Origin of the sequence: Thalassospira profundimaris, assembly GCF_003326795.1 — a bacterium.
Taxonomy (GTDB): domain Bacteria; phylum Pseudomonadota; class Alphaproteobacteria; order Rhodospirillales; family Thalassospiraceae; genus Thalassospira; species Thalassospira profundimaris_C.
On record NZ_JPWI01000018.1, the window covers coordinates 1 to 57671 of the forward strand.

A 57671-nucleotide genomic window follows, 5' to 3' on the forward strand; every position below is an offset into this window, starting at 1 on the left:
AACCCTTGCGCGCGGCAAATCTTCTGGCCGGACGACCAGTTTACAAGGTCCTGAACTATTCAGCTACAGGCGGGAATGTATTTTCATCATCGGGGACGATGGTGCCAACCACCCCGCTGTCACAGGCCCCGACCAGCCTGCATAGTCTGTTTGTCTGTGCGGGCGGCCATCCATCCCAGTGGCAGGCACCGGGCATGTTGCCGGGATTGCGCAGGCTTGCACGATGGGGCGTTCGGATGGGCGGTATTTCAAGCGGGGCCTATATCCTCGCCGCGGCCGGATTGCTGGGACAACGGCAATTCACCATCCACTGGGAACACGCCCCGGCTTTGATCGAAGCATTCCCCGACCTTGAACCGATGCGCGCACGCTTTGTCATTGATGGTGACCGGATCACGTGTGGCGGCGGGGTGGCACCGCTTGATATGATGCATGCGATGATTGCTGAACATCTGGGCTCGGATTTCGCCACCCGCGTGTCGGACTGGTATCTGCATACCCAGGTCGGTGTTTCCAGCGGGTCACAGCGCGCATCTCTTGCCGAACGCTATAACGTTCATCATGCCGGGTTGCTTCGGGTTCTCGAAAAAATGGAAACCACCATCGAAGATCCGAAATCCCGCGAAGAAATGGCACGCTTTGCCCGGCTTTCCACCCGCCAGCTTGACCGCCTGTTCGACCAGCATCTGGGAAAATCGTTCCTTGAAACCTATCGGCAGGTACGTCTTGACCATGCCAATCGGCTCCTGACCCAAAGTGCACTGACCATTTCCGAGATTGCCTTTGCCACCGGATTTTCCAATAGCAGCCACTTCTCGCGCAGCTACAAGGCAACCTACGGTGTCACACCAAGCGTCGCACGCGGCGACTAGGCAAAGCTTCCTCCACCTCCCCCGACAGGACAAAGCATCCAACCAAGGGGTGCATTCCACAAACAGGGATTTCGACAGAATCGGCACGATTCAACGAGTCTGCATATTTGATATGCATCGATTCTTATCGACTATTTTTTCATCAACACACTTATATCTAGACGTATAATACCATTAATTTATTGATTTTATTATGTTTTTTGCATCGCACAATAAAAAACACATTTGAACTTGTTCACTATGGGGAATTGATTTTTAATAAAAGGAATGTCCATCGGGGGGCATTTTGTGATGGAGAGACTAAAATGGAACAATCCGTACCGGAGTTGATGGCAAGGCTTGATAGCCTTGAGGCATCACTCAGCATGGCAACGACCATCAATTCCGAAGTTTTCTATTGGTGGTGTACAGCACTGATGCTGGCCATCCATGCAGGCTTCCTTGCTTATGAAATGGGTGCGTCGCGCGCAAAGAACGCGCTGGCATCGGGCATGAAAAACCTGATCGCATTCGCATTCCTTATTCCGGCCTTCTATTATATCGGCTGGTGGATTTATCTTGCGTTCCCAACCGGCTTTACCATCTCTGACGGATCAGAGGCAGGTCTGCCCTGGAGCGCGAATATGGGCCCGAACCTGACCGATAACGCATCGGGCATCTTCTATGCGGCCTTCACCCTGTTCGCAGCAACCACCGCCTCGATCATGTCGGGTTCGGTGATCGAACGTATCCGTATTTCCGGCTTTACCATTCTTGCCCTTTTCCTTGGCTCCGTTGTCTGGGTATTTGGTGCATCCTGGGGTTGGCATCCGGATGGCTGGCTCACCACCGAGTGGGGCCTGCACGATGTCGGCGCAGCTGGTGCCGTTCACACCATTGCCGGTTTCTTCACCCTTGGTGTTCTGATCAACCTTGGCCCGCGTATCGGTCGCTTCAATGCTGATGGCTCGGTCAACAATATCGACGGCCATAACATGCCGATGTCGCTGATCGGCCTGATGCTTATCGTTATGGGCTTCTTCGGCTTCCTTGGCGGCTGCATCATCTATACCGGCGACACGTGGATGACCATTTACAACACCCCGGCAACCTTGTCGGCATTCGCATTCAACACCCTGATGGGCGTTGCAGGCGGTATGATCGGTGCGTATCTCGTAACCCGCGATCCGTTCTGGATGATGTCTGGTGCCCTGATCGGCGTTATCTCGTCAGCTCCGGCACTTGATCTTTACTATCCGGGTCTTGCCTTCCTGATCAGCTTCGGCGGCGGTTGCATCATGCCGAAACTCAACGACATCCTCGTCGGCAAATTCAAGATCGATGATGCCGTTGGCGCAGTCGCTGTTCATGGCTTTGGCGGTGTATGGGGTCTGATCATGGCAGGCGTGTTCGCATCGGGTTATCAGAACGTTGCCGGTCCGGAGATCTCCTTTGTCGGCCAGCTTTCAAGTGCTGTCGTCTTCATGATCCTCGGTTTCGCACCGGGCTATGTCCTGTCCCTGATCCTCAAGGTTGTCGGCCTGCTTCGCGTTACCGACAAAGCTGAACTTGCAGGTCTCGACAAGGCAGAAGTCCCGGTCAGCGCATATCCGGAAAGCACTGTTCCGGCTGCATTCACCAACGACCCTGCTTCGCCGACCCCGGCTGAGTAATCTCGTTACCGGTTTTTCAAGACAAGGAAACTGAAAATGAACACAGCTCCAATTACCAGCTGGGAAGGTGCAGAGGCCTATTTCACCTTTGCCGACAAACCGGCCCTTCTTGTGCTGTTTACGCTGATTGGTATTGGCGTATGCGTCTGGACCATCGCGTCGATGGCCAGCCATGAGAACAAAGCTTACAAAGACATGTAATCTTTGGGACTGACGGGATGTATTGCCAGCCTGCCCTGAACCCAAACGGCAATCCATCCCTTCAAGAACACGGCGAAAGGCCAGCGTCAAAACTGGCCTTTCGGTCTTTCTTCTGATGATCCCACCGGACAGATCATCACCGCGCACAGACACTCGCATCTCCCGCCCGGTTGACCTGACAACCAACCGCACACAGCGACCAGATTGGCCTGTGCCCGCATAGATCATTCACCGCAGAGGCCACAATGATCGACCTTTCCCAGTCCCTTCCTGATCCTCATGCCGTGCGCGCCGCCCGCCCCAGCCGTATTATCAATGCTGGCCGAACCGCCATGGCACGCAACACCGAACGCCATGAAATTCCCGGTCGGGGCGCGGCCCTTATTGCGCTGCGCGAAGGCGATCAGCTGACCCTGACCAATAGCGAAGGCATGCAGACGGTCGAACTGATTGGTCTTGATCCGTCGGGTGGGTCGCTGCCATCGATCTTTGAACATCTGCCGCATGGCAAGCCCCGCGGCCTGATTGACCTTTTATCCGATCCCTATGACACAAGCCTTGTGCGCTTTGCCCAGACACTTAAACGTCGCGATGTCGCCCTTGAAAACTGTCTTGCGCTGCGCGTCTTTGGCAATGCCAGCCCGGCGGGCGACCGGATCGACCTGACGGTGCAATTTGATGGCTTTGTGATTATCGCCACCCCCGCACCGGTCATGCAGATTGACGCCCATAATACCGCAAGTCCGGTAAGCGTTGCGATCACACGCGCCCATCATCACGACACCTACAGCTTTGCCCTGCCCGATCCGCTGGCTGATCCGGTCCTTGATCTGCGCATCAATGCGGCAACCGCGCGCGCCTATGAAATCAAGGCTGGCGACTATATCCAGATTCTCGATATCGACGGGCGGCAATGCACCGATTTTCAGTGCTTTGATGCCCGCAAGCTGGATCGTGGCATTCAAAACCCGCTTGACGTCACCACCACCCGCACCCTGATGGGCCACGCCTATCCCATGCCCGGCCTTCATGCCAAATATTATGATCAGGATATGGACCCGCTGGTCGAGGTCATTCAGGACACCTGCGGGCGACATGACGCCTTTGCCATGGCCTGTGCCGCCAAATATTACGACGATATCGGCTATCCGGGGCATGTGAACTGCACGGATAACTTCAACGGGGCGCTTGCCGCACACGGGGTTGATCCGCGTGCTGGCTGGATGGCGATCAATTTCTTTTTCAATACCGGGATTGATGATCACGGCGTGATGTATGCCGATCAGCCATGGTCGCGTCCGGGCGATTATGTACTTTTGCGCGCCATGACCGATCTTGTTTGCGTGTCTTCGGCCTGCCCGGATGACACCACGGCGGCCAATGGCTGGAAACCGACCGATATTCACATCCGCGCCTATGACAGCGCGGAAAAGTTCACCCATGCCGTTGCCTGGCGACCGACTGCAGAGGCCGAAGCAAAAATGACCAAGGAAACTGCCTTTCACCCGCGTTTTGCCGAACTGACCCGCAACTTCGTCGAATATAAGGGCTTCTGGCTGGCGCATGAATATACAGGCTTTGGCATGATCGAAGAATATTATGCCTGCCGGGAAAAGGCCGTCGTGATCGACCTTTCGGCTTTGCGTAAATTCGAAATCACCGGCCCCGATAGCGAAACCCTGATGCAGCATTGTCTGACCCGCAATATCAAAAAGCTCGGCATCGGTCAGGTTGTCTATTCCGCCATGTGCTATCCCCATGGCGGGATGATGGATGACGGCACATTGCTGCGTCTGGGGCAGGACAATTTCCGCTGGATCTGCGGGGATGATTATAGTGGTGTCTGGCTGCGCGAACAGGCAACCAAACTGGGGCTTCAGGTCCTGATCCGGTCCTCGACCGATCAGATGCACAATATCGCCGTTCAGGGCCCCAAAAGCCGCGATATCCTGCGCGAGGTGATCTGGACACCACCCCACCAGCCCAAACTTGATGAAGTCGGCTGGTTCAAATTCACTATTGGCCGGATCGGTGATGCCAAGGGCGCACCGGTTGTCGTGTCGCGCACCGGCTATACCGGCGAACTGGGCTACGAAGTCTGGTGCCATCCCAAAGATGCCATCACGGTCTTTGATGCGATCTGGGAAGCAGGCGAACCCCATGGCCTGACCCCGATGGGGCTTGCGGCCCTTGATATGGTGCGCATCGAAGCAGGCCTGATCTTTGCCAATTACGAATTTTCCGATCAGACCGACCCGTTCGAAGCCGGGATCGGCTTTACGGTGCCGCTGAAATCCAAGGAAGACGACTTTATCGGCCGCGATGCCCTGATCCGGCGCAAGGAACATCCGTCCCACAAACTGGTCGGGATCGAGATTGATGGCAATGTCGCCGCCAGCCACGGCGATTGCATCCATATCGGGCGCGCCCAGATCGGGGTGATCACCAGCGCCATGCGATCCCCCATATTGGGCAAAAACATCGCCCTTGCCCGGATCGACATCGCCCATGCCGATATCGGCACCGAGGTCGAAATTGGCAAACTTGACGGTCACATGATGCGTCTTCCGGCCAAAATCACCGCCTTCCCGCATTACGACCCGGAAAAAACCAAGCCGCGCTCATAATGTGAGCAACCCTCACTTTTAGCGCAAACCATCCAAAGCACGCCCGACCTTCCCGTCAGGCGTGCTTTTTACTTCATGCTCCCCATCCATTTCCACGCAGCAAAAGGCATCTGGCCCGGTTGTGCTCCGGCCTTGCTCCGCCGCTGCTTCGGGCCTGCCCGGTCCAGCTCTGACCGTGTCCGATCCAGCTCCGACCCAAATCTGCCCCTACTCTGACACTGCTCCGCCCCTGCCCGATACTGCCCACTGCTCCGCCTCCACCCGATCCCACGCCGGGATGCCTCTGGCATCGTGCCCCCACAAAGGCAATCCTCATACAAAAAGAACCCCGCGACATGCGCGGGGGTGACTGCGAGTTTGCTCTGCCAAGAGAAGGCCGTGCGATTATGAGTTTCTATTTAATAATAAGCGTTATTCTGCAGCGCTGCTTTTTAATCCGGTCTGCAAATAGGCTTCCAGACTGTCATCAAGTTCATCGAGCCAGGGCGTATGATGGGCCGGTGACATATTGCCGGTCATAAGCGATCTGTATGACTTGTTGCGATAGCCCATAATGTCATGCGCCTTGTCATGCTCCCATTCTTCAAAGGTCTTGTTGACCCCTTCGATATCGAACATCGGATAGTCTGTCATTTCAATGAGATGGGCGGTGTAATCGCCCTGGAACCAGATCATGTCATGATCGTCTTTCAGACCCTCTTCACGGTCCCGCCAGGCCTGGCTATCGGCCTTCATTTCGTCCCTTGATGGCAGATCAAGACGGCCCATGATGACATCACGGGCATACCATGCCTGTGCATCAAACATGTTGAAGGTATAGAACTGATCCTGCATGCCCAGATACATCAACCTGGGGTTTTCTTCCCACACCACCCCGTTATAAAGACCCAATGGCCACAAACGGTTAGCGGTCTTCAGACGCAAATCATCGGTCAGGAACGGGAAGTGATGCTGATAGCCGGTACACAGGATGATCGCATCGACATCCCGCGATGATCCATCCTTGAACCAGGCTGTGTTGCCCTCGACCTTGGTCAGAAGCGGTACTTCCGCCCAGTTGTCGGGCCAGTCAAAGCCGATCGGATTGGTGCGGTGACTGACAGTGACCGATTTGCAGCCATATTTATAGCATTGCGATCCGATATCCTCGGCCGAATAGGATGTACCGATGATCAGGATATCCTTGTCTTTGAATTCAAGGGCATCGCGGAAATCATGGGCATGAAGCACGCGCCCGCCAAAGGTCTCAAAGCCCGGGAATTCCGGCACATTTGGTGTCGAGAAATGCCCGTTTGCCACGATCACATAGTCAAATTCCTCGGTCGAAACCACATCATTTTTCAGATCGTGCGCGGTCACCAAAAACGTTTGGCTTTCTTCATCAAACTCAACACTGCGAACCGGGGTTCTAAACCGCACCCACGGGCGCACATTGGCCTTTTCCACCCGGCCCTTGATATAGTCCCAGATCACTGCACGCGGCGGATAGGATGCAATCGGTTTGCCGAAATGTTCCTCGAAGGTGTAATCGGCGAATTCAAGGCATTCCTTGGGCCCGTTTGACCACAGATAGCGATACATCGATCCGTGGATCGGTTCGCCATATTCATCAAGACCGGTACGCCATGTGTAGTTCCACAAACCACCCCAGTCTTCCTGACGTTCAAAACAGACGATTTCGGGGATTTCGGCCCCTTTGGCTGCTGCTGACTGGAATGCACGCATTTGCGCCATGCCCGACGGGCCGGCTCCGATGATCGCAACACGAAGTGTCATTGCCTTTGATCCCCTGATAAACCATTTTCCTTGTCCTCCCTTCGGCTGTTTTTTGTGCCGTTTTTCGTGCCTTTAGGCTTAGTCGGGGAAAATCCCCGGCGATGTCAGCGCACCGTCGTCAAATTGCGAAAGCCACTCGACAAGCATCGGGTGATAGCGCGACAACCCCTTGTATTCGACCAGTTCCGGACGCAGATCACGCATCACACGATGCAGGCGACGGCCCCATTTCGGCTGGGTGACGACTTCGTTCATCGCCATCAGATAGGTACGGATCGGAAACAGGATCGCGTTCGAACGCGGCAACCGCCAGAAGGTCTGAAGTTCGACCCGAAGATGGACCTTTTCCCCGATATTTTCAGGCGTCACCGTGGTGCGATCCGGGCCCCATTTCGGGTAGTTTTCCGGGCTGGTATCGAGCCTGGGATTGACCGTCAGCGTCCAGTTCAGGCGCCGGGATGGTTGGCCTTGCGGCAGGGAAAGCAGGAATTTCAGGGCACGCTGAAACACGCCAAGTTCATGGGCCAGCGGCACAGGTGCATGCCATTCAAAAAAGTTCATGCCGATATCAAAATCAAGCGACCAGTCGGCCTGTGCGGTAATGATCCCGGCATCAAGCCACAGATTGCCATCGCGCTGATCCAGAATGGCGTGATCGCCCTGCACCTGACGACCGATATATTCCATCGGATGGCATGGCAGGGTAGAACTGTCACCAAAGATAAAGCTGTCATCAATCTGAAGCGGCTTGTTGATCCAGTGCCAGCGATCCCCGTCAATGGTCAGCTCGAACAGATCGGGATAGTCGCGCGCCTTGGACACCATCACCAGTTCGACAAAATCCCAACCGGCTGTTTCCATATGCGGCAAGGCCTGACAACGTCCGGGATCCTCGGCCAGAACCAATGCCCGATCCTTCATTTCCGCGACATAATGTTCGTCCACGTCAAAGGCATTTTCAAACGGACTTCCGGCCCGTGTGGCGTGATGCGGTTCCACATTGGTGGAATACATATAGACGTCTTCCGGGAACGGGAACGGAAAGCGCGGAATATTGCCCGGACTGTTGGCATAGGTGAAATCGTTGCGGAATGTCTCGTTTCTGAACTGGATGGTCATGTTGCCAATCCCCCTTACAGATCAAGCTCAAGGCGTTCACCGCGAAAACGCGAAACGCAGGGCATGATGAATTGCTTTGAGGCACGCTGTTCGTCGTCAAGCCAATGGTCGTTATGGGCAATATCGCCTTCACAACTGACGACCTTTGTTTCGCACTGACCGCACGCCCCGCCACGACACAGGCAATTGACCGGGGTCCCGGATGCCTCGATGGCTTCAAGCAGGCTTTGTTCCGGCCCGACCGTGATATCAATTCCGGCCTTTGCCAGATGGACCGAGAATGCCTGTCCGACAGGCGGGGAAAGGAAATGTTCGAAATGGATGTGGGCAGCAGGCCAGCCAAGACCGGTTGCGGTTTGCACCACGGCTTCAATCATGCCCCTGGGTCCGCAAACATAGACATGGGTGCCAAGCGGCTGATCAGATAAAAGGCCCACCAAATCGGGGCCACCGCCCGCATCATCGCAATAGCACGATACCTGATCGCCAAAGCGATCCTGCAGGCTGTCCATATAGGCCGCCTGCGAGGCGCTGCGTGCGGCGTAATGCAGTTCGAACGGCACCCCAAGCTCGGTCGCCTGCGTCATCTGGGCAATGAACGGCGTGATGCCGATACCACCGGCAATCATCAGATGTTTTTTGGCCCGCAGATCAAGCGCAAACAGGTTTACCGGGGGCGAGATTTTCATCTTCATCCCTGCTTCGACCTTTTCATGCATGAATTTTGAACCACCGCGCCCGTCATCATCCCGCCGGACCGAGATGGCATATTGCCCGCGTTCAAAGGGCGAGCTCATCAGCGAATAGGCATTTTTGCGTTTGGTCGGACCATCAAGCATTTCAACAACGATATGCGCCCCGCCCGAAAAGGCCGGAAGTTCGTCGCCGTCGACATGCTTGAATTCAAAGCGTTTGATGATCGAATTGACTTCGACAACCTTGCTGACCACGACCGGAATCAGATGATCGGATGCACTCATTTGAACACCTCCCTGATTTCGATGTCTTCGGTCGGGTCTTCGGCATTGATGCAAACGCCCTGAAAGGCAGCAAGGCGACGTGAATAATGATCGCGCACCAAAAGCAGCAGGTCACAGGACGGGCATTTGACCGGCTGGGTGGTGACTTTTTCGATCATGGTTTTGCAGTGAACGCATTGAACCCGCCGGGCCAGACTGCCGCGATGCTCACACTGGACCGCACTATGATCCAGACCGCATTCCTCGGCCGCAGCCACAGCCTTGCCAATCAGGGTTTCCGTCCCGGCAAGGTAAAGCTGACTGCCCATTCTGGCATCGGACAACCAGTCACCAAGCCTGGCAACGGCGTCATCAATGGTCGGAAAATGTTCGAACCGTTTTGCACCCAATGCATAAAGGGCGGTGATCAGGGCATTTTCACCGGGCGTTGGCACATAAAGAATATGTACCTTTTCCATGAAGTCCCTGGGGGCGGCTTCGGCCACACGAATAACGCATTCTGCGCCCGAAGCATCGGCGACGAAATAATGCGCAAGGCCCGGCGCGATGGCCAAAGTGCCATAGGTCGGACGTGAAAGAATGCTTTCTTCTATCAAACTCTCAGACATGGTAGCGGGGTCCCGTTCTGTCAGAAACCAAAGGATCTGCTTGGCGATCCGGGGGCCTCTGACGGCCCCCGGCGCGGCGCATCAACCCTTGGCAGTTCTTTTGGACTTGGTCGGATCATCGAACGGCATGGTATGGGCCATGCCACCCAACATGCCATCGGCACCAGCGATTTCCAGACGCACACCCTGTTCGGCACACTCAACGGCCAGTCGGGCAATTGCCATGGTCTGATCCTTAAGCGGGCTATACATCGCGCAGGTCACAACGCCGACTTTTTCGCCGTCCCTGAAGACAGCAGCCCCCTCGGCCGGGACTTCCTTGCCATCAAACAGGATGCCGAAAATCTTGAAGCGTTCCTTGCCCTTCAGACGGTAATGTTCCTCGGCCCCGCGGAAACCGGTCTTGCCGGGACTGACCGTGAAATCAAGGCCAAGCTCCCAAAGGGTGTCGCCCGGACCTTCGTTTTCGAACGGATACATCTGCGAGTTATCATAAGGGTAAAACAGCAGGTAGCTTTCAACACGCAGCATATCAAGCGTGGTAAAGCGGGTCGGAATGATGCCCATATCAGCACCCTCGGCAACGATACGGTCCCAGATCATTCCGGCATCCTGTCCACGACAGAAAATCTCGTAACCGCGTTCACCGGTATAGCCGGTGCGCGAAATCATTACCGGTGCACCAAACAGCTGGGTTTGCATGTGATGAAAATAGGGAAGATCGCGAATACCCGGCACATATTCAGCCAGATAATCCACCGCAAGCGGCCCCTGCAATGACAGGTCATGCAGATTGTCATCAAAGCGCACCGATACATCGCGTCCCATGGCCGCACGGGTCAGTTCTTCGTGGCCGGTGCCCGACCCATGAACCACCATCCATGAATTCGGCCCCATGCGGTAAATCACGCAATCATCGGTAAATTTGCCCTGATCATTGAGCATGCAGGCATAGACCGACTTGCCGGGATAGATTTTTTCGACATTGCGCGTGGTGGCGTAGTCAATGACATGCGATGCATGGGGACCGGTGATGTGAACCTTTTTCAGGCCCGAAACATCCATGATTCCGGCCTTGGTACGGATGGCGATATATTCCTCGTCCCAATCCTTGTCATAGGTCCATGCCGTTCCCATTCCGCTCCAGTCTTCAAGATTGGAACCGAGCGCCCGGTGACGGTCGGCAAGTGCGGAAAATCTCCAGCTTGCAGTCATTGTGATGGCCTCCTGATTTTGATCGCCCTTTCGCGCAATCAGCGCGCAATTATTGGCTTTTTATGTTCTCCATTCTGGCGGCAAGTTGTTCGCGAACGCAATAATTATTTTTCATCTAGTTAAATATTTATTCCTCAAGTGCTATTTTCTGCGGCATCGCAATAATTTATTTGCCCTGCGGGAAACCCGCGAAGTCGGAAAATGATTTTCCCTGTAGTTGATAAATCTTTCCTGGCAGTTTAAATGAATCAGCAAGGCATGATTGTCGTTCGACAGCACAATTCGTTGCGACGCAATGGCCAAAAGTAAAAGACAGCCGCAAAAGCGGTCCGACAGGAAACGATCAGGAAATGCGCCGGCCCGCCTGACTGCGGCCCCGGTGGCGAAGGAAGCCGCCACGATGGCAGATACGAATTCGAAGACGCCGAAACACAGCAATTCAAATAGCGAGCAAGGACACAGCATGGACTCCATGAACAAACCGGCCGCCCTCACCCAGGACCCGCATGCTCTTCGTGAGCCGAAGGAGAACAATCTGGAAATCGCGATCGGGCATGAAGTTCGCGCCTTGCGCAAGAAACTTGGCATCACCATCGCCGATCTGGCATCGGCAACCGGCATCTCGATGGGGATGCTGTCAAAGATTGAAAATGGTGTGACATCGCCGTCGCTGACATCGCTTCAGGCGCTGGCAAGTGCGCTGGGCGTGCCGCTGACCGATTTCTTCCGCCGCTATGAGGAACCGCGTAATGCGGTGTTTGTCAAATCGGGCGAAGGCATTGCCATTGAACGGCGCGGCACGCGCGCGGGCCATGAATATAACCTGCTTGGGCATATTGATAACAATACCAGCGGTGTTGTGGTCGAACCCTATTTGCTGACACTGACCGAGGAGTCGAGCAGCTTCCCCGCCTTCCAGCATGAAGGCATGGAATTCATCTATATGCTTGAGGGTGAAGTGCGTTATCGCCACGGGGATCAGCTTTATTACATGCAAGCCGGTGACAGCCTGTTTTTTGACGCAGATGCACGCCACGGACCGGAAGAACTTCTTTCATTTCCAATCCGTTACCTGTCGATCATCTGCTATCCTGCACGGGCGTAAACTTTCTTCACGGTGAAGAATATAATTCACCCTGATGAAATTTTTATTCTTAAGAGTTGATTCCGTAATCGCGAGCAGTTAGTCTCCATTCCAGCAACAGAATGGAGACTGTCCTGCCATGTGCGGCATTGTTGGTTTATTCCTTAAAGATAAAAGTCTGGAACCGCAGCTCGGCACTTTGCTGTCGGAAATGCTGGTGACCATGACCGATCGCGGCCCTGATAGTGCGGGGATCGCCATTTATGGTGCAGATCAGAACAATCTGGCCAAACTCACAATTCAGTCCCCGGACCCTGAAACCGACTTCGCCGGTCTGACCGATGAATTGCGCGCAGCCGGGATTTCAAATGCATCCATCCTGCCCAAAAGCACGCATGCGGTCATCACGGTTGCCGCCGACCAGATCGATGCCACCCGCAAGGCGCTTGGCGAATTGCGCCCGAATGTCCGGGTGATGGGCACGGGCAGTGTCATGGAAATCTATAAGGAAGTCGGCCTTCCCAAGGATGTGCTCGAACGGTTCAAGATTTCCGACATGTCGGGCACGCACGGCATTGGCCATACCCGTATGGCAACCGAAAGTGCGGTGACCACCCTTGGCGCGCATCCGTTTTCGACCGGACTGGACCAATGCCTTGTCCATAACGGGTCGCTTTCCAACCACAACAACCTGCGCCGTGAACTGTCCCATCAGGGCATTCACATGGAAACCGAAAACGATTCCGAGGTTGCTGCAGCCTATCTGACCGGTGAAATGGACAAGGGCAAGAACCTTGGCGAAGCACTGACCAGCGCGCTTGATGACCTTGACGGGTTTTTCACCTTTGTCGTTGGCACCAAGTCGGGCTTTGGCGTCGTGCGCGATCCGATTGCCTGCAAGCCCGCCGTGATGGCCGAAACCGATGCCTATGTCGCGTTCGGGTCGGAATATCGCGCGCTTGTGAACCTGCCTGGCATCGAGGATGCCCGGGTTTGGGAACCGGAACCGGCCACGGTTTATTTCTGGGAACACTGATTATCAAGAACCCTGTCGGGTGCAGCGACAGCGCGCCCCGACCCGACCGCCCGATTGGTGCGGTCGCTTAAGGAAGGAACACACATGCCAGTGTTTGATCTTGCAACCACCGAACTGCGCGCGCTGAATGCGTCACTTCATGCGCTTGATAAAAATGGTGAGAACGCGGAATTCGAAGTCATCAATCCGCGTGGCGCCCATGCGGTTGCTGTCGGGATTGATGCCCCGGTCGATGTCCATATCAAGGGCAGTGTCGGCTATTACTGTGCGGGCATGAATGAAACCGCCAATATCACGGTCCACGGCCATGCCGGTCCGGGTGTGGCGGAAAACATGATGTCCGGCAAGGTCGTGATCAAGGGCGATGCCAGCCAGTATGCCGGGGCAACCGCCCATGGGGGCTTGCTGGTGATCGAAGGCAATGCCTCGTCACGGTGCGGCATCTCGATGAAAGGCATCGACATCGTGGTCAAAGGCAATATCGGCCATATGTCGGCCTTCATGGCGCAATCGGGCAATCTTGTTGTTCTTGGCGATGCCGGGGACGCGCTGGGCGATTCACTTTATGAGGCGCGGCTTTTCGTGCGCGGCAAGGTCAAGTCGCTGGGTGCTGACTGTATCAAAAAGGACATGCGCCCCGAACATATCGAGCTTCTGGGCAAGCTTCTGTCCGATGCGGGCATTACCGATGTGAAACCCGAAGAGTTCACGCGATATGGCTCTGCCCGCCAGCTTTACAACTTCAATATCGACAATGCCGACGCTTATTGACGCGCAGCGCTGAAACATCGTTTCAGCCCAGAAACAGGATCAGACCATGAGCCACAAACATCCCGTTACCACGCCGCGCAAATCGGCAACCTTTGATGATTACACCCTTTCGGAAATCCGTCGTGCGGCTGCCACGGGCATCTATGACATTCGCGGAAGCGGCACCAAACGCAAGGTCCCGCATTTTGACGATCTTTTGTTCCTTGGTGCATCGATGTCACGTTATCCGCTCGAAGGATATCGCGAGAAATGCGAAACCTCGGTGACGCTCGGTACGCGCTTTGCCAAGAAACCGATTGAGCTGAAAATTCCGATTACCATCGCGGGGATGAGTTTTGGCTCTCTTTCCGGTCCGGCCAAAGAAGCACTTGGACGCGGGGCCACCCTTGCGGGCACGTCGACCACAACGGGTGATGGCGGCATGACCGAAGAAGAACGTGGTCATTCCGAAACCCTTGTATATCAGTATCTGCCGTCACGTTACGGCATGAACCCGCGCGATTTGAAACGCGCCGATGCGATTGAAATCGTCATTGGTCAGGGTGCAAAACCGGGCGGCGGCGGCATGTTGCTGGGTCAGAAAATCTCGGATCGTGTCGCCCATATGCGCAACCTGCCCAAGGGCATTGACCAGCGTTCCGCCTGCCGTCATCCGGACTGGACCGGCCCGGATGATCTTGAGATTAAAATTCAGGAACTGCGCGAGATTACCGACTGGGAAAAGCCGATCTTTATCAAGGTTGGCGGGGCACGCCCCTATTACGATGTTGCGCTTGCGGTCAAGGCCGGTGCCGATGTCATCGTACTTGACGGGATGCAGGGCGGCACGGCCGCGACCCAGGAAGTGTTTATTGAACATGTCGGTCAGCCGACCCTTGCCTGCATCCGCCCGGCGGTAAAAGCGTTGCAAGACATGGGAATGCATCGCAAAGTACAATTGATCGTATCTGGCGGCATTCGCAATGGCGCAGACGTGGCAAAGGCATTGGCCCTTGGCGCGGACGCTGTTTCCATCGGCACCGCCGCACTGGTCGCCATCGGGGACAATGACCCCAAATGGGAAGAAGACTATAACGCGCTTGGTACCACTGCCGGTGCTTATGACGATTGGCATGAAGGCCGTGATCCCGCAGGCATCACGACCCAGGATGCCGACCTGATGAAACGGGTTGACCCGATTGCCGCCGGTCGGCGTCTGGCCAACTACCTGAAGGTCATGACACTTGAAGCGCAAACAATTGCGCGCGCCTGCGGCAAAAATCATGTGCACAACCTCGAACCCGAGGATCTGTGCGCACTGAATATCGAAGCGGCGGCCATGGCCGGTGTACCGCTTGCCGGGACCAGTTGGATTCCCGGTCAGGGAGGATTCTAGAACATTAACGCACCACCGGAACCGGTGTGCCTTTTGGCACGCCGGGATAACCGTTGGCACTGCATAAAATTCGTCAGGGGACTTCAATGACCAAGGATCTATCAGCCTTTGCCCGGGAACGCGGCATAAAGTATTTCATGATCAGCTATACCGACCTGTTTGGTGGACAGCGCGCCAAACTTGTTCCCACCCAGGCGATTGCTGACATGCAGGAAGACGGCGCAGGATTCGCAGGATTTGCCACATGGCTTGACCTCAGCCCGGCCCATCCGGACATGTTTGCTGTGCCCGACCCTGATTCTGTCATTCAATTGCCGTGGAAACCCGATGTTGCCTGGGTAGCCGCCGATTGCGTGATGGAAGGCCAGCCTCTTGAACAGGCCCCGCGCAATGTCCTTAAGGCCCAGATTGCCAAGGCTGCGAAGCTTGGCCTGAATGTCAAAACCGGCGTCGAGGCGGAATTCTTCCTGATCACCGAGGACGGCGCATCGATCTCCGATGCTGCAGATACCGCGGAAAAGCCCTGTTATGACCAGCAGGCGGTCATGCGCCGCTATGACGTGATTGCAGAAATCTGTGATTACATGCTGGAACTGGGCTGGGGTGCGTATCAGAACGACCATGAAGACGCCAATGGCCAGTTTGAAATGAACTGGGAATTTGATGATGCGCTTAAAACCGCAGACAAACATTCCTTCTTCAAGTTCATGGTCAAATCGATTGCCGAAAAGCATGGCCTGCGTGCGACCTTCATGCCCAAGCCCTTTGCCGGGCAGACCGGCAATGGTTGCCACTGCCATGTGTCGGTCTGGAACGATGCCAGGGAAAATGCCTTTTCCGACAAAAATGCGCCGTTCGGCCTGTCGGCCAAGGGCAAGCACTTCCTTGGCGGCATCATGAACCATGCATCCGCCATGGCGGCGATCACCAACCCGACGGTCAATTCATACAAGCGTATCAATGCACCACGGACCATCTCGGGGGCAACATGGGCCCCGAATTCCGTGACCTGGACTGGCAATAACCGTACCCATATGGTGCGCGTACCGGGACCGGGACGTTTTGAATTGCGCCTGCCAGACGGGGCTGTAAACCCCTATTTGTTGCAGGCCGTGATCATCGCAGCCGGACTGGATGGCATGGCCAATACCGCCGATCCGGGACCGCATTACGACATCGACATGTATGAAGAAGGTCATCTGGTCAAGGACGCGCCGCGTTTGCCGCTTAACCTTCTTGATGCCGTGCGTGAATTTGGTCGTAACGAGGCGCTTCAGGCCGAATTGGGCATGGCGTTTTCCAAGGCGTTTCTCAAGCTCAAGCAAAAAGAATGGAATTCATACGTATCGCATTTCTCGCAATGGGAACGCGAAAATACGCTTGATATCTGATGCTTCTGCCCGGCCCCAAGACATTCCCCGATGGACGGGGCCGGGTTATTTTCAATCACTGCCAATTTGAAAGCCAGACGAGATGAAAAGCTACGTTCTGACAGTCACCTGTGACTCCCAGCGCGGGGTTGTTGCCGCCATTTCAACCTATCTGGCGGAACAGGGTTGCAACATTACCGACAGTTCCCAGTTCGACGATATGGAGACCGGCCTGTTCTTTATGCGGGTTGCGTTTGTCAGCGAAGAAGGCGTGGATCAGGAAACCCTGTCACGTGGCTTTGATGGTCCGGCAACCCAGTTTGGCATGAATTACCAGTTCCACGACAGTGCCGAGAAGATGAAGGTTCTTCTGATGGTGTCGCGGTTTGGCCATTGCCTGAATGACCTTTTATATCGCTGGAAGATCGGGGCCTTGCCGATTGATATCGTCGGTGTGGTTTCAAACCACTTTGATTACCAGAAAGTGGTGGTCAATCACGACATCCCGTTCCACCACATTCCGGTGACCAAGGACAACAAGCCCGAAGCCGAGAAAAAGCTTCTTGATGTGGTTGCCAGCAGCGAGGTCGAACTGATTGTTCTGGCCCGCTATATGCAGGTTCTTTCCGATAATCTTTGCAAGAAAATGAGCGGCAAGATCATCAATATCCACCATTCCTTCCTGCCAAGCTTCAAGGGGGCCAATCCCTATCGTCAGGCCTATGAGCGCGGCGTGAAACTGATCGGGGCGACGGCGCATTATGTGACCGCCGATCTTGATGAAGGCCCGATCATTGAACAGGACATTGCGCGTATCACCCACGCCCAGAATTCGGCCGATTATGTTTCAATCGGGCGTGATGTTGAAAGTCAGGTTCTTGCGCGTGCGGTCCACGCCCACATTCACCACCGATCCTTTATCAACGGCAATCGCACGATTGTCTTCCCGCCGAGCCCGGGAAGCTATGCGTCCGAACGCATGGGGTAAGCTGCATCCCCTGTGCCCAAAGTCCCGATATCATCGCAAAACGCCCCGGACTTTATGGAAGCCAGGGCGTTTTTGTTTGGATCATTGAGGCTTGCTTCTGATCAGGCTTCTGCTTCGCGCAACTGATAGGGCAGCAAAATCACCACCAGAAGCCCGCCCTCGTCGCGGTTGAGGATTTTGATATCGCCGCCGTGGGCGCGAATGGCGCGCTGGGCGATCGAAAGGCCAAGGCCGAACCCACCGCCCGAAGCGTTTGATTGCCCACGCACAAAGGGTTCAAACAGATCATCCAGTTTGTCGCCTTCGAGACCTGGGCCTTCATCGCTGATTTCGACACGAAATTGATGTTGACCGGTATCATCCACGGCAGTGATTTTAACAACCTGCCCTTCGTTTGAATGCCGCAGGGCATTGCGCACAACGTTTTCAAAGGCGCGGCGTAACAGTTCGGGGCTTCCCATCAGAACCGGAACATCCCCGTGAAGGGTCGTTTGCCGCGCCCCGAAATCGGTATCGACGATGATACCGGTTGCCTCGGCCTCGAACCGGGCGTCGGCGACAACACGTCCAAGCAAGTGATCCAGATCGATCCATGACTGATGCTGGGTGGCACCACTTTCGACCCGCGACAGGGTTAAAAGCTCGCCCACCAGTTCATCAAGGCGCACGGCTTCCTTTTCAATCCGGTCAAGCGAGGTTGCACTTTTGGCCGATGACTGGCGCGCCAGTCCAACGGCAAGCTGCATGCGCGCCAGCGGCGATCGCAATTCATGGGATACGTCATTTAACAACCTATCACGTGCGGCGACCAGGCGCTGCAACCGTTCGGCCATCACATCAAAATCGCGCGCCAGATCGGCAATTTCATCGCGCCGCCGCCCGATGGTTTTGCCCAGACGACAATTAAGGTTTCCACGTGACAGTTCTTCAAAACCGGTGCTGATTTTCAGGATGGGGCGCGTCAAATACCAAGCAAGAACCGCACTAAAGACAAGGGCCCCGATCGCGCCCAAAACAATCAACGGATTTGGAATTTTCCAGCGCGACCGTTCAGGCATTTCGGTAATAACATCGCTGACATCAAAAATCAGACGAACACTTTCCCCTGCCGGACCGGTCACCATTTGCTCGAACGCCTGATGTTCTTTTAATGCGTCCAGCCATTCTGGCGAATTGTCTACGGGCAGAATGCGCATCACCGGTTTTCTTTTGATGGCAGTGTCACCCGTTTCAATGATCAGGCGGTCCCGTTCGGATTTCGGCCAATGGGAGATCGTTTTTTCCAGTGCCTCGACACCACCGTCTTTTACCACCGCGGCTGCGGTTTCAAGATATCCCGGCGCAGTCCGTTTAAGATAGCCGATGTGATAAGGCTCGGGCGGGCCACCATAGAGTTGCAAGAGCGACCAGACCCCTATCGAGATCGCAACAAAGGTCACGACAAACCCGATCAGGATTTTCCAGAACAGGCGACTTTTCATATGTCCTGCCTTAAACGATAGCCAAAGCCTCGCACGGTTTCGATCAACCCTACATCGCCGCTGACCGATTGCAGCTTCTGGCGCAGGTTGCTCATATGCACATCAATGGAACGATCATAAACTTCGCGCGGACGACCAAGCACCTTGCGCGAAAGTTCATCTTTGGAAAGTGCGCGTTCGCCTGCGCGCATCAGAACTTCTAGCAAGTTGAATTCCGACACTGTCAGATCAAGAACAGTGCCGTTATGGGTTGCCACCCGGCTTGTGGTTTTGAGTTTCAACTTGCCAAGATCAAGTTCATCGGACGGACTGTCATCCGCCCGTTTTGAGCCATTGGCAATCACCGGTTCTGCACGACGTAACACCGCCCGGATACGCGCAACCAATTCGCGTGGATAATAGGGCTTGGGGATATAATCATCCGCCCCCAACTCAAGGCCGATCACCCGATCTACGTCATCGCCCTTGGCGGTCAACATGATCACGGGCATACGACTTTTGACACGCAATTCGCGCAACACATCAATCCCGCTCATGCCCGGCATCATGATATCAAGCAAAATCGCGGCATACTCACCCTGAAGTGCGCGCGCCAGTCCTTCCCTGCCGTTATAGGCCTGGGAAACTTCAAAGCCCTCGCCTTCAAGATATTCGGCAAGCATGGCGCCAAGTTCCGCGTCATCATCAACAAGCAATATTCGGGTCAATCGTTTGCGTCTTTCTTACGCGCCGGAAAATCAGGGCGCCTTTGATCAAGGTTTTCGAATTTGATGATGCATTCTACTGATGAATGCGCCCGATAAAAGGGGCCCAAGCCCAACTTTACACATTCCTTACACATCATTTGCGTCCCCCTCACCCTCAAGCACGGATCAGCTTGTTATCTGTCTTTCATCAGGAATGCGCATGTCGCGCCACTGATCAATTTCAGGAACGAGTGCCCGATGAGAAGAACCGGAAAACGCATCCGCTATACCATAATCACGATTGCAGCCCTTGCATGTACCGCTTGGGGACTACAAGCCTATCTATTCCCCAGCAATGCAGAAACCAACCTCATTACCGCCAAGCCCCGGATTGGCACGATTGAGGACACGGTTCTTGCCGCAGGCACGGTTAGCGCATCGAAACTTGTAAGTGTCGGCGCACAGGTTTCCGGGCAGATCAGGGTCCTTCATGTGGAACTTGGTGATCAGATCACTGAAGGCGACCTGATTGCTGAAATCGATCCATCGACGCAGGAAAACGACCTGCGCGAGGCCGAGGCATCTCTTGCCAATATCAAAGCCCAGCTTGCCGCACAGCAGGCCACATTAAAGCAGGCCGAACTGGATTTTGCCCGGCAAAAGAAAATGCGCGCCCTTGATGCGTCCCCGCAGGAGGATTTTGATGCAGCCGAGGCGACCCTTGCCATTGCCAAGGCCGATATCGATGCCCTGAATGCCCAGATAACACAGGCAGAAATTGCGGTTGATACAGCGCGTATTGACCTTGGCTATACCAAGATTACCGCCCCCATGGACGGAACCGTCGTCGCCCTGCCCGTCAAGGAAGGCCAGACCGTCAACGCATCCCAGTCCGCGCCGACCATTATTAAACTGGCCAAGCTTGATACGGTCACCATCAAGGCCGAAGTTTCCGAAGCTGACATCATTCACATCAACAAGGGACTTCCGGTCACCTTTACGGTTCTGGGAGATTCCAACACCGTCTATCAAAGCACCCTTCGCGCCATCGAACCTGCCCCGACCGCGATTGAGGATGATGACGAAAACACCGATGACGAGGCGGTCTATTACAACGCCCTGTTTGACGTTGCCAACCCTGACCATCTGTTGCGGTTATGGATGACCGCCGAGGTTAGCATCATTCTGAATAAATCGGAAAACGCCCTGATCGTGCCATCTGCTGCCCTGTCGGGTCCTGCCGCAGATGGCAGCTATTTTCTTGATGTTATTAATAAGGACGGGCACCCCGAACCCCGAACGGTCTCGGTTGGTCTTAACACCAACGTCAATGCCGAAATCATTGATGGAGTCACCGTCGAAGATGAAATCGTCATTGGCAAGGCAAGCGGTGCGGATGTGACCAGCGCGTCACCGGTACGCCGTAATCCCCAGAGCGGGATGTTCTGATCATGCGTGATGACAACATTACCAATGGCAATCAATCCATGACAACTGCACCACTGATCGAAATCCGCAATCTGTGGCGGCATTATCCGGCCGGCGATGCACAGATCGCCGTACTTAAAGGTATTGATCTGACAATTGAGCGCGGCGAGATGGTTGCGATCATTGGTGCGTCGGGATCAGGAAAATCGACCTTGATGAATATCCTTGGATGTCTGGATCGTCCAACGGAGGGCCAATACCGCGTCAATGGTCGCCTAACTGGCGAACTGGAACCCGATGAACTAGCGGCCCTGCGCCGAGAATATTTCGGATTTATCTTTCAGCGCTATCACCTGCTTTCGGATTTGACAGCCCTTGGCAATGTGGAAGTTCCCGCGATCTATGCCGGGGTAGATGCCGAAGAACGCGCGCAACGCGCAACCGATATCCTGACCCGTGTGGGCTTGGGCGAACGCATTCACCACCGCCCAAGTCAGCTTTCAGGCGGACAACAGCAACGAGTAAGTATTGCGCGTGCGCTCATGAATGGCGGCGAAGTCATTCTGGCCGATGAACCGACCGGTGCACTTGACAGCACAAGCGGAAAGCAGACCCTTGATCTGTTGCGCGATCTTCATCGCGACGGCCATACCATCATTCTGGTCACCCACGATCATGATGTGGCAGCCCATGCAGAGCGCATCATTGAAATCCGTGATGGTGAAATCATCCGCGATGAACGCATTACCACCAAGGCAGAAACCAAACCCGGCAGCCCGGTCATTGAAGCTGTTGGTGCAAAGAAATATTTGTTCCGCGCACAGCTAAGCCGGTTTGGCGAAGCTTTCAGGATGTCGTTGATCTCGATGAATGCCCATCGCTTGCGTACATTTCTGACCATGCTTGGCATCATTATCGGCATCGCGTCGGTTGTGTCGGTGGTTGCCCTTGGCACCGGATCACAGGAACGCATTCTGTCGGACATCAGCAGTATCGGTACCAGCACGATTGACATCAATCGCGGCAAGGATTTCGGTGATCGCGACGCCGATCAGATCAGAACCCTGTCCGCGGGAGACGCCGAAGTTCTATCCAGTCAGTATTATGTCGACAGCGTCACGCCACAGGTTTCAAGCACGGTTGCCCTACGGTATCGCAATATCGAGGTCAATGCCAACGTCACTGGGGTTGGAACCGACTACTACCGGGTGCGCGGATATGAAATTGCCGATGGCATTTGGTTTGATGAGACCGCGATCAATAAGCGCGCCCAAGTAGCCATCATAGATGACAATACGGTCCAGAAACTTTTTCCCAAGGGTGAAGACGTGATGGGTGAAGTCATTCTTCTGGGGTCGGTGCCGGTTCAGATCATTGGTGTTACAGCACCCAAAACCAGCACATTTGGCAATCAGGACACCTTGAATATTTGGGTGCCGCACAGCACGGCTTTGACACGTATTCTTGGTCAAACATATCTGAGCAGCATAACGGTGCGTGTTGCAGACAATGTCGAACCGGCCATTGCCGAAAAGCAGATCATTGATCTTTTGACCGAGCGCCATGGCACCAAGGACTTCTTTACCACTAACAGCGACAGCATCCGCCAGACGGTGGAAAAAACCACAAGCACCATGACGCTTCTGATTTCATCGATTGCAGTGATCTCGCTAATCGTCGGTGGCATTGGCGTGATGAATATCATGCTGGTTTCCGTTACCGAACGTACAGGTGAAATCGGGGTCCGCATGGCAGTGGGCGCACGCCAAAGTGACATCCTGCGCCAGTTCCTGATCGAAGCGGTGCTGGTCTGCATTCTTGGTGGGGGGCTCGGTGTTCTGACCGCACTTGGCATTGGTGAACTGTTTGATCTGATCGGAAGCAGTTTTTCGATGGTCTATTCGCCCACTTCCATTATCGGTGCCTTTGCATGCGCAACATTGATTGGCGTCACATTCGGCTTCTTGCCTGCTCGCAATGCGGCCCGACTTGATCCTGTCGATGCGTTATCGCGCGACTAAGAAAGAACAATCATCATGAAAAACATTCTGAAAACCGGAACGATCCTTTCCATACTGGTTCTGGCCGGTTGTTCGAGCCTGACCGAGGTTACTTATAATCGGCCCGATATGCTGATGCCTGATCAGTGGAATGTCGCGGACGTCGCAGCCACAAACACCAATGAGGGTATACATCCCGATGCAGCTACACGGACCGATATCCTGGCACAGACCGGTTGGTGGAAGAATTTTGATGATACCCAGCTCAATGAGCTGATTGCTAAGGCACTTGAAACCAATAACGACCTTGCGGCGGCTACGATCAAAGTGCGTCAGGCACAATTGACGGCTGGACTGGCCGAAGATGCACTTTATCCCAATCTATCGACGGAAGGGGATGCATCAACATCGCGCCAGTTTGACAGCGAAGACAATCGCAGCAATGGCGACATCACCCGAAACTATGGCCTTGATGCCGGGATCAGCTATGAGCTTGATCTGTGGGGCAAGCTTGGTCACGACTATGACGCGGCAAAGTGGGAAGCACTTGCTACTATTGAAGATCGCGAAAGCACCGCTCTTTCATTGATCGGGACCACCGCGACCCTTTACTGGCAGGCAGTTTATTATCAGCAACGCCTTGATATCGCGCAGGCCAGCATTGATTACGCCCAGCAGACATTTGATCTGGTAGATGTGCAATATGCGTCAGGCTCGACATCGTCGCTGGAAGTCAACGAGGCGCGAAGCAACCTTGAAAGCCAGCGCGCGGCCTATAGCGTGATTGAACAAAACCTGACCGAAACCAAGAATGCGCTCTCGATTCTGTTTAATCAGCCACCGTCCGATATCCAGATTACTCGCAAAACACTTCCGGCTGGAATACTGCCCTCTATCCCGGAAGGTTTGCCATCTGAATTGCTTGAACGTCGGCCCGATGTGCGGGCAGCGGAAATGCGCCTGCGCGAAAGTGTCGAAGAACTAAATTCAGTAAAAACAAGTTTGCTTCCAACCATCAGCCTGACCGGCACATTGGGATCAAGCAGTGATCAACTCCAGAATCTTTTATCCAATCCGATTGGCACCCTTGGCGCGAGTCTGGCTTTGCCATTCCTGAACTGGAATGAAGGACAATTGAACATCAATGTATCCGAGGCCGAATATGAACAGGCCATCACCGAATTCCGCCAGACCACCTATCAGGCAATGGCGGATGTGGAAAATGCTCTGTCTGCGCGCACCAATTATGACCGTCGCGCCGAACGCCTTGAAGCCGCCCTTGAGGCATCACGCAATGCCGAGAGCATCTATGAAACCCGGTTCCGGGCCGGTGCCGTTGGAATGCAGGACTGGCTTGATGCTCAGGAAAACCGCCGCACCACCGAGGAAACCTTGCTGGAAAACCAGCTTGATCGCATCACCAATCTGATCACGCTTTATCAAGCACTTGGCGGTGATACGACAACAATCCCCGAGCCATCTGATCCGTCCACTTCGGCCTGATTACCCATTATCGAAAGGTCACAACATGCCTTTGTTCAAGCACGAAAAAGCTCCGTTCCTCGGACGAGTGCTGATGATAGCTGGTGGCGGACTGTGTTTTGCGGCCCTTGTTATGACGGTTCGAGAGTCGAACCTGCTTTCCACAAGCGAGGTTACCTTTGATCGTGGTCCACAAAAGATTTCAACGCCAGGACTTGATTGCACGGCGGTCAACTGCGCGTGGGACGATGCCGCGCGCAGCATTTCCAATCGCATCAAGGACGTTACTTGCCGCGATATCACATTGCCGGGCTTCCATCCGCCGCATCCGCCCTTCGAACAGTTCGGCCCGTTCCTTCATATCCCGCGGATCGGCAGCACGTTCTTCGCCTTTCAGGAAGGCCACCGGATCAAGCCAGTCGAGTTTCAGGGTCGTCAGGTTAAGACGCAACACATCCCCGTCACGCAAATATCCGATCCCGCCACCGGCAAAGGCTTCGGGCACCATATGGCCGATACAGGCCCCCTTGGTCACCCCGGAATAGCGCCCGTCGGTGATCAGCATTGAGGATGCTTCAAGAATGCGGTGATGGCGCAAATTCTGGGATGGGGAAAACATTTCAGGCATGCCATAGGCTTCGGGCCCCTGCCCGCCGATCACAAAGGCAAAGGACAAGTGCCCCTGCGCCAGCATGTCTTTGGGGGCATCCATATCCACATTATTGCCGCCATTGCGGCGCACGACCGCAGCAATCAGGTCTTCATCCACCCCATCGGTTTCAATCAGGCGCGTGACCAGATCAGGTGATGCGAAATCACCGTTACAGACATGTTCGTTCTCGTAATAGCGAACGATGAAAACATGGTCGTCGAAATGCGACAGCAAATGGTCGCTCATACCCGACGTCTTGACCGCGCAATTTTCGAAGAAACTGCCGGTGATCACATCCACCCCGGACCGACTGCGAACCGGGGTCGCACGAATAACCGATGCATCACCAAGGGCCAAATCAACCGGATTTTCCAGACCGGCAATCCGTTCGGCCCAGGATTTTCCAAGAACCGTTGGTGCATCCAGATCCATCGCCACACCCAGATCAGCCAGAATGCGATAGATGCTTTCCATGCCGCGATTTTTACCCTCGGCCATTTGCCGGGCCAGGACAAAGGTATCGCGATTTTCAGTCAGGCTATGGGCGAAGATTTCCGGTACCGGCGTATTCGTGCGGACATCCTGATAATCATCAATCGATACATCGAACCCGGCATAGCGCATCATGAAAGGCAGATGCAAAAGCATGTTACTGCTTGATCCCGTCGCATTATGGATGCGCACGAAATTGGCAAAGTTGGATTTCAACAAATTGCCAACCGCATATTCCGGCTTGTTGAAAACATTAAACAGCGCATCAAGACCCACGGCCACGGCACTAAAGGGTGGCACATCGGTCAGAAGTTCGAGTTCCGGCGGGGTCAGACCAAAGGCCGCCAACATGGTGCGCGACGAATTGCCCGTGCCGTTAAAGGCACAAATTCCGCCCTTTGAATCGCATGTTGCAGCCGCAAGCTGATCAAGTACACGGCGCTCAAGACCGGCATCAATCAGCCCCAGCAATCTTGCGCGTTCAAGCAGCCCGGCAAAAGCCTCGTCCGAGGTGCATTGCAGGATATAGCGCATGTTTTCGCGAATATCGGAGCCCAGATCATCATGTCCGGCCTGATCGGCGTCTGACGCGATTTGATCAAGCATCCGTCGCGTGCCTTCGGGAATTTCCCCGCCCTTGAGAACATGTGACGGCGCAAAGACCGCCCAGACCGGGGCCTGATCCCCGCGATAGGCACGCGCATGATCGGCTGCGGCCAGTCCGGCAACAACCGCAGCGGGGGATTTGTCGCAGCCTGCAATCACATAGGCCGCGTGATAACTGTGGCCTTCAAACGTGATATTGACGGCAGCAGCCGTGTGATTGCGCGATGCCAGCGAGTAGCTTTGCCCGATATTGTTTTGCGCCGTGCCATCACAGATGACCGGCACATGAAACAGAAACGGCACCCCGCCCATTTCCCATATGCGGATTGCCGCCATCAGGGCCTGAGGCCGATCCAGAAGATGAGCCGGATGATCGGGTGCCCCGCCAATGATTGCGATGCGCGGCCGGTTTTCGACCAGTCGCCCGACCACATCCTTTATTTCCGGCACAGCGAAACTGCGGTCGCGCGCAACCACCGGATTTTCATTGACCGCATCGCGCAGCAACTTGACAACCGTGATCGGCTGATTGGCGAGACCCTGAATACAATCGCGATACGGGTTGGCTTTTTCATCAATGATGATCGGAGATGCGGGCAGGTTCGTGGGCGACATAATGGATGTTTCTCAATCGAAGCGAAAACGGACGTGAAAGGTGAAACGGCAGGGCTATCTGTCTGACTTTGCCATTAATCAGACAATGCCGCCATCCACAATGAAGTTTTGCGAAGAACAGGCCGATGACACATCAGAGGCCAGAAACAACACCATCTGCGCAACATCATCACCAACCAGTCGACGCTTGACGCATTGCTGTTGCTGAATGCGTTCCTCGTCCTCGGGCGAAATCCAAAGATCCAGCTGTCGCTGCGTCATGATACAGCCCGGCGTCACGGCATTGACGCGAATACCGTCATGCCCCCAATCACGCGCCAAAGCACGGGTCAGACCAATGATCCCGGCCTTTGCGGTTTCATAGGTCACAAGGTCAGGCAGCCCCATCATATAACTTACGGAACTGAAATTAATGATGCTGCCAGCCCCCTTTTCCTTCATGCCCGGTGCCACGGCCTGCGCACAGAAGAAATGATGGTTCAGGTTGACATCGAGCCCGTCGCGCCATTGATCAGGTCCGACATCTTCGGGGGAGTGACGATCATCGCGGGCCGCGTTATTGACCAGAACATCAATGGTTCCAATGGCGGAAGATATTTCGCGAACGGCGCCGGGAATCGCCGTTTGCATGCGCAAATCAAGCGATTTGTAGACAGGTGCGACACCTGTTTCGTCGCGGATCGAGTCAATCAGCTTTTGCGCTGCATCGTCATCAATATCGAAGAATCCGACACGTGCCCCCTGGGCACAGAATGCACGGACAATAGAAGCCCCGATCCCCGACGCACCGCCGGTTACAAGCACGGATTTCCCGTCAATGTCGTGATAACTCGCTGTCATAACGTTCCCTGTCATCTCTTTGTTTTATTTTAGGCAACCAAATTAAATGATGCAGTGCACCATGAACAAAACAGCCAAAATCAACTGAAGATACCCGGTTTAGGGTCAATTTGATCGTCTAAAGGTCAGTTTTTAATTTATTCACTAAAAAAAATTTGACAGGACGCTCACTTCGCGTCAACATTTTTTCGACAACAAAAATAAATGTCATCACAAGACACACTCATTCAGGGAAGAAACCGATGAAAAAACTCCTTTCAACGGCCATGCTGGCCGGTACCGTACTGCTGTCTGCCAATGCCTTTGCCGCTGACCTGACGGTTGGTGTCAGTTGGTCGAACTTCCAGGAAGAACGCTGGAAAACCGATGAAGGCGCAATCAAGGCCGCTCTCGAAGCTGCTGGCGCGGAATACATCAGTGCCGACGCACAGAGCAATCCGTCCAAACAGCTTGCCGATATTGAAAGCCTGATTGCACGCGGTGCTGATGCACTGATCGTTCTGGCACAGGATTCCGCATCGATCGGCCCGGCCGTCGAACAGGCACTGAACGAAGGCATTCCGGTGGTTGGCTATGACCGCCTGATCGAAAATCCGAACGCCTACTACATTACCTTCAACAACAAGGAAGTCGGACGCCTTCAGGCCGAAGCCGTATTTGGCGCACAGCCCAAGGGCAACTACGTCTTCATCAAGGGCGCACCGACCGACCCGAACGCCAACATCCTTCACGAAGGTCAGCTTGAGGTTCTTCAGGCAGCGATTGATTCCGGTGCCATCAAGGTTGTCGGCGAGGCCTATACCGACAGCTGGCAGCCGGCCATTGCTCAGCGCAACATGGAACAGTTCCTGACCGCTGCGGATAACAAGGTCGATGCAGTTGTTGCCTCCAACGACGGCACGGCTGGCGGTGTGGTTGCCGCCCTTTCCGCACAAGGCATGCAGGGCATTCCGGTGTCCGGTCAGGATGGTGACCATGCTGCGCTGAACCGTGTTGCACTTGGCACCCAGACGGTTTCGGTCTGGAAAGACGCACGTCTTCTGGGCAAGCAGGCTGCCGAGATCGCAGTCAAGCTGGCCAAGGGCACCAAGCTTGGCGAAGTTCCGGGCACCGAGGACTGGAACAGCCCGAATGGCGTAACCATGAAATCCTTCTTCCTTGATCCGGTTGCGATCACCCAGAACAAGCTTGATCTGGTGATTGATGCCGGCTGGGTTTCCAAAGACGTCGTATGCAAAGGCGTTCCGAGCGGCAAGGTATCTGCCTGCAACTAAGGTTCGCTTTTAGTTCCTTATGCCTAGCTTAACCCGGGGTCGGCTGCTGTTGCCGTGCGCAGATTACAGCATGTCGGCCCCGCTGCCTTACGAGCGTTTTCATGTCACGACTACTTTCTAAAATGGAAGTCGACCGCCGACTGGTTGGCCTTGCCGTTGTTCTGCTGGTCATCTGGATCGGTTTTGATATCGCATCGGGCGGGCGTTTTATTACCCCGCGCAACATCTTTAACCTGTCGGTTCAGACGGCATCCGTTGCCGTGATGGCCTGCGGGATGGTTCTGATCATTGTCACCCGGCATATCGACCTTTCGGTCGGCGCCATTCTTGGTGTTCTGGCAATGATCATGGGGGTCGTTCAGACCGATCTTCTGCCACAGTTTCTGGATTACAATCATCCGGCCACCTGGATCCTGACCCTTCTGATCGGCATCGCTCTTGGTGCGGCTATTGGCGGATTGCAGGGCGTTGCCGTTGGGTATCTTGGTGTTCCGGCCTTTATTGTCACGCTTGGCGGCCTTCTGGTCTGGCGCGGATCGGCATGGTGGGTCACACAAGGACGCACAGTAGCCCCGCTTGACCATAACTACATTCTTCTGGGCGGCGGCATCGAAGGTACGATTGGCGCGACTTGGAGCTGGATCGTGGCTCTGATTGCCATTCTTGCGATCATTTATGCCGCCATCATGGAACGCCGCCGTCGTCTTTCTTTTGAATTCCCGGTCAAACCGATCTGGGCTGAATATACCAACACCATCATCAAGGCCGGTCTGGTTCTTGCTGTAATCACGACCCTTAACGCCTATCACCTGCCAATTCGCGCCGCCGAGCGCCTGCTTGAGAACAAGGGCATTCCGGTCACCCCGGAAAATCTTGAAATCTCGCACGGCATTCCGATCCCGCTTCTGATCGTTGCGCTTGTTGCGATTGTTCTGACCATTGTCGTCAAGCGCACCCGGTTTGGTCGCTATATCTTTGCGATTGGCGGCAACCCGCAGGCAGCCGAGCTTGCCGGGATCAATGTCAAACGCATGACCGTTGCCGTCTTTGCCCTGATGGGCGTCCTGTGCGCAATCAGCGCAGCGATATCATCAGCCCGCCTGCAGTCTGCCGGCAACGATCTGGGTACACTTGATGAATTGCGCGTGATTGCGGCCGTTGTGATTGGCGGCACGTCGCTTGCGGGCGGTGTTGGCACAATTTACGGTGCGCTGATTGGTGCTCTTGTCATGCAAAGCCTGCAAAGCGGCATGGCGCTTCTGGGTGTGGATACATCCCTTCAAAGTATTGTCATCGGGCTGGTTCTTGTTCTGGCCGTCTTTAGCGACAAGTATTTCCACCGTCGTTACAGCGACCCGACCGCGTAAGGAGACCGGATATGACGACCACAGAGATGAATAAAGATCCGCTTGTCGAAATGCGCGATATCCATATCAGCTTTGGCGGGGTCAAGGCGGTCGACGGCGTTTCGATTGACCTTTATCCCGGCGAGGTTGTCGGGGTACTGGGCCATAATGGCGCTGGCAAATCGACCCTGATCAAGATCCTTTCGGGTGCATATCAGGCCGATAGCGGGCAGATCATTGTCGATGGCAAGGAAGCCAAAATCGAGAACGCCCGCGATGCCCGGGACAACAATATCGAGACGATCTATCAGAATCTGGCACTTGCCGATAATCTGGATGCAGCCCAGAACCTGTTTCTGGGGCGCGAGATCATCGACCGGTTCGGTTTCCTTGATGACGCGGCGATGGAACACAAGGCCCGTGAGGTTCTTCATCGTCTGAATCCGAATTTCAAAAAATTCACCTCCCCCGTTTCGGCCCTGTCAGGCGGGCAACGGCAATCGGTTGCGATTGCGCGCGCCCTTCTGTTTGAAGCCCGCGTTCTTATCATGGATGAACCATGTGCGGCCCTTGGCGTGCATGAAACAAAGATGGTCGGCGAACTGATTGATCAGTTGAAACGTGACGGGCTCGGTATATTGTTGATCAGTCACGATCTTCATGATGTGTTTGATCTTTCCGACCGCCTGCATGTGATGAAAAACGGAAAACTGGTCGGCAGTGTCCGCACAGAAGATGTCACCCATGATGACGTTCTTGGCATGATCATTCTGGGCAAGATGCCCGAACATCTATTGCATCTGGCCGGACCCGGGGCGACCAACGCCCCCGGCGCACCGGACGGATTGCCTCCTGCAAGCACCGCACATCAAAGCGAAACAAGCGAGAACACCCAATGACCCTAGGCTTTCCGGTAAACCAATCCGATATCCTGCCCCACGATGCCAATCGTGCAATTCTGATCGGGCGCATTTGGGACCCGCGGGTTTCCGGCCCGACCCCGGTTCTGGTTGATGGCGAAAATCTGCGCGATATCAGCAATCTTGCCCCGACGATCAGCCAGTTGCTTGAACGCGATGACCTGATTGCGCGCCTGTCCAATCCGGCAAGCTTCCCGACAGCAGCGTCACTGAGCGACATTCTTGAACAGTCACGTCCGGGCACAGACACCAAAACCGCCCATCTTCTGAGCCCCAACGACCTTCAGGCGATCAAGGCAAGCGGCGTGACTTTTGTCGCCAGCCTGCTGGAACGCGTGATCGAGGAACAGGCACGCGGTGACGCCAGCAAAGCCGACCAGATCAGAACCGAAATCACCGGCATCATCGGTGATGACCTGTCACAGATTGAACCGGGCTCGGCAAAGGCCGCCGAGATCAAAAGCGTCCTGATCGAAAAAGGTGCATGGTCGCAATATCTTGAAGTGGGCATCGGACCGGATGCGGAAATCTTTACCAAGTCACCGGTGATGTCCGCAGTCGGCCATGGAGCGCATGTCGGTCTCCATCCGATTTCAAACTGGAACAACCCGGAACCCGAAGTTGTCCTGACCGTCACGTCCAAAGGCAAGATTGTCGGCGCGACCCTTGGCAATGACGTCAATCTGCGTGATGTCGAAGGTCGATCCGCATTGCTTCTGGGCAAGGCCAAGGACAATAACGGTTCTTGCGCGATCGGCCCGTTCATTCGCCTGTTTGACGACAACTTCACGCTTGAAACCGTCAAGGCCGCAGATATCGCCATGGCCGTTGACGGCATGGATGGCTATCACCTTGATGCGGTGAGCTCGATGAGCCAGATCAGCCGCACACCCGAAAGCCTTGTTGGTCAGGCGATTGGCAAGCACCATCAATATCCTGATGGCTTCATGCTGTTTTTGGGCACGATGTTTGCGCCCACAGATGACCGCGGTGGCGCAGGCAAGGGCTTTACCCATGAAATGGGCGATCTGGTCACCATTTCGACACCAACCCTTGGCAAGCTGATCAATCAGGTTGACCGGTCGGACGCCATCAATCCCTGGCACTTTGGCATTACCGCCCTGATGACCAATCTGGCTGCACGCGGACTTCTGTAACATACAGAACACACGCCCCTTCTATCCCCTTGCCAAAACGGGATAAAAAATGCCCATATTTACAAGGCGGGCGAAAAGCCCGCCTTGCCATCCCAAAGGATACTAAGCCGCTTCATGAGCCGCCGTACAGAAGCCGACACCCCACGCCAGCCATCCCAGATCGCAATTCTGCGTTACTTGCGCATTCACGGGCCCGCGGCACGTATCGATATCGGCACCGCAACGGGATTGAGCCCGGCGACCGTAACATCGCTGACCGCTGACCTGATGGCACAGGGGCTGGTACATGAAAGCCAGGGCACAGCAACCGGAACCGGCAGCAACGGGAATGGCGGATCCACCCGCGGTCGCCCCAAGGTTCTGCTTGACCTCGTTCCCACCGCTGCCTGCGTTATTGGCGTAAAGATCACGATCAATCTGATCGAAATCGCCCTTGGCAATTTCAAGGGCGAGATCGAATGCAGCTCTGAACACAGTATCAATACCCGCGATCTTGACGAGAAAGAACTCATCGCAACCCTGATCAGACTGATCGACGGGTTTATCGAAGAGCACAAGGATTTCTCGGCCCGTCCACCGGCAGGCATCAGTATTGCGGTACAAGGTGTATGTGACAGCAATAGCGGCGAGATCATATGGTCCCCCGCCCTTCGTCGTCGCAACATCGCCCTGACCAAGGCGCTGGGCGAACGGTTTGGCGGCATCGTGCAAATGTCAAACGATGCCAACTGTATCGCCACCGCCATTTCGCAAAATACCAACCTGCATCGTGGTGGCGATTTTGCCGTCATCATGCTGGGCTATGGCATCGGCATGGGACTGGTCCTGAACGGGTCGGTCTATAATGGCGATTTTGGTACGGCCGCCGAGTTCGGCCACACCAAATATCAACCTGATGGTCCGCTTTGCAATTGCGGCAAGCGCGGTTGTCTTGAAGCCTATATCGGGGATTACGCCATTCTGCGCGATGCCCGTGGCCTGATTGATCTTCCCGATACGAACAGCCTGCATCCAAGTGAAGAACAGATGATGGATCTGGTTGCCCGCGCACGCGCAGGCGACGAGGATCTGGCGGATCTGTTTCGCCATGCAGGCAAGGTGCTGGGATATGGCATCGCCAATCTGATTGCCCTTTTGGGGCCCAAACAGATTTTCATCACCGGATCAGGCGCACGCGCCTATGACATGATGGAGCCGGAATTGATGCAGGGCCTTGCCCAGGCACAGGTTCCCGAATTACGGCGCGGGCCCGAAATTACCCATCTGGCCTGGGACAAGGATCTGGCCCTGCAAGGGGCGATTGGGCAAAGCCTTTTGCGGCATGACGAGAACATGTTTCAGGCCATCACAACGATCTAGCCACAAGCATGCCACGAACAAAAAAGCCGCTCTGTTCGGAGCGGCTTTCTTTTGTCGTCCATGACTTGAAACGTGCGGATTAACGCCCGTTTTTCTTGCGCCATTCTTCGTAATTGGCCTTGGTTTCATCCTTGGTTGCCGGATAAAGGCCAATGATCGGTTTTCCTGAAAGGACTTCTTCAAGAACGAAGTCCTCAAAGCTTTCCATGCCCGCACATTCATCTGCAAGTTCATCTGCGAGATGGGCCGGAATGACGACAACACCGTCCTTGTCCCCGACCAGAACGTCGCCCGGAAATACCGGTGCATCACCGCATCCGATTGGCACATTAAGGTCATAGGCCTCGTGCAGGGTCAGGTTGGTCGGCGCCGACGGGCGGGAGTGATAGGAATGAATGGCAAGCTTGCCAATGCCTTCGGCATCACGGAAACCGCCATCGGTCACGATACCTTCGACACCGCGTTTCATCAGGCGGGTAACAAGGATTGATCCGGCAGACGCCGCGCGTGCGTCCTTGCGGCTATCCATCACCAGAACATGACCGGCCGGACATTGTTCGACCGCCACGCGCTGTGGATGGTTCGGATCGCGGAAAACCTCGATCGGATTGCGATCTTCGCGGGCCGGGATATAGCGAAGCGTATAGGCCTGCCCAACCATGTTTTCATCCTTGGGGGCAACCTGATGAACATTCTGGATGAACTGGTTGCGCAGATTGCGTTTGAAAAGTGCTGTGCACAGCGAAGCGGTGCTGATTTTCTTGAGCTTGTCGCGTGTCGCACTGCTCAGGACATAATCACTCATATTTTGTCTCCGTGGGTTTGCCCGGCGTCAAAGCGCCGGGCGGCATCTTGGTAAAGGCAGTTACGCGATATCAGCAGGCAGAACATCGGTCGGGATGTTCTGGTAGCAAACCGGACGCAGGAAGCGACGGATCGACATGGTGCCAACAGATGTCGCACCAAAGTTCGTCGATGCCGGGTATGGCCCGCCATGGACCATGGTGTCGGACACCTCGACCCCGGTCGGGAAACCATTGGCAAGAACACGGCCCGCCTTGTGTTCAAGGATCGGCATCAGCGAGCGCGCATCGGCGGCATCGCCTGCATCCAGATGGAGCGTGCAGGTCAACTGACCTTCAAGTGCCTTGGCAATGGCCCGCATTTCCGCAACATCCTTGACCCGCACCACCAGACCAAGCGGACCAAAGACCTCTTCACCCAGCACATGGTTTGACAGCCAGTTTTCACCGGTGGTTTCAAACAGATACGGTGTTGCATTGCGCAGATCGCAAGACGTGGTCAGAACTTCCTTCACACCCGCGGTTGCCGCGACGCGCTTGGCCCCTGTGCGATAGGTTTCGGCCATGCCATCGGTCAGCATGGTCTGGGCTGCCACACCCGAAAGGGCTTCCTTAGCCGAGGCGACAAAGGCATCGGCATCCGGGCCATCAATGACAACGGCAATCCCCGGATTGGTGCAGAACTGCCCGGCCCCCATGGTCAGCGACCCGGCCCAGCCAGCACCCAGCGCTTCACCGCGTGCCGCAACTGCCTTTGGCAGCAGGAACATCGGGTTGACCGAGCCCAGCTCGCCAAAGAACGGGATCGGTTCGGGACGGGCTGCGCACAGATCAAACAGTGCGCGACCACCACCAAGCGACCCGGTAAAGCCGACCGCCTTGATCAGCGGATGCTGCACCAGGGACTGACCAACATCACGTTTGCCGCCCTGAATAAGGCTGAAGACGCCCGGATGGACACCGCATTTCCTGATCGCGGCATCAATGGCCTGGGCAACGATTTCACCCGTACCCGGATGGGCGGAATGGCCCTTGACCACGACCGGGCAACCCGCCGCCAGTGCAGATGCAGTATCACCACCAGCAACTGAAAACGCCAGCGGGAAGTTCGACGCCCCGAATACGGCCACCGGACCAATCGGGCGCTGCATCAGGCGCAGGTCAGGACGCGGCAGCGGCGCACGATCAGGCAATGCTTCGTCATAACGACGATCCAGATAGGCACCATCAAGGATGTGGCTGGCAAACAGACGCAGCTGACCGACTGTCCGACCACGTTCGCCCTGAAGGCGGGCTTCGGGAAGGCCGGTTTCCTGGGTGCCGATTTCGGTGATTTCATCGCCGCGCGCATCAATCTCATCGGCGATGGTATTGAGGAACTTGGCGCGCTCCTCGCGGGTGGAATAGCCAAAGGTCCAGAAGGCTTCCTCGGCAGCCTTGGCGGCCTGATCGACCAGTTCTGGCGTACCGACCGGGAAAGTATTGGCCGGACCGTGGGCCGGTTCGGACTGGAAGGTCGCGCTACCTGCAACCCAGTCGCCCGCGATCAGATGTTTTCCTGTCAGGGTATAGGACATGGATGTCTCCTCTGTGCGGCAGGGCCGCTTATTTCACAAGATTGTTCAGACGCATGAAGCCAACCAGCTTGTCATGCTGCGCATCGGTCAACGGCCATGCGGATGGCGGGCGCGTCGCACCACAATCATCCCCCAGCAGTTTAAGGGCTGCTTTGACACCGGTCACGTTCGTACCGTTCATTTCTTCGGCACGGACTTCTTCAAAGGCACTCATATCGCGGATCAGACCGCGGGCCATGGCATAGTCACCGGCCTCAAGGGCAGCGTGAATTGCCATCGAACGTTCCGGCCAAACGTTAATAAGGCCCGATGTAAAACCACGCGCACCCACCGCATAGAATGCCGGTGCCCAAGTTTCAGCCAAACCACCAACCCAGACAATATCGGGATCACAGGCATTGATCGCCTCGGACAGCTTCATGGCATTGGGCGTTGCCCATTTGACACCAGCCACACCTTCGATGGCACAGAGATCGGCAATGGCCTTGGTGCCGATGGTGTCATTGCGCAGATACAGCATCATCGGAAGACCGCCCGAAGCATCGGCGATGCGCTTGATATATTCGACAACACCACGCGGGGCGACAAAGGGATCTGGCGGCTGATGGATCATAAGGGCCTCCGCACCTGCTTCGGCAGATGCCTTGGCCAGCGCACAGGCATCACGCACTCCGCGCCCGATACCGGCCAGCATCGGCGCACGCCCATCGAGCATCTCGGCAACCGATTTGACCATGGTGATGGCTTCATCCGTGGTCAGCGCATAAAACTCGCCGGTATTGCCATTGACGACCGGAAAATGAACGCCCGCAGACAATGCCCGATCAATGATCGGTTTCAGCTTGGCCGGTGCAAGATCGCCATTCTCGTCATAGGGCGTTACGAGAATGCCGGAAATACCCGACAGCACGCCACGCAGATCGGCTTTGGAAAGTGCCATGGATCGATATCCCTGATTGGTTTGGTTCGTGTTTCGGGGACGGGGCGCATTCAACCACCCCATCCCTTGCGTCTGTTTCTGGTCTGGCGGCAAGCCTAGAAAATATCCGGCTCGCCCGCGGTTTCACCAAATTCCGGCGACAGGAAGTCAAAGTCGCAGCCTTCATTGGCCTGGGTGACATGTTTGCCAAACATCCAGCCATAGCCACGCTGATAGCGGGGTTCCGGCGCCTGCCATGCAGCACGACGACGTTCAAGCTCGTCCTCGTCAACCAGCATGTCCAGACGGCGGCTATCAAGATCAAGTTTGACGATGTCACCGGTTTTCAAAAGAGCGAGCGGACCACCAATATAGGATTCCGGTGCAACATGAAGCACGCAGGCACCATATGACGTCCCTGACATACGCGCGTCCGAAATGCGCAGCATGTCACGATGGCCCTGTTTGATCAGCGCCTTGGGGATGGGCAGCATGCCCCATTCCGGGAAACCGGGACCACCAAGCGGACCGGCATTACGCAACACCATTACATGATCTGGCGTGATATCGAGATTTTCGTCATCCACCGCCTTTTTCATTTCAGGATAGCTGTCAAAGACAAGTGCCGGGCCCTGATGGTTGCGGAACCGTTCATCGCAGGCAGCAGGCTTGATCACCGCGCCATCCGGACACAGATTACCCCGCAGAACCGCAAGCGATCCTTCATGATAAACCGGATTGGACAGCGGACGGATGACATCATCATTGTAAACCGTCGCGCCTTCGAGCGTCTGGGCAAGTGTCTTGCCGGTCACGGTGGTAACCGAGGTATCAAGTTTATCGCCAAGCTGGGCCATCAGGGCGCGCAGCCCCCCGGCATAATAGAAATCTTCCATCAGGTAGTCGCCTGTGCCCGACGGGCGAATATTGGCGATCAGCGGTGTGGTGCGACCAAGTTCATCAAGATCATCAAGGGTGATCTTGATCCCGGCGCGACGCGCCATGGCAAGCAAATGAACAACTGCATTGGTCGAACAACCGGTCGCCATCGCAACCACAGCCGAGTTGCGGACAGATTGGGGGGTGACAATCTTGTTCGGGGTCAGGTCTTCCCAGACCATATCAACAATACGACGGCCACACTGGGTCGACATACGAATATGTCCGGCATCAGGTGCCGGGATCGAAGACGCACCCGGAAGGCAAAGCCCCATGGCCTCGGCAATGGCGGTCATGGTCGATGCGGTCCCCATGGTCATGCAGTGACCGTATGAACGGGCAATGCCGCCCTCGACCCCCACCCATTCCTCGTCACTGATGTTACCAGCCCGGCGTTCATCCCAGTATTTCCAGGCATCCGAACCCGAACCAAGGATTTTACCGGCATAGTTGCCGCGCAGCATCGGGCCCGCAGGCAGATAGATCATCGGCACACCAGCCGAAAGCGCGCCCATCACCAGACCCGGCGTGGTTTTATCGCAACCGCCCATCAGAACCACACCATCAAGCGGGTGGGACCGGATCATTTCCTCGGTCTCCATGGCAAGCAGGTTGCGATACAGCATCGAGGTCGGCTTGGTGAAGGATTCATCAACCGAAATCGTCGGGAGTTCAACCGGAAAACCACCGGCCTGATGCACACCCTTTTTGACGTCAGCAGCGCGCTCACGGAAATGCAAATGGCACGGATTGATTTCCGACCAGGTATTGAGGATGCCGATCACCGGGCGACCGGTCCAGTCTTCGGGATCGAGGCCCATCTGCATCAGGCGTGATCGATGCCCGAACGAGCGAAGATCGTCAGGCGCAAACCAGCGCGCACTTCTGAGATCTTCCGCGGATTTTCTGTTTTTGTCGGACATGGCGTTCCTCCCGTCATTCGACCGCCACCAATTTTGCCTCTGGGCGCAACCCGGGCGGCCTGTACTTTTGATTAATGGTTTATGTATGCGCATACACTTACAAGATGTCAAGTGAACTTACATGCCAAAACCAAAGAAACATCATGCGCAAAAATGCCGATAGATTCAGCGATTGACAGGATTTTACGCAAGATGTATCAAATTATGTATGCGCATACATAACGCTTGAAATTTTACAAGTGACCTAACAATAAGAACAAGCAACAAGAACAAGCAACACCAACGCCTTATGGGAACCACACCATCTGGCACAACGGGGACATCCCCACCATTCAGGAATGCGTCATTCGGGAGGAATCTTATGACCGGACTTTTTAAATCCATCGCTGCTGCTGCAGGTTTTGCTGCCATGGTTGCCTCGCCAGTTTTGGCTTCAGCTGCTGATCTGCCAAGCAACATCCGCCTTGTTATCGGGTCGAAATCGACCGGCGGCGATACCTATCAGAACAGCGCAATCGTTGCCGAATCCCTGTCCAAGAAACTCGACATCAATGTGAAGGTTGATGCCGTTGGCGCGAGCGAGGCATTCAAGGCACTACAGCGCGATTCGCGCGGCACCACCATTATGATCTTCCACGATCAGTCCTATCTTGCGAACCTGTATGGCGTTCGCGGCTATGACGATATCTTTGAAAACTACGTCGTCGGCCCGACGGTCGCGATCAATCCGGGCAACGCTTATCTGGTTGCCAAAAACTCGCCGATGCAGTCGATGGAAGACGTCCTTGCCGCCGCCGCATCCGGTCAGCGCGTTCGTGTTGCCATTCAGGCCGGTGGCGTTTCGGAAATCGGCTTCTCGGCCATGAAAAACGCTGCCAAGATCATGAACCCGGGCTCCGAAAAAAACATCGTTCCGGTCAATACCGGTTCGCAAGCTGATAAAAACCAGCTGATGTTTGATGGTCAGGCTGATGTGATCAACGGTTCGGTTCAGGCGAACGAACAATTCACTCAGCTTGCCAATGATGACCAGAAAGCAATGCGCTTCATCTGGCTGACCGCACGCGAAGAAACCATTGAACAGGCAAATCCGGAAGGCATGGGCGATACCTCGCGCGATGAGCTTCTGGCTTTCACCACACCGAATGTGAATGTGACTTTTGACGGCAAAAAGAACTTCACCTTCGACAAGGAATTCTTCCTTCTGTTCAACAAGGACATGGACGCAGAACAGATTGCCGCCATCGACAATGCACTGAAGGAAATCTATGCCGAAGGCGAGATCCAGAAAACGCAGAAAGCATCCTTCTTCATCCCGAACTACAAGCCGCAGGCTGAAGCATCGGCATATCTGAAGGAAAAGCGCGACGAATACCGTCAGGTCATCGACGCGATTGCAACCAACTGACTTCCCGGTTGGCCCGGCATTTCAATGCCGGGCCACTTTCGCCTGATCCGGCGGATTTCAAAACCCGCCGCCACTTGCCGAATAGACACCCCGGACCAATTCCATTCCATCTGGAATTCCGTACCATGGGGAAAACAGGCACATCCGGAGGCGTCCCATGTCGTTTGACTCCCCCTTTCATGTGACGGTTGATTTCAACACGTCGCACATGATTTTCCCGACGATTATCGCCGTAATCCTCGGAATATTGTTCATTTCGATCCTGATCACGCGTGGCAGTACGATCCTTGCTACCGTGACCAGCGGCACCTGGTGGCCCGCGGGCATCGACCACAGACGGTTCTTTGGGACCATTGCACTAACCGTGATCTATTTTCTGGCGATGCCGGAAGTCGGGGATTTATTCCCGAATACCGGACTTGGATTTTACCTGTGCTCGATCCCGTTTCTGTTTGCGCTTAGCACGCTTTATCTGCACGAGCACAGCCGTCGAACATTGCTGATCGCGGGTGCCAATGCGCTGATCGCGCCGAGTGTCGTCTGGTACATCCTGTCCGAACTTTTCAATATTTCGCTGCCATAAGGGGTGCTGTCCCCGGTTTGGCGCGGCTTGATCCAAGAGATTTATCATGGAACTCCTATCCATCCTGACACCGCTATTCTTTGGACTGGTTGCCGCAGGCACCGTGATCGGCATCATCTTTGGTGCGATCCCCGGCATGACGGCAACCATGGCGGTGGCTGTGTGTTTGCCGCTGACCTATTCGCTGGGCCTTGAAAACGGGCTGGCACTTTTGCTTGGTCTTTATGTCGGGGGCATTTCAGGCGGTCTGGTTCCCGCGATCCTTTTGAACATTCCCGGCACCCCGTCATCAATCACCACCACGCTTGACGGCTATCCGATGACCCAGAATGGCGAAGGTGAACGCGCCCTCAAGATCGGGATTACCTCGTCACTCGTTGGCGGTCTGATCAGTCTGGCCGCCCTTTATCTGTTTGCCCCGGCACTGGCCGATTTTGCGATCAAGTTTTCCTATATCGAAAAATTCCTGATCATCTTCTTTGCGCTCACCGTGATGGCTGCGCTTTCGAACAGCCTTCTGGTCGGGATTTTCAGCGGCTTTTTGGGTGTTTTCATCAGCCTGATCGGCGCCTATGACATTTCGCGTGGCGGCAATGGCGAGCTTCGCCTCGTTCCGGAATTCCTTGAATATTACCTTGAAAGCGGATTTTCGCTTCTGCCGGTTCTGATCGGCTTGTTCGGGCTGGCAACCATCCTGATTGATGCCGAAGAAGGCATGAAGGAAGGCAAGGGCCTTTCGGGGGTCAAGATCGGCGGCAAGCCCTTCAAGCTATCTGTGTTCAAAGGACAGATCATCAACCTGATCCGGTCTTCATCAATTGGCACCTTTGTCGGCATTCTGCCCGGTGTGGGCGGCAGCGCGGCGTCCATCCTTGCCTATAGCCAGGAAAAGAACTTTTCCAAGAACCCGGAAAAATTCGGCAAAGGCGCTCCGGCCGGGGTGATTGCATCGGAAAGCGCCAATAACGGTCTGACCGGCGGGGCACTTGTACCGCTGTTATCACTTGGCATTCCCGGGGATTCCACCACCGCCATCCTGATTGGTGCCTTTACCCTGCAAGGCATTCAGGTCGGCCCGCTCTTTATCGGCAACAATCCGGTGACCTGGGATGCGATGATCATCGCCATGCTGGCGGCCAATATCATCATGTTCCTTGTTATGGTTCTGGCCATCCGTCATATCGCCAAGGTCGTCACGGTTCCCAAGAACATTCTGTTCCCGATCATTCTGATGATGTGCGTGGTGGGCGCCTATACGATCAATTACGGCGTGATGTTTGATGTCTGGACGCTTTTGATCTTTGGTCTGTTTGGATATCTAGCCCACAAGATCAGGCTTGAAATCGCACCCTTTATCATCGGTTTCATTCTGGGCCCATCCGCCGAGATCTATTTTGTCAAAAGTCTGGAATCCTTTGGCACGCTTTCGATCTTCTTTACCAAAAGCTGGATCGCAATCCTGCTGTGGGGCTTGATTGCACTTTCGATTGCGTTTTCAATTTCGGTCGCACGCAAGAAAAAGCGCATGAGCAGCGGCATCGACGATCAGGCATGACGTTTCAAGACCGGGCAAGAAGCAACAGTTCCCTCCCTGTGCTGTGAAGTGGTTTCCACCCGAACCACGCTTCTTGCCCACCATTTTTTGCTGATGTAATGTCCGGCTCAGGCAAAATCATCGTTTTCGGACAGCAACCAATGCCGCGCATCACCAACATGCGGCATTCAGATCAAGAGATCGTAACCCTTTGTCATCTGAGCCAAAACACACTGATCAGACAACGCTTGCCGAAATCAAAAGCGGCACCGTCACGATGGAAACCGTCGGACGGATCGCGGGCGTTTCACAGGTCACTGTTTCGCGCGCACTCAATGACCCGAAAAAGGTCTCGGCCAAGACCCTGCAGCGTATCCAGGACGCGATCGAACTTACCGGATATGTGCCGAACATGGTTGCCGGTGCGCTGGCGTCCCGACGCAGCAAACTGATTGCCGCACTGGTGCCGTCAATCACCAACGTCATTTATTCCGACCTGATGCAGAATTTCATCAATGTCATTCGCGGGTCGGGCTATCACGTTCTGATGGCTGAAACCGGCTTTTCGCAGGATGAAGAACAGGCCGTTGTTTCAACCATGCTCAGCCGCCGCCCCGACGGCATTCTTCTGACCGGCATCCATCATTCGGCCAGTTGCAAGCGCATGCTGCTCGGCGCGGGTATTCCGGTGATTGAAGTCTGGGATATTACGGAAAACCCGCTTGATGTCTGTATCGGCTTTTCACATATCAAGGCTGGCGAGGAAATGGCCCGCTATGCCGCCCGCAAAGGCTATGACAAGGCGCTGATTGTTTCGGCCGGGGATGAACGCGCTTTGCGCCGCAAGGACGCCTTTGCCGCCCAGTTCGGACAACTGACCGGCAATCCGCCGATTGAAGTTCTTTATGAGGCCGGAGCAACCATTGAACGCGGGCGAAACGGCCTGACCAGTGGCCTTGCAAAGGGCTTCAAGAACGGCATCATCATGTGCAGCTCCGACCTTTTGGCACATGGCATCCTGATCGAGGCACAGGCGCGCGGCATCCGCATTCCCGAAGATATGGCTGTCCTTGGTTTTGGCAATCAGGATTTCTCGGCCTTTACCCTCCCTGCCCTGACCACGGTCGAGATCAACCGTCCCGATCTTGGCAAACGTGCGGCCGAGGCACTGGTGGCGCGGATTGAAAATCAGCCATTACCAACCAAGTCGATTGATGTCGGGTTTGAGATTATCGAACGCGCATCAACCTGACCGCTATCGGATCAGGCAAAGCGACGAAACAGCCCGCGCCGTTCGCGACAAATCAAGGTCAAGCCCGCCTGCCGTGCCAGATTAACCGCGGTCAATGTCGGCCCCGAAAGGGTGACAAGCCCGCCGATCCCGCATTGCACGGTCTTGGTGACAATTTCATAGGAACAGCGACTGGTCATCAGGATAAACCCGCCCGTCGCATCAATCCCCTGACGAACCACAGCGCCCAGCACCTTATCAAGGGCGTTATGGCGTCCGATATCCTCGCGGACCAGCTTGATGTTACCGCCAACATCGACAAAGGCACTGGCATGCAAAAGCCCGCCGCCTTCACGATTGCGAGTCTGAAGATCGGGAAGCGCGTCAATGGCCCGCAAGACGATGTCCTGCGCCATATTGCCCGGCACGACCTTGCCGATCTTGTCCATTGCCACCGCTTCGAGTGACTGCACACCGCACAGCCCGCAGCCCGACCGGCCTTCAAGGGTGCGGCTACGTTCATCAAGGCGATCAAACACGTCTTCATGCAGATCGGCTTCGATCACATAGCCCTGAAGGGTTTTTCGAACATCGCGCAAGGTGATTTGGGAAATGTCATCGGCAATCCCCTCGGACAGGGCAAAGCCGATCATGAAATCTTCGAGATCATGGGGCGATACCATCATCACCGCATGCGATTTGCCATTAAACGTCAAGGCAGCCGGAACTTCCGGCTGCAAGATCATTGGCGCATCGTCATTGCCGTCATCGCGTGAAATGGCGCGCGCCAGATCGACATCGCGACCGTCAAGAATGCGGTTCTCTGATGGTTTGGGCGTCATGCGGTTTCTTTGACCTTGCGGATCGAAGGGGCCGCTTCAAGAACCAGCGGATCAAAACCTTCATGTCCGGCAGAAATCATGTCAAACAGCTGTTTGCGCATGCGCGGTTCCCAGAAATCGCTGATATGACCAGCGACACCCGCAGCCGCCTCTTCCTTGGGCTGCGATTTGAAAAAGGTCGCGATCTGATTGGCCATATAGACAAGTTTGTCAGGTGCCATTGCTGTTCACTCTTTGGCTGTAACTTTTCGATATTCAAAGGATTTGCCAGATATCATGCACAAGCGAGTATAGCACAATATCTGGCAGGGTATCCTATTCGGCGGCATCCATGCGCGGCTTGATCCGCCGCGACTGTTCGGCCTGACGGTCATATTCCACCTGCCATTCCGACGGTCCGTTGCTTGGCGAGACCTGAACAGCTGTGACCTTGTATTCCGGGCAATTGGTCGCCCAGTCGGTAAAGTCGGTAGTGATCACGTTGGCCTGCGTACCCGGATGGTGGAAGGTTGTGTAAACCACACCCGGTGCGACGCGATCGGTAATGGTGGCGCGAAGGGATGTTTCGCCAGACCGCGATGCAAGACGGATCCAGTCACCTTCGCGAATGCCGCGCTGTTCTGCGTCATGCGGATGGATTTCCAGAAGGTCTTCCTTATGCCAGGCGGTATTTTCAGTACGGCGGGTCTGTGCGCCCACATTATACTGACTAAGGATACGCCCGGTCGTGAGAAGCAGCGGGAAGCGCGGACCGGTACGTTCATCGGTTGCCACATATTCGGTGACAACGAATTTGCCCTTGCCGCGAACAAAGCCGTCAATATGCATGACCGGTGTTCCCAGCGGCGCCTTGTCATTGCATGGCCACTGCACTGATCCTTCGCGTTCGAGAAGGTCATAGCTGACATTGGCAAAGCTTGGCGTGGTTGCCGCGATTTCCGCCATCACCTGTGACGGGTGGGTGTAGCTCCAGTCCAGCCCCATGGCGCGCGCAAGGTTCTGGGTCACCTCCCAATCGGCAAAGCCGTTCATCGGTGTCATGACCTTGCGTACGCGGTTGATGCGGCGTTCGGCATTGGTAAAAGTCCCGTCCTTTTCAAGGAAGGTCGAACCGGGCAGGAAGACATGGGCATAGTTCGCTGTTTCGTTCAGGAACAGGTCATGGACGACAACACATTCCATCGCGGCAAGACCGGCGGCAACATGCTTGGTATCGGGATCGGACTGAAGGATATCCTCGCCCTGAATATAGATGCCCTTAAACGTGCCTTCGACCGCGGCATCAAGCATGTTGGGGATACGAAGCCCCGGTTCGTCGTCAAGTTTCACACCCCAGATATCTTCAAAGATATCGCGGGTCGCACTATCCTGAATATGGCGATAGCCCGGCAATTCATGCGGGAATGATCCCATATCACAGGACCCTTGCACGTTGTTCTGACCACGCAGCGGGTTCACGCCAACACCCGGACGGCCGATATTGCCGGTCGCCATGGCAAGGTTGGCAATCGCTATCACGGTGGTGGAACCCTGACTATGTTCAGTTACACCCAGCCCGTAATAGATCGCACCGTTGCCACCCGTGGCAAAGGCACGCGCCGCCGTGCGCATAGCATCGGCATCAACACCGGTCATTTCGGCAATCGCTTCGGGGCTGTGCTTGGGGTCGGACACAAAGGTCGCCCAATCCTGGAATTCATCCCAGTCACAACGTTCACGAACGAACGCCTCGTCAAACAGGCCCTCGGTCACGATGACATGGGCAAGAGATGTCAAAACCGCGACATTGGTTCCCGGACGCAAAGCCAGATGCGCAACCGCCTCGATATGCGGGGAACGAACCAGATCAATCCGGCGCGGATCAATCACGATCAGTTTCGCCCCCTGACGCAGACGCTTTTTCAAACGCGAGGCAAAAACAGGATGCCCGTCCGTCGGGTTCGCCCCAATCAGGATGACCACATCGGTTTGTTCGACAGAATCAAAATCCTGCGTCCCGGCCGATGTGCCAAAGGTGGTTTTAAGGCCATAGCCGGTCGGCGAATGACAGACACGCGCACAGGTATCGACGTTGTTGTTGCCAAAGCCCGCACGGACCAGCTTCTGAACAAGGAAGGTTTCCTCGTTGGTGCAACGTGATGACGTGATCCCGCCAAGTGCACCCTTGCCGTATTTGGCCTGAATACCCCTGAACTTGTCGGCGGTGAAGCGAAGGGCTTCTTCCCAGCTGACTTCCTGCCAGGGATCATCTACACTTTCGCGGATCATCGGATTGAGAATGCGGTCCTTGTGATTGGCATAGCCATAGGCAAAGCGCCCTTTGACACAGGAATGACCACGGTTGGCCTTGCCATCCTTGAACGGCAACATGCGCACCAGCTCCTCGCCGCGCATTTCGGCCTTGAACGAACAGCCGACCCCGCAATAGGCACAGGTGGTAACGACCGAATGTTCCGGCTGACCGATTTCGATGACCGATTTTTCCTGAAGGGTTGCGGTCGGGCAGGCCTGAACACAAGCGCCACAGGATACGCATTCGGAATCAAGGAAATCTTCGTGCATGCCCGGCGAGACACGGGATTCAAACCCGCGACCTTCGATGGTCAGGGCAAAGGTGCCCTGCACTTCTTCACAGGCACGGACACAGCGCGAACAGACAATGCATTTCGACGGGTCATAGGTGAAGTACGGGTTAGTCTGATCCTTGGCCATATAGCGCGGGTTATCTTCCCCGTTCTGGCGGACCTGAACGTGGTTACCGCCTTCATAGCCATAGCGCACATCACGCAGACCAACCGCACCTGCCATGTCCTGAAGTTCACAATCACCATTGGCGGCACAGGTCAGGCAATCCAGCGGATGGTCGGAAATGTAAAGTTCCATCACCCCTTTACGGATTTTCTTAAGCCTTTCGGTCTGGGTATGGACCACCATGCCATCATATGCTGGTGTGGTGCAGGATGCCGGTGTGCCGTTGCGGCCTTCGACCTCAACCAGACACAGACGGCAGGAGCCAAACGCATCAACCATATCGGTCGCGCAAAGCTTGGGCACCTGAATGCCTGCTTCCATCGAGGCCCGCATAACCGATGTGCCTTCGGGCACGGTCACGTCCCTGCCATCAATGGTCAGCGTGACGGTCTTTTCGGATTTGGCGGCGGGGGTTCCGTAGTCGACTTCTTTGATCAAGGACATCGTATTACTCCGCAGCTATATCAAGCGCACGTGGCTTGAAATCATCAGGGAAATGGTTCAGGGCACTCAGCACCGGATAGGGCGTAAAGCCACCCAGTGCACAGAGCGATCCGAACTTCATGGTTTCACAAAGATCGCGCAGAAGTTCGATCTGCAATTCGGGCTCTTCGCCACGTTCAAGCTTGTCGACAACTTCGGTGCCACGGATCGACCCGATGCGGCATGGCGTGCATTTGCCACATGATTCAATCGCGCAGAATTCCATAGCAAAGCGGGCCTGCTTCATCATGTCGACCGTATCGTCAAAAACGACCACGCCTGCATGACCGATCAGGCCATCGCGCTTGGCGAATTCTTCGTAGTCAAAGGGCGTATCAAACAGTTCACGCGGGAAATAGGCGCCCAGCGGCCCCCCAACCTGCACGGCCTTGACCGGACGACCGGTTGCCGTGCCACCGCCAATCTGTTCGACAATTTCGCCCAGTGTCAGACCAAAGCCGATCTCGTAAAGACCGCCATGTTTGACATTGCCGGCAATCTGGATCGGGATGGTGCCACGTGACCGGCCCATGCCGAAATCGCGATAATATTCCGGACCCTTTTCAAGAATGACCGGAACCGAGCACAGGGAAATCACGTTGTTCACAACCGTGGGACGGCCCATGAAACCCTGAAGCGCTGGAAGTGGCGGCTTGGCACGCACAACACCACGCTTGCCTTCCATGCTGTTCAGAAGCGAGGTTTCCTCGCCACAGACATAGGCACCTGCCCCCATGCGAACTTCCATATCGAATGCCTTGCCCGAACCAAGAACACTGGCCCCCAGAAGTCCCGCCGAACGGGCAACGTCAATCGCCTCGTTCATGATACGGATCGCATCGGGATATTCCGAACGGGTATAGACATAGCCCTTGGTCGCCCCGGTCGCGAGACCGGCAATGATCATGCCTTCGATCAGGACGAAGGGTTCACCTTCCATGATCATGCGATCGGCAAAGGTGCCGCTGTCGCCTTCGTCGGCATTACAAACGATATATTTCTGATCGCCCGGCGCTTCGCGTACCGTGTTCCATTTGATGCCGGTCGGGAAACCGGCACCGCCACGTCCGCGCAGACCACTGTCGGTCACCGCCTTGACGATGTCGGCCGCCGACATTTTCAAAGCGTTTTCAAGACCCGTAAGGCCATCATGGGCGCGATAATCGTCAAGCGATACCGGGTCAATAATGCCGCAACGCTGGAATGTCAGGCGCGACTGGCTTTTAAGGAACGGGATATCCTGGGTACGGCCAAGATAACGTTTGTGTTCCCCGCCCTTAAGGAAGTCGGCAGCAAACAGGGCATCGATATCATCGGTGCTGACCGGGCCATAGGCGACACGCCCGCGTGGTGTTTCAACCTCGACCATTGGTTCCAGCCAATACATGCCAAACGATCCGTTGCGCACGATTTTAACATCGGCACCGATCTTTTCGGCCTTGCTGGCAATGGCGCTTGCCACTTCATCTGCACCAAGGGCAACAGCACCGGAATCCAGCGGGACATAAACCTTGATACTCATGCGCCCACCTCGTCGAGAATACGGTTCATGCGATCCCTGGTCACGCGACCAACCACCTTGCCATCAACCATCGCAGCTGGCGCACAGGCACAAAGACCAAGACAGAAAACCGGTTCCAGCGTGATCTTGCGATCAGATGTGGTTTGCGACCAGTCGACTTTCAGATGGCGACGGACCTGATCACCAAGCGCATCTGCGCCCATTGCCTGACAGGCTTCGGCACGGCAGATCTTGATGACATGCTTGCCCGCCTTTTCTTCGCGGAAGTCATGATAGAAGCTTGCCACCCCGTGGACTTCAGCCCGGCTGAGGTTCAGTTTTTTGGCAATTGTCTGAAGCGCGCCTTCGGGGATGTGACCGAACTCTTCCTGCACTTCGTGCAAAATGGGAAGTAGCGGGCCTTCCATCGTGATCATCTGATCACAAATGGCCTCGACGCGGACATTCTGGTCCTTGGTCGTTTCCGACATGCAAGCCTCTCTCTCAAGCATGTTGCAGATATCTTTGTTATTCTTGCCAGTGTCGGGCATCTGGACCGCCCGTTCAATAAAGCCATCCCGTTACGCGATAGCGAAAACCTATCAAGGAACGATCAGGCCGGTTCGAGTTCCGATAAAAGCTTTGCTTCTTTTAACAGTGCCGACACAACTGGCGTTGCCGGTTCACGTTTTGCCGCGATCATTCCAACCAGATGAGCCGCATCGGGCTCTATGATGGGAATAGATTTCACGCGATCATGAAGACTGAACTCGCGGATCATCTTCACCGGCATGATGCTGGCCCAGTTTCCGGTATGAACATGGGTAAACAGGGCAATCATCGAATCACTTTCGAGGGTCGGTGCCACCCGTGCACCAGCCTCGTTAAGGTGTTGATTGATAATCCGGCGGTTCTGCATATCAGGCGTCAGAAGACAGAGCGGAAATTCCGCTGCTTCGCGCCAGGTGATGCTCTCGCGATCTCCGATATCATCGAAATTCGAGGTCACCAGATGATAGCGTTCATAATAAAGCGGGATTGATGTCACCCGACCAAGCGGTTCATTATCAAGATAGGTAATGCCGACATCAATTTGAAGATCATCAAGCAGAGCCTGAATTTCGGTTGATGTGCGCGACAGGATCGCAAATGTCACATCGGGGTGTTTTTCGCGAAACGGCGTGGTCAGTTCCTGCACCATCGAGAGCGCGGTTGGAATAACCGCAATCTGCACCTGCCCGGTCAGACCGAACCGCATGGCGCGCATTTCATCGCGCATCGAACGGGTGCTGCCGACAATATGGCGCGCCCATTCCAGAACACGTTCACCTTCGGGTGTCAGGCCCTGATAGCGCGATCCGCGCTTGACCAAGACGACACCAAGATGGTCCTCAAGCTGGCGGAGCGCACTGGACAAAGTCGGCTGTGTGACGCCGCATTCCTCGGCGGCATGTCCAAAATGCTGCTCACGGGCGAGCACCATAAACATTTCGAGTTTATCGATCATTTTATATCCGGCATCCGGTCAGGCCGGGATGCTGTGTTTTGCTGTTGAAGTCGGCCTTCTGTCCGGCCGTTACAAGAATTGAAAACGCGCGTTCTGACGCTTGCGTGTTCCGGTTGCAGGATAACCGATTATCCCCACGGGAAAAAAGGTTATTCCTGCAACAGAACGCGGGGCCGGGCTGGATGAACAAAATCCCGACCCGGGACATGACGATGCCAATCATGCCCCCGGATGGCCAACAGACAGACATTGCCAGCCAGTCGTCGGGCGTCGATCACAGGGAGCGATGATCGACGCCCTGGGTCCTTACGCTTTGGACGTTGCTTCACGTCCGGTGGCGGTTGCACCACCTTCCTGCGTTTCCATGTAGTGCTTGTCATCAATCGGACGGACCATTTTGTTGGCGACAAGTGCAATCGCCAGCAGGGCCGCCATCGCATACATGGTGGTGTTATACAGGCTTGAGGTCGGATCAACCGTTCCTGCCGGTGCGATTTCCATCAGACGCCCGATGGTCACGGTTTTGGCAGCAACCAGCTGATCAAGCTGTTCAAGGCCTGCACCGAATTTTGCCTGGAAGGCCGCCGGATCAACCTTGGCAGCCAGATCCTTGATCGAATTGGTGACCGAGGTCTGACGCAGCTGGGTGATGGCAAGCGGACCAAGTACACCCGCCGTACTCCACGCCGTCAGAAGACGACCATGAATACCGCCGACATATTTGGTGCCGAAAATATCCGCCAGATAGGCCGGGATGGTTGCAAAACCGCCGCCATACATCGTGAAGATGATCATGGTTGCGGCATAGAACATCACCAGATAGGTGACAGCCGGATTAATACTGACCTGCTGGGCAGCGAACGGGATCGACAGATACAGAGCAATGCCCAGAATAAAGAAACAGTAATAGGTATTCTTGCGGCCGATATAATCCGACATCGACGCCCAGAAGAACCGGCCACACATGTTAAAGACCGAAATCATGAACACATAAGTCGCGGCAAAGGCCGAGTTGACCACCAGCGGCAAGGTCGTACCGAAGATTTCCGACATCATGGTTTTGGCAACGCCAATCACACCAATACCCGCCGTAACGTTAAAGCACAGCACGATCCACAACAGGTAGAATTGCGGGGTTTTCAGGGCCTGATCGATATGAACATTCTTATGCGTGATCATGCGCTTGGACGCTGCATCGGCAGTCGGTGGCGTCCACCCTGCCGGAAGCCATCCCTCGCGCGGGACACGATAGGAAAATGCTGCAATCATCATGACGATGAAATAGGCAACACCAAGGGTAAAGAAGGTCGCCGCAGCACCGGTATTGCCTGTGCCCGCAATATAAACGCCTTCCTGGATCGGAACCGGTGCAGAAGCCACCTGTGCGGCACCTGCCACAACAACCTCGACCATCTGGCCACCGACTTCGGCCATACGCTTGCCACCTTCGGTAACAAGGTTCACCGCGCTTTCCGGGCCAAGATATTCCGGCACCTTGTAAAACACCGAAAGCAGGCTTTCCTTGATCGGGGTTGCGATCATCGCACCACCGCCAAAGCCCATGATCGCCATACCGGTCGCCATGCCGCGACGATCCGGGAACCAGCGGATCAGCGTTGAAACAGGCGACACATAGCCAAGACCAAGGCCACAGCCACCAATCACCCCATATCCGAGATAGACCAGCCAGAGCTGATGGGTGGCAATACCAAGTCCACCGACGATAAACCCGCCGCCCCAGCAGAAGGCAGCAACAACACCCACCATACGCGGGCCGACTTCTTCAAGCCATTTGCCGCCAAAGGCAGCCGCAAGGCCAAGAAACACAATGGCGACAGAGAAAATCCAGACGACGGACTGCAAGCCCCAGTCACCCGAGCTTGCAGCGACCACGCCAAATTCCTTGATCAATGGCGGGTTGAAGATGCTCCAGGCATAGACAGACCCGATGCAAAGATGAATGGCAATGGATGCTGGCGGCACCTTCCAGCGGTTAAAATCGTCACCCGCGACGATGTGCTCTTTCTTTAGGTTATCAAACATGACGTTGTTTCCTCCCGGCATTATGATTTTTCTTGCCTTGCCCACCCCCGGTTGAAGGCATTGTGCAGGGCAACCACGGTTGAACCCGGAATTCTCAACGTCGCAATCAGCGTGCCATCAGCCAGAAATCCTGATATTCTGCCGATCAAAGACAGATAAACGTCATATTGCAGCGCACGCGCATGGACAAAATGTCCAACTCACGATACGCGGAAAAGTAGCAATCAGACAAAATGTCCACTCGCAGCTGCAGCAATTTCAATGCAAAGACCCAAGGCGTGTGCTGTAAGCGGACGAAGACCTGACGCCGCTTTCAATGCAGGAAAATCGCGCGATCCAAACGTCTTCATTCACGGCTGAACAGTCGGGAGATCACGGCCAGGGAAAGAAATGCCATCAACCGGACAATATCCTGTGCAATTGAGAAATCGTGCTGCGACAACCCTTGTCATTTCGCATTGCGCGTTATTAAGAAAGGGCCATGAGCCTGTTCCCATCCCCTTGCCCGCGAAGGACACAGATGAGCGAAATCATCACCGACAGACTGATCATCAGACGCTTTGCTGAAACCGATGCAGCAGAACTGTTCGACTACATTTCGAACCCACGCGTAAACTGCTTTATGGATGACAAAGTCACAACGCTGGAAGAGGCAAAGGTCAAGGCCCGGAAACGTGCAGGGGATAAGATGTGTCTTGCTGTATGCCTGAAAGACACAGGAGCCTTAATTGGTGAGCTGTTGCTTCATCAAGATGATCGCGACACCTATTCCGTGGCATGGAACTTCAACGAAAAGGTTGAAGGTAAGGGGTATGCCAGTGAAAGCGCACGCGCCTTGTTTGACCATTTGTTTATCCAGCTCGACGCAAGACGGCTCTATGCCTATGTCGAGGACAACAATTTCAAGTCGCAGAAGCTTTGCGAAAAACTTGGTATGCGCAAAGAGGGTTGTTTTGTGGAGTTTATTTCGTTTGTCAACAATCCGGACGGCACGCCCAGATACGAGAATACTTTCCAGTATGCCATCCTGAAGAAGGAATGGCTGCACAAAGACACCTGAAAAAACCAAACAAATTAATGGATCCTGCCCCAAAAGCCTTTTCGGGTTAGGTTGTTGCGGCTCTAGTCTGCCTCCGGCAACCAGATGGTAAATATCGTGCCCTTGCCCGGTTCACTTTCGACAGCAAGAGTGCCGCCTTGCCGGTCAATCAGGGTCTTGGTGATCGACAATCCCAGCCCGGTGCCTTCGCGGCGTTTGGTCGTATAGAACGGATCAAAGATGCGATTGAGAATGTCGGGCTCCATGCCGATACCGGTATCGCGCACCGTCATCAGGATACCGGGCCGACCATTCCGGTCTGCATCCTCGTCAATCAGGGTCAAAGTGCCGCGATCTGGCATCGCATGCAGGGCATTGACCATCAGGTTTACCAGTACCTGTTGCAGTTCCGTGCGGTTCATCAGGACCAGCCGGTTTGATTTATGTTCACGGATAACATCAATCTCGGCCCGGCTCAGCAGATGGGCGACAAGCGGCATGCAATCCTCGATCACCTCGCCGACACTATGGCGTTCGACGTAACCTGCATATTCTTCGGGTTTGGCGAACTGCAAAAGCTTGGTGACAATCAGATTGATGCGATTGACCTGTTCATCAATCAGGCGGAATTCGGTATCGGCCAGACGGGTGTGATCGCCCAAAAGATCGCGCAACACATCAAGATTGCCCTGAAGAACCGCCACCGGATTGTTGATTTCATGCGCGACACCGGCGGTAATTTCGCCAATGGCCGCGAGCTTTTCGGACATGATCAGCTGTTTGGTGGTTTCTTCGAGTGCGCGGTTTGCTTCGCGCAGTTCACTGGTGCGTTCATCAACGCGCGCATTCAATTCGTCATTCCAGGCGCGCAGGCGCTTGTCCCTTTCCTGCACCTGATCAAGCAGATCATCAAGATGATCTGCCACCAGCGAAATTTCATCCTGTATCTGTGTCAGATTGGTACGGGCGGAAAGATCACCGCTTTCGACCTGTCCGATGGTGTTGGCCATGCGTTCAAGCGGTTTGAAAATACCCCGCGCCCAGCGCAGGAAAATTGGAACAGAAAGGGCGGCAACAAACAGAAACGCCCCGATCAGGATCAAAAGGCTTTCATATTTTGTCCGGGCGAAGGGGGTTTCAAGGAAGCCGACATAAAGCATCCCTACCCGTTTACCATAGCTGTCCTTGATCGGCTCATAAGCCGAAATGTACCAGTCATTGACCACAAAGGCCCGATCCAGCCAGACCTTGCCGTCTTCAAGAACGGTCTTGCGCACGATGCCTGAAACACGCGTCCCCAAAGCGCGACGATCGGCAAACAGACGAACATTGGTACTGACCCGCACATCATCAAGAAACAGGGTTGCCGTGCCCTGACTGCCTTCGGGAAGGCTGCTTTGGCGATAGACAAGATCGTTGATCGTATCAATAAAGCCCAAATTCTGGTTGAGCAAAATACCGCCAACAAGGGCGGCCGTTCTTCCCGACGGCAATTCCACCGGACTTGCCGAATGCACGACCATGCCACGCGTTTCCGCATCACGTGCCGTTGGTACGGCATTGGGCGTTTCAATCAGGTCAAGTCGGGCCCGTGCCGCAAGATCGGGCGAGATTGCCGCAAGGTCGGTATTGCTGAAGATATCCACGCTGGTTGAAGAGTTCCCGGCAAACGCACTGGCAATCACCGGCCAGTCACCAGCCTTGTCACGACCTTCGACCAGATACAGAAAATCAAGCCCCATGGCCTGCTGACGCTGGGCGAGCAATCCACCCACAGTACCGGGATCACCATCATTCAGGACATTGCGAAACGCCACCGATTGACCAAGAGCTGCGATCTGTTCACCGGTATTTTCAAGAATATGGGCAAAATATTGATGGGCAATTGTCAGATCGCCACTGACCTTTGACGTCAGCAGCGCATCAAACTTGGAATTCCAGCGCACCATCATCACGCCCAGCAACAGAGGCAGGATCACAAGTGTTGGCAAAAGTGCAATTGCCAACAACTTGAACCGGACAGATCGTGTGCGTTTGGGCCGTTCGGCGCGAATGCGCGAAAACAGCTTCATTCCTGTTCCCAGCTTGCGCATTTGCGATCAATGGTTTTACGCGATACCCCCAGACGACGGGCAGCTTCGTTACGATTGCCACCGGTTTTATGAAGCATCGCCAGAATGTGGCGACGTTCCATTTCATCAAGCGTTTCATCGCCTTCGATCTGTGCGCCGTGGTCGGCCTTTTCATCACGGAACTCATCGGGGAAACGTCCAAGGATCAATGTGCGTTCGATCAGGTTGCGCAATTCACGGACATTGCCCGGCCAGTCATACCGCGTCAGTCCGGCGCGCACGGCCCCGTCAATCGGGACCTGACGGACGCCAAGCTGTTTGGACAGCTTGGTCATGAAAAGTTCTGCGAGTTCGAGCACATCATCGCCGCGCGCATGCAAGGGCGGCATTTCAATATGCATGACATTGATGCGGTAAAACAGATCGGCCCGGAACCGTCCGGCTTCGACTTCGGCTTCAAGATCGGCGTTGGTGGCAAAGATAAAGCGCAGATCGACAGGCGCTTCGCGCTCTGATCCGACGGGGCGTATACGGCGGCTTTCGATGGCACGCAGAAGCTTGCTTTGGGTCGCGAGCGACAATTCACCGACTTCATCAAGGAACAATGTTCCGCCCTGTGCATGCATGAAAAGCCCATCACGTGCAGCCTGCGCGCCGGTAAAGGCTCCTTTGACATGCCCAAACAGCTCCGCTTCGATCATCTCGGATGGAATGGCGGCACAGTTAATCGGAACGAACGGCTTTTGCGAGCGGTCAGACAGGGAATGCAGCGAACGGGCGGTGACTTCCTTGCCCGTCCCGCTTTGCCCGGAAATCAGGATCGAGGTCGGCAGGGGGGCCACCCGCGCAATGGTTTCACGGATTTCCTGAATTTGCGGGGAATAGCCGATCAGCTTGTCACGCAGCAATACATGGTCGGAGGTCGCGCGCAACTCATGGCGCAAGACATGGTTTTCACGCCGCAAGCGCATCCGGTCCAGACAGCGCGCCACCGCGTTCAAAATCTGGTTTGAGCGGAATGGTTTAAGGACAAAATCCACTGCCCCGGCCCGAAGCGCCTTGATCGCGGTATCAAGATCGGCATAGGCCGTCATCAGGATGGCATCGGAAAAAAAGCCGATCTCGCGCTGTTCGGTCAGCCATTCGACCCCGCTTTTGCCCGGCATGATGTTATCAAGGATCACCACATCAAAATGATGTTGATCCAGAAGTGCTGTGGCTTCTTCGCAATCGGCGGCCTCTTCGACCCGCTTGGCGCGCGGGCCAAGGGTACGGACCAGAAAGTTGCGCATGCCCGGTTCGTCATCGACGATCAGGATCGATGCCTTTTCAAGCCAGGGACCGAATTCCGGCCCCGGCCCGCTAAATGCCGTGTCATTGCCAACGGTGGGCGCAGCCCCATCGGACGCACCCAAAACGGTCGATCTCATGATGTTCCTCCGGAGAAGCTTATTTATTATTTTTTAAAAGCTTAGATCAGCGGAGGGAGAAAAGCAAAACCGTT

45 protein-coding genes are annotated in these 57671 nt (G+C 55.0%); 23 read left to right on the forward strand and 22 right to left on the reverse strand.

Annotated features, from left to right (window positions below; genetic code table 11):
• From TH30_RS20345 to TH30_RS20355, 4 genes are all read left to right on the forward strand, one after another.
• Nucleotides 1-872 (forward strand): GlxA family transcriptional regulator (locus TH30_RS20345; RefSeq protein ID WP_147252097.1); only part of this gene is annotated, 872 nt, incomplete at its 5' end.
• 305 nt (nt 873-1177) lie between these two features.
• Nucleotides 1178-2524 carry an ammonium transporter gene (locus TH30_RS20350; RefSeq protein WP_114099920.1) on the forward strand — a complete coding sequence of 449 codons (1347 nt, stop codon included), beginning with the start codon at nt 1178-1180 and terminating at the stop codon, nt 2522-2524.
• Between the two features lie 36 nt (nt 2525-2560).
• Nucleotides 2561-2725, forward strand: a complete 165-nt coding sequence (locus TH30_RS22195) for a hypothetical protein (protein WP_181850417.1) — start codon at nt 2561-2563, stop codon at nt 2723-2725.
• Nucleotides 2726-2970: 245 nt separating this feature from the next.
• Complete coding sequence (locus TH30_RS20355) at nt 2971-5352, forward strand: trimethylamine N-oxide demethylase (protein ID WP_114099921.1); 2382 nt, start codon at nt 2971-2973, stop codon at nt 5350-5352.
• Between the two features lie 411 nt (nt 5353-5763).
• Here the strand turns inward: TH30_RS20355 and TH30_RS20365 are convergent, their stop codons facing one another.
• From TH30_RS20365 to TH30_RS20385, 5 genes are all read right to left on the reverse strand, one after another.
• Nucleotides 5764-7128 (reverse strand): NAD(P)-binding domain-containing protein, encoded by a 1365-nt coding sequence (locus TH30_RS20365; protein ID WP_114099923.1) that lies wholly within the window; start codon nt 7126-7128, stop codon nt 5764-5766.
• Nucleotides 7129-7206: 78 nt separating this feature from the next.
• Nucleotides 7207-8247, reverse strand: a complete 1041-nt coding sequence (locus tag TH30_RS20370) for a heme-dependent oxidative N-demethylase family protein (RefSeq protein WP_114099924.1) — start codon at nt 8245-8247, stop codon at nt 7207-7209.
• 14 nt (nt 8248-8261) lie between these two features.
• The gene (locus TH30_RS20375) at nt 8262-9227 is read right to left on the reverse strand and encodes a PDR/VanB family oxidoreductase (RefSeq protein ID WP_114099925.1); all 966 of its coding nucleotides are present in this window, start codon (nt 9225-9227) and stop codon (nt 8262-8264) included.
• The gene (locus TH30_RS20380; protein ID WP_114099926.1) at nt 9224-9835 is read right to left on the reverse strand and encodes a dimethylamine monooxygenase subunit DmmA family protein; all 612 of its coding nucleotides are present in this window, start codon (nt 9833-9835) and stop codon (nt 9224-9226) included. The genes TH30_RS20375 and TH30_RS20380 overlap by 4 nt, the downstream gene beginning before the upstream one ends.
• Nucleotides 9836-9916: 81 nt before the next feature.
• Nucleotides 9917-11050, reverse strand: a complete 1134-nt coding sequence (locus tag TH30_RS20385) for an aminomethyl transferase family protein (RefSeq protein ID WP_114099927.1) — start codon at nt 11048-11050, stop codon at nt 9917-9919.
• Between the two features lie 463 nt (nt 11051-11513).
• On the opposite strand from TH30_RS20385, the gene TH30_RS20390 reads away from it, so the two are divergent.
• The 6 genes from TH30_RS20390 (at nt 11514) to purU (ending at nt 17674) form a co-directional block, all read left to right on the forward strand.
• Nucleotides 11514-12155: a helix-turn-helix domain-containing protein gene (locus TH30_RS20390; protein WP_114099984.1), complete on the forward strand. Its 642-nt coding sequence runs from the start codon at nt 11514-11516 to the stop codon at nt 12153-12155.
• A gap of 202 nt (nt 12156-12357) precedes the next feature.
• Nucleotides 12358-13170: a class II glutamine amidotransferase gene (locus TH30_RS20395; protein WP_309471234.1), complete on the forward strand. Its 813-nt coding sequence runs from the start codon at nt 12358-12360 to the stop codon at nt 13168-13170.
• An 84-nt stretch (nt 13171-13254) separates the two neighbouring features.
• A complete protein-coding gene (locus tag TH30_RS20400) occupies nt 13255-13941 on the forward strand; it encodes a GltB/FmdC/FwdC-like GXGXG domain-containing protein (protein ID WP_114099929.1) in 687 nt (228 codons plus the stop codon).
• A gap of 46 nt (nt 13942-13987) precedes the next feature.
• On the forward strand, nt 13988-15316 hold the full coding sequence (locus TH30_RS20405) for an FMN-binding glutamate synthase family protein (protein ID WP_114099930.1): 1329 nt from the start codon (nt 13988-13990) through the stop codon (nt 15314-15316).
• An 86-nt stretch (nt 15317-15402) separates the two neighbouring features.
• A complete protein-coding gene (glnT, locus tag TH30_RS20410) occupies nt 15403-16707 on the forward strand; it encodes a type III glutamate--ammonia ligase (protein ID WP_114099931.1) in 1305 nt (434 codons plus the stop codon).
• An 82-nt stretch (nt 16708-16789) separates the two neighbouring features.
• On the forward strand, nt 16790-17674 hold the full coding sequence (gene purU / locus TH30_RS20415; protein WP_114099932.1) for a formyltetrahydrofolate deformylase: 885 nt from the start codon (nt 16790-16792) through the stop codon (nt 17672-17674).
• A 101-nt stretch (nt 17675-17775) separates the two neighbouring features.
• On the opposite strand, the gene TH30_RS20420 is transcribed toward purU, so the two are convergent.
• Both TH30_RS20420 and TH30_RS20425 read right to left on the reverse strand, forming a co-directional pair.
• Complete coding sequence (locus tag TH30_RS20420; protein ID WP_114099933.1) at nt 17776-19155, reverse strand: HAMP domain-containing sensor histidine kinase; 1380 nt, start codon at nt 19153-19155, stop codon at nt 17776-17778.
• Nucleotides 19152-19862: a response regulator transcription factor gene (locus tag TH30_RS20425; protein WP_220150347.1), complete on the reverse strand. Its 711-nt coding sequence runs from the start codon at nt 19860-19862 to the stop codon at nt 19152-19154. The genes TH30_RS20420 and TH30_RS20425 overlap by 4 nt, the downstream gene beginning before the upstream one ends.
• A gap of 237 nt (nt 19863-20099) precedes the next feature.
• Between TH30_RS20425 and TH30_RS20430 the strand changes: the two genes are divergently transcribed.
• From TH30_RS20430 to TH30_RS20440, 3 genes are read left to right on the forward strand one after another with little or no spacing between them, the layout of a single operon-like run.
• Nucleotides 20100-21290: an efflux RND transporter periplasmic adaptor subunit gene (locus TH30_RS20430; RefSeq protein WP_114099934.1), complete on the forward strand. Its 1191-nt coding sequence runs from the start codon at nt 20100-20102 to the stop codon at nt 21288-21290.
• Between the two features lie 2 nt (nt 21291-21292).
• A complete protein-coding gene (locus TH30_RS20435) occupies nt 21293-23290 on the forward strand; it encodes a MacB family efflux pump subunit (protein ID WP_258548808.1) in 1998 nt (665 codons plus the stop codon).
• Nucleotides 23291-23305: 15 nt separating this feature from the next.
• Entirely contained in the window at nt 23306-24772 is a 1467-nt protein-coding gene (locus TH30_RS20440; protein WP_114099935.1) for an efflux transporter outer membrane subunit, read from the forward strand.
• 181 nt (nt 24773-24953) lie between these two features.
• On the opposite strand, the gene TH30_RS20445 is transcribed toward TH30_RS20440, so the two are convergent.
• Entirely contained in the window at nt 24954-27116 is a 2163-nt protein-coding gene (locus TH30_RS20445; RefSeq protein WP_114099936.1) for a dihydroxy-acid dehydratase domain-containing protein, read from the reverse strand.
• 78 nt (nt 27117-27194) lie between these two features.
• Nucleotides 27195-27956 carry an SDR family NAD(P)-dependent oxidoreductase gene (locus TH30_RS20450; protein WP_114099937.1) on the reverse strand — a complete coding sequence of 254 codons (762 nt, stop codon included), beginning with the start codon at nt 27954-27956 and terminating at the stop codon, nt 27195-27197.
• 242 nt (nt 27957-28198) lie between these two features.
• Here TH30_RS20450 and xylF point away from each other — a divergent pair, with 242 nt between their 5' ends.
• The 5 genes from xylF to TH30_RS20475 all read left to right on the forward strand — a co-directional run bounded on the left by xylF (nt 28199) and on the right by TH30_RS20475 (nt 34012).
• A complete protein-coding gene (gene xylF / locus TH30_RS20455; RefSeq protein WP_114099938.1) occupies nt 28199-29230 on the forward strand; it encodes a D-xylose ABC transporter substrate-binding protein in 1032 nt (343 codons plus the stop codon).
• A 101-nt stretch (nt 29231-29331) separates the two neighbouring features.
• Nucleotides 29332-30597: a sugar ABC transporter permease gene (locus tag TH30_RS20460; RefSeq protein WP_181850418.1), complete on the forward strand. Its 1266-nt coding sequence runs from the start codon at nt 29332-29334 to the stop codon at nt 30595-30597.
• A gap of 11 nt (nt 30598-30608) precedes the next feature.
• A complete protein-coding gene (locus TH30_RS20465; RefSeq protein ID WP_114099940.1) occupies nt 30609-31475 on the forward strand; it encodes an ATP-binding cassette domain-containing protein in 867 nt (288 codons plus the stop codon).
• The gene (locus TH30_RS20470) at nt 31472-32653 is read left to right on the forward strand and encodes a fumarylacetoacetate hydrolase family protein (protein WP_114099941.1); all 1182 of its coding nucleotides are present in this window, start codon (nt 31472-31474) and stop codon (nt 32651-32653) included. Before TH30_RS20465 ends, TH30_RS20470 begins: the two co-directional genes overlap by 4 nt.
• A gap of 114 nt (nt 32654-32767) precedes the next feature.
• On the forward strand, nt 32768-34012 hold the full coding sequence (locus tag TH30_RS20475; RefSeq protein ID WP_114099942.1) for an ROK family transcriptional regulator: 1245 nt from the start codon (nt 32768-32770) through the stop codon (nt 34010-34012).
• A gap of 79 nt (nt 34013-34091) precedes the next feature.
• Here TH30_RS20475 and TH30_RS20480 read toward each other — a convergent pair whose 3' ends face one another.
• The 4 genes from TH30_RS20480 to araD all read right to left on the reverse strand — a co-directional run bounded on the left by TH30_RS20480 (nt 34092) and on the right by araD (nt 39173).
• Nucleotides 34092-34817 (reverse strand): ribonuclease activity regulator RraA, encoded by a 726-nt coding sequence (locus TH30_RS20480; RefSeq protein WP_114099943.1) that lies wholly within the window; start codon nt 34815-34817, stop codon nt 34092-34094.
• 60 nt (nt 34818-34877) lie between these two features.
• Nucleotides 34878-36392, reverse strand: a complete 1515-nt coding sequence (locus TH30_RS20485) for an aldehyde dehydrogenase (NADP(+)) (protein ID WP_114099944.1) — start codon at nt 36390-36392, stop codon at nt 34878-34880.
• Between the two features lie 28 nt (nt 36393-36420).
• On the reverse strand, nt 36421-37332 hold the full coding sequence (locus tag TH30_RS20490) for a dihydrodipicolinate synthase family protein (protein ID WP_114099945.1): 912 nt from the start codon (nt 37330-37332) through the stop codon (nt 36421-36423).
• Nucleotides 37333-37427: 95 nt separating this feature from the next.
• Nucleotides 37428-39173, reverse strand: a complete 1746-nt coding sequence (araD, locus tag TH30_RS20495) for an L-arabinonate dehydratase (protein WP_114099946.1) — start codon at nt 39171-39173, stop codon at nt 37428-37430.
• A gap of 361 nt (nt 39174-39534) precedes the next feature.
• Between araD and TH30_RS20500 the strand changes: the two genes are divergently transcribed.
• From TH30_RS20500 to TH30_RS20515, 4 genes are all read left to right on the forward strand, one after another.
• Nucleotides 39535-40581, forward strand: a complete 1047-nt coding sequence (locus tag TH30_RS20500; protein WP_114099947.1) for a type 2 periplasmic-binding domain-containing protein — start codon at nt 39535-39537, stop codon at nt 40579-40581.
• 157 nt (nt 40582-40738) lie between these two features.
• Nucleotides 40739-41164, forward strand: coding sequence for a tripartite tricarboxylate transporter TctB family protein (locus TH30_RS20505; RefSeq protein ID WP_114099948.1), 426 nt, complete (start codon nt 40739-40741; stop codon nt 41162-41164).
• Between the two features lie 46 nt (nt 41165-41210).
• The gene (locus TH30_RS20510; protein WP_114099949.1) at nt 41211-42719 is read left to right on the forward strand and encodes a tripartite tricarboxylate transporter permease; all 1509 of its coding nucleotides are present in this window, start codon (nt 41211-41213) and stop codon (nt 42717-42719) included.
• 190 nt (nt 42720-42909) lie between these two features.
• The gene (locus TH30_RS20515; protein ID WP_258548809.1) at nt 42910-43950 is read left to right on the forward strand and encodes a LacI family DNA-binding transcriptional regulator; all 1041 of its coding nucleotides are present in this window, start codon (nt 42910-42912) and stop codon (nt 43948-43950) included.
• 11 nt (nt 43951-43961) lie between these two features.
• On the opposite strand, the gene fdhD is transcribed toward TH30_RS20515, so the two are convergent.
• The 7 genes from fdhD to TH30_RS20550 form a co-directional block, all read right to left on the reverse strand.
• The gene (gene fdhD, locus TH30_RS20520; protein WP_114099950.1) at nt 43962-44771 is read right to left on the reverse strand and encodes a formate dehydrogenase accessory sulfurtransferase FdhD; all 810 of its coding nucleotides are present in this window, start codon (nt 44769-44771) and stop codon (nt 43962-43964) included.
• Nucleotides 44768-44992 (reverse strand): formate dehydrogenase subunit delta, encoded by a 225-nt coding sequence (locus TH30_RS20525; RefSeq protein ID WP_114099951.1) that lies wholly within the window; start codon nt 44990-44992, stop codon nt 44768-44770. The genes fdhD and TH30_RS20525 overlap by 4 nt, the downstream gene beginning before the upstream one ends.
• Before the next feature lie 94 nt (nt 44993-45086).
• Entirely contained in the window at nt 45087-47966 is a 2880-nt protein-coding gene (gene fdhF, locus TH30_RS20530; RefSeq protein ID WP_114099952.1) for a formate dehydrogenase subunit alpha, read from the reverse strand.
• Nucleotides 47967-47970: 4 nt separating this feature from the next.
• Entirely contained in the window at nt 47971-49527 is a 1557-nt protein-coding gene (locus TH30_RS20535; protein WP_114099953.1) for a formate dehydrogenase beta subunit, read from the reverse strand.
• Nucleotides 49524-49997, reverse strand: coding sequence for a formate dehydrogenase subunit gamma (locus TH30_RS20540; RefSeq protein WP_114099954.1), 474 nt, complete (start codon nt 49995-49997; stop codon nt 49524-49526). The genes TH30_RS20535 and TH30_RS20540 overlap by 4 nt, the downstream gene beginning before the upstream one ends.
• 122 nt (nt 49998-50119) lie before the next feature.
• Nucleotides 50120-51013: a LysR family transcriptional regulator gene (locus TH30_RS20545; RefSeq protein WP_114099955.1), complete on the reverse strand. Its 894-nt coding sequence runs from the start codon at nt 51011-51013 to the stop codon at nt 50120-50122.
• Between the two features lie 306 nt (nt 51014-51319).
• Nucleotides 51320-53056: an OFA family MFS transporter gene (locus TH30_RS20550; protein WP_114099988.1), complete on the reverse strand. Its 1737-nt coding sequence runs from the start codon at nt 53054-53056 to the stop codon at nt 51320-51322.
• 520 nt (nt 53057-53576) lie between these two features.
• On the opposite strand from TH30_RS20550, the gene TH30_RS20555 reads away from it, so the two are divergent.
• On the forward strand, nt 53577-54116 hold the full coding sequence (locus TH30_RS20555; protein WP_114099956.1) for a GNAT family N-acetyltransferase: 540 nt from the start codon (nt 53577-53579) through the stop codon (nt 54114-54116).
• 62 nt (nt 54117-54178) lie between these two features.
• Here TH30_RS20555 and TH30_RS20560 read toward each other — a convergent pair whose 3' ends face one another.
• Both TH30_RS20560 and TH30_RS20565 read right to left on the reverse strand, forming a co-directional pair.
• Nucleotides 54179-56167: a sensor histidine kinase gene (locus TH30_RS20560; RefSeq protein ID WP_114099957.1), complete on the reverse strand. Its 1989-nt coding sequence runs from the start codon at nt 56165-56167 to the stop codon at nt 54179-54181.
• Nucleotides 56164-57597, reverse strand: a complete 1434-nt coding sequence (locus tag TH30_RS20565; protein ID WP_114099958.1) for a sigma-54-dependent transcriptional regulator — start codon at nt 57595-57597, stop codon at nt 56164-56166. The genes TH30_RS20560 and TH30_RS20565 overlap by 4 nt, the downstream gene beginning before the upstream one ends.
• Nucleotides 57598-57671: the final 74 nt, after the last annotated feature.

Excerpts from the sequence above, each read along its gene's own strand:
- TH30_RS20350 (WP_114099920.1), top strand. The coding sequence starts at position 1,178 with ATGGAACAATCCGTACCGGAGTTGATGGCAAGGCTTGATAGCCTTGAG.
- TH30_RS22195 (WP_181850417.1), top strand. The coding sequence starts at position 2,561 with ATGAACACAGCTCCAATTACCAGCTGGGAAGGTGCAGAGGCCTATTTC.
- TH30_RS20355 (WP_114099921.1), top strand. The coding sequence starts at position 2,971 with ATGATCGACCTTTCCCAGTCCCTTCCTGATCCTCATGCCGTGCGCGCC.
- TH30_RS20365 (WP_114099923.1), bottom strand. The coding sequence starts at position 7,128 with ATGACACTTCGTGTTGCGATCATCGGAGCCGGCCCGTCGGGCATGGCG.
- TH30_RS20370 (WP_114099924.1), bottom strand. The coding sequence starts at position 8,247 with ATGACCATCCAGTTCAGAAACGAGACATTCCGCAACGATTTCACCTAT.
- TH30_RS20375 (WP_114099925.1), bottom strand. The coding sequence starts at position 9,227 with ATGAGTGCATCCGATCATCTGATTCCGGTCGTGGTCAGCAAGGTTGTC.
- TH30_RS20380 (WP_114099926.1), bottom strand. The coding sequence starts at position 9,835 with ATGTCTGAGAGTTTGATAGAAGAAAGCATTCTTTCACGTCCGACCTAT.
- TH30_RS20385 (WP_114099927.1), bottom strand. The coding sequence starts at position 11,050 with ATGACTGCAAGCTGGAGATTTTCCGCACTTGCCGACCGTCACCGGGCG.
- TH30_RS20390 (WP_114099984.1), top strand. The coding sequence starts at position 11,514 with ATGGACTCCATGAACAAACCGGCCGCCCTCACCCAGGACCCGCATGCT.
- TH30_RS20395 (WP_309471234.1), top strand. The coding sequence starts at position 12,358 with ATGACCGATCGCGGCCCTGATAGTGCGGGGATCGCCATTTATGGTGCA.
- TH30_RS20400 (WP_114099929.1), top strand. The coding sequence starts at position 13,255 with ATGCCAGTGTTTGATCTTGCAACCACCGAACTGCGCGCGCTGAATGCG.
- TH30_RS20405 (WP_114099930.1), top strand. The coding sequence starts at position 13,988 with ATGAGCCACAAACATCCCGTTACCACGCCGCGCAAATCGGCAACCTTT.
- glnT (WP_114099931.1), top strand. The coding sequence starts at position 15,403 with ATGACCAAGGATCTATCAGCCTTTGCCCGGGAACGCGGCATAAAGTAT.
- purU (WP_114099932.1), top strand. The coding sequence starts at position 16,790 with ATGAAAAGCTACGTTCTGACAGTCACCTGTGACTCCCAGCGCGGGGTT.
- TH30_RS20420 (WP_114099933.1), bottom strand. The coding sequence starts at position 19,155 with ATGAAAAGTCGCCTGTTCTGGAAAATCCTGATCGGGTTTGTCGTGACC.
- TH30_RS20430 (WP_114099934.1), top strand. The coding sequence starts at position 20,100 with ATGAGAAGAACCGGAAAACGCATCCGCTATACCATAATCACGATTGCA.
- TH30_RS20435 (WP_258548808.1), top strand. The coding sequence starts at position 21,293 with ATGCGTGATGACAACATTACCAATGGCAATCAATCCATGACAACTGCA.
- TH30_RS20440 (WP_114099935.1), top strand. The coding sequence starts at position 23,306 with ATGAAAAACATTCTGAAAACCGGAACGATCCTTTCCATACTGGTTCTG.
- TH30_RS20445 (WP_114099936.1), bottom strand. The coding sequence starts at position 27,116 with ATGTCGCCCACGAACCTGCCCGCATCTCCGATCATCATTGATGAAAAA.
- TH30_RS20450 (WP_114099937.1), bottom strand. The coding sequence starts at position 27,956 with ATGACAGCGAGTTATCACGACATTGACGGGAAATCCGTGCTTGTAACC.
- xylF (WP_114099938.1), top strand. The coding sequence starts at position 28,199 with ATGAAAAAACTCCTTTCAACGGCCATGCTGGCCGGTACCGTACTGCTG.
- TH30_RS20460 (WP_181850418.1), top strand. The coding sequence starts at position 29,332 with ATGTCACGACTACTTTCTAAAATGGAAGTCGACCGCCGACTGGTTGGC.
- TH30_RS20465 (WP_114099940.1), top strand. The coding sequence starts at position 30,609 with ATGACGACCACAGAGATGAATAAAGATCCGCTTGTCGAAATGCGCGAT.
- TH30_RS20470 (WP_114099941.1), top strand. The coding sequence starts at position 31,472 with ATGACCCTAGGCTTTCCGGTAAACCAATCCGATATCCTGCCCCACGAT.
- TH30_RS20475 (WP_114099942.1), top strand. The coding sequence starts at position 32,768 with ATGAGCCGCCGTACAGAAGCCGACACCCCACGCCAGCCATCCCAGATC.
- TH30_RS20480 (WP_114099943.1), bottom strand. The coding sequence starts at position 34,817 with ATGAGTGATTATGTCCTGAGCAGTGCGACACGCGACAAGCTCAAGAAA.
- TH30_RS20485 (WP_114099944.1), bottom strand. The coding sequence starts at position 36,392 with ATGTCCTATACCCTGACAGGAAAACATCTGATCGCGGGCGACTGGGTT.
- TH30_RS20490 (WP_114099945.1), bottom strand. The coding sequence starts at position 37,332 with ATGGCACTTTCCAAAGCCGATCTGCGTGGCGTGCTGTCGGGTATTTCC.
- araD (WP_114099946.1), bottom strand. The coding sequence starts at position 39,173 with ATGTCCGACAAAAACAGAAAATCCGCGGAAGATCTCAGAAGTGCGCGC.
- TH30_RS20500 (WP_114099947.1), top strand. The coding sequence starts at position 39,535 with ATGACCGGACTTTTTAAATCCATCGCTGCTGCTGCAGGTTTTGCTGCC.
- TH30_RS20505 (WP_114099948.1), top strand. The coding sequence starts at position 40,739 with ATGTCGTTTGACTCCCCCTTTCATGTGACGGTTGATTTCAACACGTCG.
- TH30_RS20510 (WP_114099949.1), top strand. The coding sequence starts at position 41,211 with ATGGAACTCCTATCCATCCTGACACCGCTATTCTTTGGACTGGTTGCC.
- fdhD (WP_114099950.1), bottom strand. The coding sequence starts at position 44,771 with ATGACGCCCAAACCATCAGAGAACCGCATTCTTGACGGTCGCGATGTC.
- TH30_RS20525 (WP_114099951.1), bottom strand. The coding sequence starts at position 44,992 with ATGGCACCTGACAAACTTGTCTATATGGCCAATCAGATCGCGACCTTT.
- fdhF (WP_114099952.1), bottom strand. The coding sequence starts at position 47,966 with ATGTCCTTGATCAAAGAAGTCGACTACGGAACCCCCGCCGCCAAATCC.
- TH30_RS20535 (WP_114099953.1), bottom strand. The coding sequence starts at position 49,527 with ATGAGTATCAAGGTTTATGTCCCGCTGGATTCCGGTGCTGTTGCCCTT.
- TH30_RS20540 (WP_114099954.1), bottom strand. The coding sequence starts at position 49,997 with ATGTCGGAAACGACCAAGGACCAGAATGTCCGCGTCGAGGCCATTTGT.
- TH30_RS20545 (WP_114099955.1), bottom strand. The coding sequence starts at position 51,013 with ATGATCGATAAACTCGAAATGTTTATGGTGCTCGCCCGTGAGCAGCAT.
- TH30_RS20550 (WP_114099988.1), bottom strand. The coding sequence starts at position 53,056 with ATGTTTGATAACCTAAAGAAAGAGCACATCGTCGCGGGTGACGATTTT.
- TH30_RS20555 (WP_114099956.1), top strand. The coding sequence starts at position 53,577 with ATGAGCGAAATCATCACCGACAGACTGATCATCAGACGCTTTGCTGAA.
- TH30_RS20560 (WP_114099957.1), bottom strand. The coding sequence starts at position 56,167 with ATGAAGCTGTTTTCGCGCATTCGCGCCGAACGGCCCAAACGCACACGA.
- TH30_RS20565 (WP_114099958.1), bottom strand. The coding sequence starts at position 57,597 with ATGAGATCGACCGTTTTGGGTGCGTCCGATGGGGCTGCGCCCACCGTT.